At 67.4% G+C, this 55300-nt stretch carries 54 protein-coding genes, 1 tRNA gene and 1 other RNA gene (1 of these 56 cut by a window edge); 33 read left to right on the top strand and 23 right to left on the bottom strand.

The window, feature by feature from the left end; translation table 11 throughout:
• From ybgC to AC5JCN_RS13715, 13 genes are all read right to left on the bottom strand, one after another.
• Positions 1-335 carry the 5' portion of a tol-pal system-associated acyl-CoA thioesterase gene (gene ybgC / locus AC5JCN_RS13775; protein ID WP_495755641.1) on the bottom strand. The gene continues 94 nt to the left of window position 1, outside the view, so the window shows 335 of its 429 coding nt (coding positions 1-335); it begins with the start codon at positions 333-335; its stop codon lies beyond the left edge, outside the window.
• On the bottom strand, positions 332-622 hold the full coding sequence (locus AC5JCN_RS13770; RefSeq protein ID WP_495755640.1) for a type II toxin-antitoxin system RelE/ParE family toxin: 291 nt from the start codon (positions 620-622) through the stop codon (positions 332-334). Before AC5JCN_RS13770 ends, ybgC begins: the two co-directional genes overlap by 4 nt.
• Positions 622-912, bottom strand: coding sequence for a hypothetical protein (locus AC5JCN_RS13765; protein WP_495755639.1), 291 nt, complete (start codon positions 910-912; stop codon positions 622-624). Before AC5JCN_RS13765 ends, AC5JCN_RS13770 begins: the two co-directional genes overlap by 1 nt.
• An 83-nt stretch (positions 913-995) precedes the next feature.
• On the bottom strand, positions 996-2039 hold the full coding sequence (gene ruvB, locus AC5JCN_RS13760; RefSeq protein WP_495755638.1) for a Holliday junction branch migration DNA helicase RuvB: 1044 nt from the start codon (positions 2037-2039) through the stop codon (positions 996-998).
• 115 nt (positions 2040-2154) lie between these two features.
• A complete protein-coding gene (gene ruvA, locus AC5JCN_RS13755; RefSeq protein ID WP_495755637.1) occupies positions 2155-2769 on the bottom strand; it encodes a Holliday junction branch migration protein RuvA in 615 nt (204 codons plus the stop codon).
• On the bottom strand, positions 2766-3407 hold the full coding sequence (locus tag AC5JCN_RS13750) for an FMN-binding negative transcriptional regulator (RefSeq protein WP_495755636.1): 642 nt from the start codon (positions 3405-3407) through the stop codon (positions 2766-2768). Before AC5JCN_RS13750 ends, ruvA begins: the two co-directional genes overlap by 4 nt.
• Before the next feature lie 18 nt (positions 3408-3425).
• Entirely contained in the window at positions 3426-3950 is a 525-nt protein-coding gene (ruvC, locus tag AC5JCN_RS13745; protein ID WP_495755635.1) for a crossover junction endodeoxyribonuclease RuvC, read from the bottom strand.
• Positions 3951-4117: 167 nt separating this feature from the next.
• The gene (locus tag AC5JCN_RS13740) at positions 4118-4864 is read right to left on the bottom strand and encodes a YebC/PmpR family DNA-binding transcriptional regulator (RefSeq protein WP_495755634.1); all 747 of its coding nucleotides are present in this window, start codon (positions 4862-4864) and stop codon (positions 4118-4120) included.
• Positions 4865-4982: 118 nt separating this feature from the next.
• Positions 4983-5804: a TIGR00282 family metallophosphoesterase gene (locus AC5JCN_RS13735; RefSeq protein ID WP_495755633.1), complete on the bottom strand. Its 822-nt coding sequence runs from the start codon at positions 5802-5804 to the stop codon at positions 4983-4985.
• Between the two features lie 13 nt (positions 5805-5817).
• Positions 5818-6393, bottom strand: a complete 576-nt coding sequence (locus AC5JCN_RS13730) for a 5-formyltetrahydrofolate cyclo-ligase (protein ID WP_495755848.1) — start codon at positions 6391-6393, stop codon at positions 5818-5820.
• A gap of 12 nt (positions 6394-6405) precedes the next feature.
• Positions 6406-6562, bottom strand: a non-coding RNA gene (ssrS, locus tag AC5JCN_RS13725) — 6S RNA.
• Between the two features lie 81 nt (positions 6563-6643).
• Entirely contained in the window at positions 6644-7003 is a 360-nt protein-coding gene (locus tag AC5JCN_RS13720) for a cell division protein ZapA (protein WP_495755847.1), read from the bottom strand.
• 36 nt (positions 7004-7039) lie between these two features.
• Complete coding sequence (locus AC5JCN_RS13715) at positions 7040-7333, bottom strand: DUF4164 domain-containing protein (protein ID WP_495755632.1); 294 nt, start codon at positions 7331-7333, stop codon at positions 7040-7042.
• 187 nt (positions 7334-7520) lie between these two features.
• On the opposite strand from AC5JCN_RS13715, the gene tkt reads away from it, so the two are divergent.
• The 11 genes from tkt to AC5JCN_RS13660 all read left to right on the top strand — a co-directional run bounded on the left by tkt (position 7521) and on the right by AC5JCN_RS13660 (position 18907).
• Positions 7521-9500, top strand: coding sequence for a transketolase (gene tkt, locus AC5JCN_RS13710; RefSeq protein ID WP_495755631.1), 1980 nt, complete (start codon positions 7521-7523; stop codon positions 9498-9500).
• A 67-nt stretch (positions 9501-9567) separates the two neighbouring features.
• Positions 9568-10575, top strand: coding sequence for a type I glyceraldehyde-3-phosphate dehydrogenase (gene gap / locus AC5JCN_RS13705; RefSeq protein WP_495755630.1), 1008 nt, complete (start codon positions 9568-9570; stop codon positions 10573-10575).
• Positions 10576-10675: 100 nt separating this feature from the next.
• Positions 10676-11077 carry a hypothetical protein gene (locus AC5JCN_RS13700; protein WP_495755629.1) on the top strand — a complete coding sequence of 134 codons (402 nt, stop codon included), beginning with the start codon at positions 10676-10678 and terminating at the stop codon, positions 11075-11077.
• Entirely contained in the window at positions 11074-12267 is a 1194-nt protein-coding gene (locus tag AC5JCN_RS13695) for a phosphoglycerate kinase (RefSeq protein WP_495755628.1), read from the top strand. Before AC5JCN_RS13700 ends, AC5JCN_RS13695 begins: the two co-directional genes overlap by 4 nt.
• 228 nt (positions 12268-12495) lie before the next feature.
• Positions 12496-13584: a class II fructose-bisphosphate aldolase gene (fba, locus tag AC5JCN_RS13690; RefSeq protein ID WP_495755627.1), complete on the top strand. Its 1089-nt coding sequence runs from the start codon at positions 12496-12498 to the stop codon at positions 13582-13584.
• Positions 13585-13663: 79 nt separating this feature from the next.
• Positions 13664-14314 carry a thiamine phosphate synthase gene (locus AC5JCN_RS13685; RefSeq protein WP_495755626.1) on the top strand — a complete coding sequence of 217 codons (651 nt, stop codon included), beginning with the start codon at positions 13664-13666 and terminating at the stop codon, positions 14312-14314.
• Positions 14315-14316: 2 nt separating this feature from the next.
• Positions 14317-15333, top strand: coding sequence for a tetratricopeptide repeat protein (locus AC5JCN_RS13680; RefSeq protein WP_495755625.1), 1017 nt, complete (start codon positions 14317-14319; stop codon positions 15331-15333).
• A 75-nt stretch (positions 15334-15408) separates the two neighbouring features.
• Positions 15409-15975 (top strand): elongation factor P, encoded by a 567-nt coding sequence (efp, locus tag AC5JCN_RS13675; RefSeq protein ID WP_495755624.1) that lies wholly within the window; start codon positions 15409-15411, stop codon positions 15973-15975.
• A 39-nt stretch (positions 15976-16014) separates the two neighbouring features.
• Positions 16015-16812: an inositol monophosphatase family protein gene (locus AC5JCN_RS13670; RefSeq protein ID WP_495755623.1), complete on the top strand. Its 798-nt coding sequence runs from the start codon at positions 16015-16017 to the stop codon at positions 16810-16812.
• A 60-nt stretch (positions 16813-16872) separates the two neighbouring features.
• Positions 16873-17877: a flagellar motor protein MotA gene (locus AC5JCN_RS13665; RefSeq protein WP_495755622.1), complete on the top strand. Its 1005-nt coding sequence runs from the start codon at positions 16873-16875 to the stop codon at positions 17875-17877.
• Between the two features lies 1 nt (position 17878).
• A complete protein-coding gene (locus tag AC5JCN_RS13660) occupies positions 17879-18907 on the top strand; it encodes a peptidoglycan -binding protein (protein WP_495755621.1) in 1029 nt (342 codons plus the stop codon).
• A 33-nt stretch (positions 18908-18940) separates the two neighbouring features.
• On the opposite strand, the gene AC5JCN_RS13655 is transcribed toward AC5JCN_RS13660, so the two are convergent.
• Complete coding sequence (locus tag AC5JCN_RS13655) at positions 18941-20809, bottom strand: ABC transporter transmembrane domain-containing protein (protein ID WP_495755620.1); 1869 nt, start codon at positions 20807-20809, stop codon at positions 18941-18943.
• Between the two features lie 134 nt (positions 20810-20943).
• Between AC5JCN_RS13655 and rpmE the strand changes: the two genes are divergently transcribed.
• Positions 20944-21174, top strand: a complete 231-nt coding sequence (gene rpmE, locus AC5JCN_RS13650; RefSeq protein WP_495755619.1) for a 50S ribosomal protein L31 — start codon at positions 20944-20946, stop codon at positions 21172-21174.
• Positions 21175-21246: 72 nt separating this feature from the next.
• Here the strand turns inward: rpmE and rcdA are convergent, their stop codons facing one another.
• On the bottom strand, positions 21247-21768 hold the full coding sequence (gene rcdA, locus AC5JCN_RS13645; RefSeq protein ID WP_495755846.1) for a protease adaptor protein RcdA: 522 nt from the start codon (positions 21766-21768) through the stop codon (positions 21247-21249).
• Between the two features lie 482 nt (positions 21769-22250).
• Positions 22251-22448, bottom strand: a complete 198-nt coding sequence (locus AC5JCN_RS13640; protein ID WP_495755618.1) for a DUF1192 domain-containing protein — start codon at positions 22446-22448, stop codon at positions 22251-22253.
• Positions 22449-22580: 132 nt separating this feature from the next.
• On the opposite strand from AC5JCN_RS13640, the gene AC5JCN_RS13635 reads away from it, so the two are divergent.
• The 11 genes from AC5JCN_RS13635 to AC5JCN_RS13585 all read left to right on the top strand — a co-directional run bounded on the left by AC5JCN_RS13635 (position 22581) and on the right by AC5JCN_RS13585 (position 36034).
• On the top strand, positions 22581-23588 hold the full coding sequence (locus AC5JCN_RS13635) for an NAD(P)H-quinone oxidoreductase (protein WP_495755617.1): 1008 nt from the start codon (positions 22581-22583) through the stop codon (positions 23586-23588).
• A 139-nt stretch (positions 23589-23727) separates the two neighbouring features.
• On the top strand, positions 23728-24429 hold the full coding sequence (locus AC5JCN_RS13630; protein ID WP_495755616.1) for a DUF1013 domain-containing protein: 702 nt from the start codon (positions 23728-23730) through the stop codon (positions 24427-24429).
• A 258-nt stretch (positions 24430-24687) separates the two neighbouring features.
• Positions 24688-25212, top strand: a complete 525-nt coding sequence (gene pal, locus AC5JCN_RS13625; protein ID WP_495755615.1) for a peptidoglycan-associated lipoprotein Pal — start codon at positions 24688-24690, stop codon at positions 25210-25212.
• Positions 25213-25366: 154 nt separating this feature from the next.
• Positions 25367-26371 (top strand): tol-pal system protein YbgF, encoded by a 1005-nt coding sequence (gene ybgF / locus AC5JCN_RS13620; protein WP_495755614.1) that lies wholly within the window; start codon positions 25367-25369, stop codon positions 26369-26371.
• Positions 26372-26376: 5 nt separating this feature from the next.
• Positions 26377-27447, top strand: a complete 1071-nt coding sequence (gene tilS / locus AC5JCN_RS13615; protein ID WP_495755613.1) for a tRNA lysidine(34) synthetase TilS — start codon at positions 26377-26379, stop codon at positions 27445-27447.
• Positions 27448-27577: 130 nt separating this feature from the next.
• Positions 27578-29503 (top strand): ATP-dependent zinc metalloprotease FtsH, encoded by a 1926-nt coding sequence (gene ftsH, locus AC5JCN_RS13610; protein WP_495755612.1) that lies wholly within the window; start codon positions 27578-27580, stop codon positions 29501-29503.
• 184 nt (positions 29504-29687) lie between these two features.
• A complete protein-coding gene (glmM, locus tag AC5JCN_RS13605) occupies positions 29688-31031 on the top strand; it encodes a phosphoglucosamine mutase (protein ID WP_495755611.1) in 1344 nt (447 codons plus the stop codon).
• 168 nt (positions 31032-31199) lie between these two features.
• The gene (locus AC5JCN_RS13600; RefSeq protein ID WP_495755610.1) at positions 31200-32045 is read left to right on the top strand and encodes an outer membrane protein; all 846 of its coding nucleotides are present in this window, start codon (positions 31200-31202) and stop codon (positions 32043-32045) included.
• Positions 32046-32199: 154 nt separating this feature from the next.
• Positions 32200-33372: a phosphoserine transaminase gene (locus AC5JCN_RS13595; protein ID WP_495755609.1), complete on the top strand. Its 1173-nt coding sequence runs from the start codon at positions 32200-32202 to the stop codon at positions 33370-33372.
• Between the two features lie 149 nt (positions 33373-33521).
• On the top strand, positions 33522-35102 hold the full coding sequence (gene serA, locus AC5JCN_RS13590; protein WP_495755608.1) for a phosphoglycerate dehydrogenase: 1581 nt from the start codon (positions 33522-33524) through the stop codon (positions 35100-35102).
• Positions 35103-35197: 95 nt separating this feature from the next.
• Entirely contained in the window at positions 35198-36034 is an 837-nt protein-coding gene (locus tag AC5JCN_RS13585) for a glutamine amidotransferase-related protein (RefSeq protein WP_495755607.1), read from the top strand.
• A gap of 423 nt (positions 36035-36457) precedes the next feature.
• On the opposite strand, the gene AC5JCN_RS13580 is transcribed toward AC5JCN_RS13585, so the two are convergent.
• The gene (locus AC5JCN_RS13580; protein WP_495755606.1) at positions 36458-36994 is read right to left on the bottom strand and encodes a paraquat-inducible protein A; all 537 of its coding nucleotides are present in this window, start codon (positions 36992-36994) and stop codon (positions 36458-36460) included.
• Positions 36995-37140: 146 nt separating this feature from the next.
• Here AC5JCN_RS13580 and AC5JCN_RS13575 point away from each other — a divergent pair, with 146 nt between their 5' ends.
• The 3 genes from AC5JCN_RS13575 (at position 37141) to AC5JCN_RS13565 (ending at position 42195) form a co-directional block, all read left to right on the top strand.
• The gene (locus tag AC5JCN_RS13575; RefSeq protein ID WP_495755605.1) at positions 37141-39369 is read left to right on the top strand and encodes a methyl-accepting chemotaxis protein; all 2229 of its coding nucleotides are present in this window, start codon (positions 37141-37143) and stop codon (positions 39367-39369) included.
• Between the two features lie 204 nt (positions 39370-39573).
• Complete coding sequence (locus AC5JCN_RS13570) at positions 39574-40866, top strand: adenylosuccinate synthase (protein WP_495755604.1); 1293 nt, start codon at positions 39574-39576, stop codon at positions 40864-40866.
• Positions 40867-40911: 45 nt separating this feature from the next.
• Positions 40912-42195, top strand: coding sequence for a histidine kinase (locus AC5JCN_RS13565; RefSeq protein WP_495755603.1), 1284 nt, complete (start codon positions 40912-40914; stop codon positions 42193-42195).
• Between the two features lie 4 nt (positions 42196-42199).
• Here the strand turns inward: AC5JCN_RS13565 and rpoH are convergent, their stop codons facing one another.
• Together rpoH and AC5JCN_RS13555 are read right to left on the bottom strand one after the other, a co-directional pair.
• Positions 42200-43102 carry an RNA polymerase sigma factor RpoH gene (gene rpoH / locus AC5JCN_RS13560; protein WP_495755602.1) on the bottom strand — a complete coding sequence of 301 codons (903 nt, stop codon included), beginning with the start codon at positions 43100-43102 and terminating at the stop codon, positions 42200-42202.
• Between the two features lie 177 nt (positions 43103-43279).
• Positions 43280-44293 carry an RluA family pseudouridine synthase gene (locus tag AC5JCN_RS13555; RefSeq protein ID WP_495755845.1) on the bottom strand — a complete coding sequence of 338 codons (1014 nt, stop codon included), beginning with the start codon at positions 44291-44293 and terminating at the stop codon, positions 43280-43282.
• A gap of 194 nt (positions 44294-44487) precedes the next feature.
• Here AC5JCN_RS13555 and AC5JCN_RS13550 point away from each other — a divergent pair.
• Both AC5JCN_RS13550 and AC5JCN_RS13545 read left to right on the top strand, forming a co-directional pair.
• Positions 44488-44563: transfer RNA gene (locus AC5JCN_RS13550), tRNA-Glu, on the top strand.
• Positions 44564-44923: 360 nt separating this feature from the next.
• Positions 44924-45610: a helix-turn-helix domain-containing protein gene (locus tag AC5JCN_RS13545; RefSeq protein ID WP_495755601.1), complete on the top strand. Its 687-nt coding sequence runs from the start codon at positions 44924-44926 to the stop codon at positions 45608-45610.
• 76 nt (positions 45611-45686) lie between these two features.
• On the opposite strand, the gene AC5JCN_RS13540 is transcribed toward AC5JCN_RS13545, so the two are convergent.
• Both AC5JCN_RS13540 and AC5JCN_RS13535 read right to left on the bottom strand, forming a co-directional pair.
• Positions 45687-46532, bottom strand: coding sequence for an amidohydrolase family protein (locus tag AC5JCN_RS13540; protein WP_495755600.1), 846 nt, complete (start codon positions 46530-46532; stop codon positions 45687-45689).
• Between the two features lie 56 nt (positions 46533-46588).
• Positions 46589-47398 carry an IclR family transcriptional regulator gene (locus tag AC5JCN_RS13535; RefSeq protein WP_495755599.1) on the bottom strand — a complete coding sequence of 270 codons (810 nt, stop codon included), beginning with the start codon at positions 47396-47398 and terminating at the stop codon, positions 46589-46591.
• A 180-nt stretch (positions 47399-47578) separates the two neighbouring features.
• On the opposite strand from AC5JCN_RS13535, the gene AC5JCN_RS13530 reads away from it, so the two are divergent.
• The 5 genes from AC5JCN_RS13530 to AC5JCN_RS13510 all read left to right on the top strand — a co-directional run bounded on the left by AC5JCN_RS13530 (position 47579) and on the right by AC5JCN_RS13510 (position 51852).
• A complete protein-coding gene (locus tag AC5JCN_RS13530) occupies positions 47579-48703 on the top strand; it encodes a mandelate racemase/muconate lactonizing enzyme family protein (RefSeq protein WP_495755598.1) in 1125 nt (374 codons plus the stop codon).
• Positions 48700-49767 carry a Gfo/Idh/MocA family protein gene (locus AC5JCN_RS13525; RefSeq protein WP_495755597.1) on the top strand — a complete coding sequence of 356 codons (1068 nt, stop codon included), beginning with the start codon at positions 48700-48702 and terminating at the stop codon, positions 49765-49767. The genes AC5JCN_RS13530 and AC5JCN_RS13525 overlap by 4 nt, the downstream gene beginning before the upstream one ends.
• Positions 49768-49773: 6 nt before the next feature.
• Positions 49774-50241, top strand: coding sequence for a MaoC/PaaZ C-terminal domain-containing protein (locus AC5JCN_RS13520; RefSeq protein WP_495755596.1), 468 nt, complete (start codon positions 49774-49776; stop codon positions 50239-50241).
• Complete coding sequence (locus tag AC5JCN_RS13515) at positions 50238-51380, top strand: extracellular solute-binding protein (protein WP_495755595.1); 1143 nt, start codon at positions 50238-50240, stop codon at positions 51378-51380. The genes AC5JCN_RS13520 and AC5JCN_RS13515 overlap by 4 nt, the downstream gene beginning before the upstream one ends.
• A gap of 337 nt (positions 51381-51717) precedes the next feature.
• Complete coding sequence (locus AC5JCN_RS13510; RefSeq protein WP_495755594.1) at positions 51718-51852, top strand: hypothetical protein; 135 nt, start codon at positions 51718-51720, stop codon at positions 51850-51852.
• 302 nt (positions 51853-52154) lie between these two features.
• Here the strand turns inward: AC5JCN_RS13510 and AC5JCN_RS13505 are convergent, their stop codons facing one another.
• Together AC5JCN_RS13505 and AC5JCN_RS13500 are read right to left on the bottom strand one after the other, a co-directional pair.
• Entirely contained in the window at positions 52155-53324 is a 1170-nt protein-coding gene (locus tag AC5JCN_RS13505; RefSeq protein WP_495755593.1) for a flagellin N-terminal helical domain-containing protein, read from the bottom strand.
• Positions 53325-53479: 155 nt separating this feature from the next.
• Complete coding sequence (locus AC5JCN_RS13500) at positions 53480-54889, bottom strand: transaminase (RefSeq protein ID WP_495755592.1); 1410 nt, start codon at positions 54887-54889, stop codon at positions 53480-53482.
• Positions 54890-55300: the final 411 nt, after the last annotated feature.

The following is a 55300-nucleotide window of genomic DNA, read 5'->3' as shown; positions in this document are numbered from 1 at the left end:
ATGCCGGCGACGAGCACTTCCGCCGTCAGCAGAAGGTCGCTGTCGCGCAGAATCCGTTGCGTGAGCAGCATCGAGGCGCCTTTCAGCTCGCTGGCCGTGGTCTCGACGGTCACCACGTCGTCCATGCGGGCCGGCCTGAGCCAGTCCACGGTCATCCGCCGTACCACGAAGGCAAACCCGGTCTCGCGGTGCACCGCTGCCTGATCAACCCCGAGGGAGCGGATGAACTCCGTGCGCCCACGCTCGAGAAAACGCAGGTAGGACGCGTGGTAGACGACACCGGAGAAATCGGTGTCCTCGTAGTACACGCGGATCGGGAGGCGGTGGCTGGTCACGAGTGGAATTCAGCATCCACATCCATGCGCCCGTCAATGACGCGGAGGATGAGAACGCGCCCAACTTCAGCTTGGTAGAAGACCACGAGAAAACCGGCGATCCGGGCTCGCAATCCTGGCATCAGATCGTGGCGAGGGACGCCGGACGCCGGGAACTCGGAGAGTTGCCTGAACAATCTGTCGATCTGCATCGCCATCTTGTCGGCCGCACGGCGATTTCTGATGCCGAGATATCGATAGTGTCTCAGAAGGTCTTGGTTGGCCGCGGCCGTCCTCACGACCTTCATCACTCGCCCGGCAGCTGCGAGCGAGCCTCCCGGAGAAACGCATCAATGTCCCACTCTGCCACCCGCCTGGCCGCGACGTCGGCCTGACCCTCGGCGATGAGCTCGCGCATGACGCGCAGCTTCTCGGCCTGGTCCTCGAGAAACTCGACCGCCCGTTCACGCATGTCGTCCGGCAAGGCGCCGAGAGCCGCGATAGCGCGTTCGTCGAGGGTTTTCATGCCGCTTACAGTAGCAGGACCGGCAACTGCACGCGAGAGCTGTGGTGTGGCGGCGGCAATCGAAGTGGTCATGGCGCTGGCTCTGAAACAGGATCAAACAATGGTGCCCACGATACCAGCCGCTTAGGCGAACGCCAAACAAAGCTCGGGCCGCGTCACTCCTCCTCGCCGCCGAACAGCCCGAACTGCGCCGGGCCCTGCTGGGGCTCCGCGAGGCCGAGATGGCGGAAGGCCTGCGGCGTGAGAAGCCGCCCGCGCGGCGTGCGCTGCAGGAAGCCCTGCTGCAGCAGGTAGGGCTCGATGATGTCCTCTATGGCGTCGCGCGGTTCGGACAGGGCCGCCGCGATGGTCTCGATCCCGACCGGGCCACCGCCGAAATTGACGGCGACGAGTTCGAGGTAGCGCCGGTCCATGACGTCAAGGCCGATGGAGTCGACGTCGAGGAAGCGCAGCGCCCGGTCAGCCGCGGCGCGGTCGACGGTGTCGACATTGTCGACGATGGCGAAGTCGCGGACACGCCGCAGCAGCCGCCCCGCGATGCGGGGCGTACCGCGGGCACGACGGGCGATCTCGTTGGCGCCGTCCGGCGACATGGGCAGGCCCAGGACGCGCGCGCCGCGCGAGACGATCAGCTCGAGTTCGTCGACCGTGTAGAAGTTCAGCCGGATCGGGATGCCGAAGCGGTCGCGCAGCGGCGTGGTCAGCAGGCCGGCGCGGGTCGTGGCTCCGACGAGGGTGAACTTGGCGAGGTCGATCTTGACGGAGCGTGCCGCCGGACCCTCGCCGATGATGAGGTCGAGCTGGTAGTCCTCCATCGCCGGGTAAAGGATTTCCTCGACCGCCGGGTTCAGGCGGTGGATCTCGTCGATGAAGAGGACGTCGCGCTCCTCGAGGTTCGTGAGCTGCGCTGCGAGATCACCCGCCTTGGCGATCACCGGGCCGGATGTCGAGCGAAAGTTCACGCCGAGTTCGCGCGCGACAATCTGTGCCAGCGTCGTCTTGCCGAGCCCTGGCGGCCCCACGAACAGCACGTGGTCGAGCGCCTCGCGCCGCGCCTTGGCCGCCTCGATAAAAACCTTCAGGTTCTTGCGAGCCGCCGCCTGACCGACGAAGTCGTCGAGCACCAGTGGACGAATGGAGGTCTCCAGGTCGTCCTCGCGCTTCTCGGGCGTGACGAGGCGGCGGGGTGGATTACTCATGGCCGGCACCCGGTCGAAGCTCGCCGTTCGTGGGCAGCCAGGTCGCTCAAGCCGCCCGCCAGGCGACATCCATCTGGCCGGCCTGACGGGACCTCACGGCACGGGGCACTGGTCCTCACCGCGCCATCTCCTTCAATCCCAGCCGGATGAGCTGCGGCGTCTCCACGCCTTCGCCTGCCGCCCTGAATGCGGCGGCAATGGCCGCAGCTGCCTGGGCCTGCGGATAACCGAGATTGACGAGGGCGGAAACGGCGTCCGCGACGGGCTTGGGCTGTGCGCCGCCCTCCGCGCCGGCCGCGAGGCCGGCGAGCGCCGGCTCGAAGCCGGCGAGGCCGGGCGCCCTGTCCTTCAGTTCCGACACGATGCGCGCGGCGAGCTTGGGGCCGACGCCGGGGGAGCGCGCCACCATGGCCTTGTCCTGCGTGCCGATGGCGGTGGCGAGGCCGCCGGGATCCAGCGCGGAGAGGATGCCAAGCGCCACCTTGGCGCCCACGCCCTGCACCGTCTGCAGCAGGCGGAACCACTCGCGTTCCGCGTCGGAGCGGAAGCCGTAGAGACGGATCATGTCCTCCCGGACATAGGTCTCGATGGACAGAACCGCCGCCTCGCCCGTGCGCAGCGTCGAGAGCGTGCGGGCCGAGCAGTGCACGACGTAGCCGACGCCGTGCACGTCGACGACCGCGTAGTCCTCGCCGAAGCTGTCGACTGTGCCCTTCAGCTTGCCGATCACGATGGCTTCACCCGCTCTGCGACGAGCGCCGCCATCGCTGCAGCGTCCGGCGTCTCTTCGGCCGAGAGCCCATCCAGCACGCCGGCCTGGTCGGCGGCGGGACGGTTCTGGCTGACCTTCCACTTGCCTTCGATCGAGGCGATCTCGATCTCGATGCCGACGATGCCCTTGACCTGCGAGGCCAGGAAGTCGGCGGGTGCGTCGTCGACGGCCCACGGATGGGCACGGCTGCGCTCGTGTCCGTCCGTGAGCGCCCGGATCTGCCGGTGCAGCCAGTCGGCGTCCTCGATCGCCAGCGCCCGGCCGCGCACCTGCACCATCGCGTAGTTCCAGGTCGGCACCACTTTCCCCGTCTGGCGCTTGGTCGCGTACCAGGACGGCGTGACGTAGTGCTCCGCGCCCTGGAACACGACCAGCGCGTCGGTGCCCTCGATGCACTCGCGCCATTGCGGGTTGGCGCGCGCGAGGTGGCAGCGCAGGGTCCCGAGGGGACCTGTGCCGGCGTCGAGCTGGAACGGGGCTCCGTTGGCCATCAGGCCGCCGGGACCCGACGTGACGAGGAGCGCGAAGGGATGGGCCCGCATCAGCGCGTGCTGGCGCTCGCGGTCCTCCTCGCGAAAGTGGGGCGGCTGGTACATGGCGTCACTCCAGCACGGTCACCGCGCCCGCGCCAGTATCGCTGCCTCGAGCGCGCGCGAGCCGCGGTGTTGGGCATGCGTGAGCGCGACGGCGAGGGCGTCTGCGGCATCGGCCGTCCTGGGGTCGGCCTTGGGCAGGAGCACGCGAACCATCATATGAATCTGCGCCTTCTCGGCATGGCCCGCGCCGACGATCGTCTTCTTGACAAGGTTGGGCGCATACTCCGCCACGCTCAGGCCGGCTTGCGCGGGCACCAGCATGGCGATGCCGCGGGCATGGCCCAGCTTCAGCGTCGCGCGGGCGTCCTTGTTGACGAAGGTCTCCTCGACGGCCACCTCGTCGGGAGCGTGAAGTTCAAGCACCGCCGTCAGGCCGACATGCAGCTGATGCAGCCGGTCGGCGAGGTCGGCCGTTCCGTCGGAGTGCACCGAGCCGCAGGCGACGAAGGAGAGGCGCGTTCCCAATGCCTCCACGACGCCCCAGCCCGTGTTGCGCAGGCCAGGGTCGATGCCGAGGATCCGAATCGGAGCGGGCGACGCCATGGGCAGCGCCATAGCGCGTTCGCCGGCGGAACGGAACAGGTACGTGGGCCGCGTGCCTTCCTGATGGCGCGGCGCTTCTCCCCTCACCCTACCCTCTCCCCGGTGGGGAGAGGGTGGCGCTTGCGCTTTGTGTAGGGCTCGAGGACAGGCGAAGGCCCGACTACCGGCTACTCTCCCATCCTCGCCACGAGGGCGTCGGAGAATTCCGCGTTGGAATAGACGTTCTGCACGTCGTCATTGTCGTCCAGCGCGTCCATGAGCCTGAGGATCTTTTCCCCGGCCTCGTCGTCCACGGCGATGTTGTTCTGGGCCCGCCAAACGAGGGCGGCCTTGCGAGGCTCGCCGAACTTCGCTTCCAGCGCCTTCTGCACGTCGCGTAGCGACTCCATCGTCGTGACGATCTCGTGGCCGTCCTCCGAGGAGGACACGTCGTCGGCGCCTGACTCGATGGCCGCTTCCATGACGGCGTCCTCGCCGGCGACCTTGGCGTCGAACTCGATGACACCGACGCGATCGAACATGAACGACACGGCCCCGGTCTCCGCCAGGCTGCCGCCGGCCTTGGTGAAATAGGAGCGCACCTCGCTCGCCGTGCGGTTCCGGTTGTCGGTGAGGGCCTCGACGATGACGGCCACGCCACCGGGGGCGTATCCCTCGTAGCGGATCTCCTCGTAGTTCTCCGCGTCACCGCCGGCTGCCTTCTTGATGGCGCGCTCGACATTGTCCTTCGGCATGTTCTCCGCGCGGGCGGCCTGGATCGCGGCGCGAAGGCGCGCGTTCATGCCGGGATCGGGAAGGCCGAGCTTCGCGGCAACCGTGATTTCGCGCGCCAGCTTGGAGAACAGCTTGGACCGCATGGCATCCTGCCGGCCCTTCCGGTGCATGATGTTCTTGAACTGTGAATGGCCGGCCATGGGCTCCTCGCGGCTGTCGGGGAGGTCGCGATCGGGGCGCGCGCCCATCCCCGCTGAATGCGGAACGGCGCGCTATATACGTCGCAGGCGTTGCGAGATCAAAGGGGAACGCCCGGCGCTACTCCCAGAAGCGCGGCGCGGCCGGCTCCAGCCTCGGCCCGAGACGGACCGGCGAGATGGCGGTGGCCAGCCCCGTCCGGTCGTCGATGTCGACTGCCACGCCACACAGCGTGCCCTCGCCGGCCGCGGCCTCGAGCCTTGCCCCCGGCGTTTTCTGCAGGAAGCGCCGGACAGGCTCCTCCTTGGACATGCCGAGAACTGAATCGTAGTCGCCGCACATACCGGCGTCGGACAGGTAGGCGGTTCCGCCGGGCAGGATCTGGTGGTCCGCCGTCGGCACGTGCGTGTGCGTTCCGACGACGAGGGAAGCGCGCCCGTCCAGGAAATGCGCCATGGCCTGCTTTTCGCTGGTCGCCTCGGCATGGACGTCGATGACGGCGGCATCGCACGCCGTCCCCAGCGGGCAGTCCCTCAGCGCCGCCTCGACGGCCGCGAAGGGGTCGTCCAGCGCGTCGAGGAAGATGCGGCCCATGACGTTGACGACGAGAACCCGGGCGCCGTTGCGCGCTTCCACCACGGTGGCGCCGCGGCCGGGCGTTCCGGGTGGATAATTGGCGGGCCGCAGAAGGCGGGGCTGGCGCTCGATGAAGACCAGCGCCTCGCGCTGGTCGAAAGAATGGTTTCCGAGCGTCACGGCATCGGCGCCGGCTTCCAGCAACTCGTCGCAGATGGTTTCGGTGATGCCGAAGCCGCCGGCAGCGTTCTCGCCGTTCACGACGACGCAGTCGAGCAGCCACTCCTGGCGCAGCCTCGGCAGCATCTGCATCACGGCATTCCGGCCGGGCCGGCCGACGACATCGCCGAGGAAGAGAAGGCGCATTCGCTGGCTCCGCTCACGCCCCGCCGGGGCGGATGGTCTCGCGTTCGGTCACAATCGCGTCGAGGACCCGGTCGTGCCATTCGTCGGGCACCGCTTCTACCTCCTGCACGGAGAATGCAACCCCGATGGTGACGGGCGGCTCTCCGGCCTCGGAGAAGCCGGCGATCGCCCGGTCGTAAAAGCCCGCGCCATAGCCGATGCGGTGGCGGCGGCGGTCGAATGCCGCCAGCGGCACCAGCATCACGCGCGGCCGCAGCAGGGGCGCGTCCGGGCCGGGTTCGCTGAGGCCGAACCCGCCTGAGACGAGCGCGTCCCCCTCGGCATAACGGCGGAACGACAGCACCGGCTTTTCGACACGGGGAAGAGCGAGTGTGCGGCCACGTGCTGCGAGGGATTTCATCAGGGGCCGCGGATCGAACTCGCTCCGGATCGGCCAGAAGGCGGAGACGGGCCCCTCGGGCCAGGCCGGTTCGAGGTCGAGGACGCGGGCGGCAAGCTCCTCGCCGAGACGTATCCGTTCGGCGGGCGGGAGGGCATCGCGGCGGGCGAGGGCGTCGCGGCGCAGGGCCGCCTTGTCGGCAGGGGACATCATGACGAGAAGCGCGGAGCCACGATGGCCGTGGGAGCATCGATCCCGGGACACCTACAGCGTAGGTGGGCGCCGTTTGACCAAGTCCACGGACAAGGCCAGGTACAGCTCCCGTTCGGATCGATAAGGGCCCGGGGATTCATTGTCCTCACAAACCCCGCAGCCCCGCGAAACCGAATCTAGGGTGTCGGAGGCCGGAAGGCCAGCCCCGTCCGTCACAAGGGCCATGCGCGTGGCGGGATGCCGCCACTCACCCCTGGGGTGCCGGCGCCAGTTCGCGGGCGACGGCCTCGATGCGGCCCGCGGCATCCGAGATCGCATCGGCGATCTCGCTCTCGGTTCGGCCCAGTGAAGCTTCGAGCAGCTGCCGCTCATCCTCCAGCCTCGCCAGGCGCTGCTCGAGCCCGGCCAGGCGCGAGCGCATCTCGTCGCGCTCGTCGAGGAAGGTGATGGCTGCCATCACGGTCAGGCGGCTGTCGCCGATCTCGCCAAATGCCTTGCGCATGTCGCCGATCTTGGCATCGAGCTCGACGCCGAGGCTGCGCAGATGATCTTCCTGCCCATCGTCGCAGGCGATCCGGTAGATCTTGTCGTTGATGGTGACGGTCACCTGACCCAATGCTCGCTCCTCCCCGTCCGCGCCGTCTCAGGCCCGTCCTTCGAAGCCGTCGATCACCGAGCGTACCGATCCGATGGCGGAGTCGATGCGGCGGGCCAGCTCGGTCGTCGTCGAGTCCAGGCGGTTGGCCCGCGCCAGCGCGCCATCCAGCTCGAGTGCGAGCCGGGCCCGGTCGTCCTGCATGAGCGCAAGTTCGGTCTCGAGCGTGTTCTTGGACCGGTCGGTCTCGGCTCGCCTGGCCGCCACGGCTTCCAGCAGGCTGAGAGACGCCCGCAACCGGGCCAGCGCCGCTTCGATCGCCGTGGGCGGCGACAGGGACATGGCCAACTCCGTGCCTCGGCACGCCGGGTGGTCCGGCGCTTCGCTGCGCCGACCATAGAGAGGCCTCCGGCGCGGTGCAACGCCGGGCAGTGCCGGCGCCGGCCACCCGCCAGGGGAGGCCCGCTGTCATTGACAGGCAGGGGTGAGGTGTTATCTCTCCGGCGCTTTCCCCGCGCGAGACCTGACGATGCACGACCAGCATGTCCCCATGGCGAATGCCATTCGTTCCCTCGCGATGGACGGAGTTGAGAAGGCCAAGTCGGGCCATCCCGGCCTGCCCATGGGCGCCGCGGATTTCGCGACGGTCCTCTACAGCCGCTTCCTGAAGTTCGATCCGGCCGACCCGCATTGGCCCGACCGTGACCGCTTCATCCTGTCGGCCGGCCATGGCTCGATGCTGCTCTATTCCATCCTCGCGCTGACCGGCACGGCCGGCTTCTCGTTCGAGGACCTGAAGAACTTTCGCCAGCTGGGGTCAAAGACGCCCGGCCATCCCGAATACGGGCACACTCCCGGCGTCGAGACGACCACGGGTCCGCTCGGGCAGGGCATTGCAACGGCCGTCGGCTTCGCCATTGCGGAGCGCCTGATGGCGGCGCAGTTCGGCAAGGAGCTCGTCGATCACCGCACCTATGTCATCTGCTCCGACGGCGACCTGATGGAGGGGATTTCGCAGGAGGCGATCGCTCTGGCCGGGCATCTCCGGCTGAGCAAGATGATCGTGCTGTGGGACGACAACGGAATTTCCATCGACGGGCCGCTGGCGCTGTCCGACAGCGTGGACCAGGTCGAGCGCTTCAAGTCGGCCGGATGGGCGGCGACGCGCGTTGACGGTCACGATCCCCAGTCGATCGTGGCAGCCCTCGAGGCAGCGCAGAAGTCAGACCGGCCAACCATGATCGCCTGCAAGACGATCATTGGCTTCGGTGCACCGAAGAAGGCCGGCACCTCCAAGGCCCACGGCGAACCTCTCGGCGCCGAGGAACTCGCGGCCGCCAAGGCTGCGCTGAACGTCTCGCCCGAGCCCTTCTCCGTGTCGAAGGCTGCGCTGGAGGGCTGGAAGATCGCCGCCGACCGCAGCAAGCCTGCCCATCAGGCCTGGCGCGAGCGCCTCGCTGCGAGCGATCCGGCCAAGCGGGCGGAGTTCGAGCGCCGGGTCAAGGGCGAGCTTCCCGCCGGCTTCACCGCCGCGGTGGACGGGCTGAAGGCGAAGCTCGTGGCGGAGCCGCCCACTCTCGCGACACGCAAGTCTTCGGAGCTGGCGCTGGAAACCATCACGGTCGCCGTGCCGGAGCTGATCCTGGGGTCTGCCGACCTGACGCCGTCCAACAACACCAAGACGAAGGTCACCAATCCGGTGATGCCCGGCGACTTCTCGGGCCGCTACATCCACTACGGCATCCGCGAGCACGGCATGGCCGCAGCCATGAACGGCATGGCGCTGCACGGGGGCGTGATCCCTTCCGGCGCGACCTTCATGGTGTTCACCGACTATTGCCGGCCTGCAATCCGTCTCGCTGCCCTGATGGGCGTGCGTTCCATTTTCGTGATGACGCACGACTCGATCGGGTTGGGCGAGGACGGGCCCACGCATCAGCCCGTCGAGCACCTCGCGGCGCTGCGTGCGATTCCGAACCTGAACGTCTTCCGACCCGGCGATGCCGTCGAGGCGCTGGAGTGCTGGCAGCTCGCTCTCGAGCACAGGGGCACGCCGAGCATCCTGGCGCTCACCCGCCAGAACCTGCTGCCTTTCCGCAAGGCGGCGTCGAACGGCAATCTCTCAGCAGGCGGCGCCTATGAGGCGGCACCGGCCGAAGGGGGCGCCGCAAAGGTGAGCATCTTTGCCAGCGGCTCGGAAGTCGAGATCGCCTTTGCCGCGCGTGCGTTGCTGGCCGAGCGGGGCATCCCGGCGCGGGTCGTGTCGGTTCCCTGCATGGAGCTCTTCGCAGCCCAGCCGGAGGCCACCCGCAAGGCCGTCATCGGCGATGCGCCCGTACGCATCGCGGTCGAGGCGGGCCTGCGGATGGGGTGGGACTCGATCATCGGGTCCGACGGTCATTTCGTCGGCATGACCGGCTTCGGCGCCAGCGCCCCCTACAAGGAACTCTACGCGCATTTCGGCATCACGGCGGAAGCCGTTGCCGACCACGCTGCCAAGGCGCTCTGAAGCGCCGTCACGCGACACGCCGCACGGCATCGAACCGGCGCGGCCGACCAGAACGAAGGAGCTTCCCATGCCCGTCCGCGTCGCCATCAACGGCTTCGGCCGCATCGGCCGCAACATCCTGCGCGCCATCGTCGAGTCCGGCCGCAACGACATCGAGGTCGTGACCGTCAACGACCTCGGCCCGGTCGAGACCAATGCCCATCTCCTACGCTACGACAGCGTCCATGGCCGCTTCCCGCATGCCGTGAAGGTCGAGGGTGACACCATCGACGTGGGGCGTGGCCCGATCAAGGTGACGGCGGTCAAGGACCCGGCGACGCTGCCCCACAAGGAACTCGGCGTCGACATCGCGCTGGAGTGCACGGGCATCTTCACGGCCCGCGACAAGGCCGCCGCCCACCTCACCGCCGGCGCCAAGCGCGTCATCGTCTCGGCCCCGGCCGAAGGCGCCGACATGACCGTCGTCTTCGGGGTGAACCACGACAAGCTGACGAAGGAACACCTCGTCATCTCCAACGCGTCGTGCACCACGAACTGCCTCGCGCCGGTCGCGAAGGTGCTGAACGAGGCCGTCGGCATCGAGCGCGGCATGATGACGACGATCCACTCCTACACGGGCGACCAGCCGACGCTCGACACCATGCACAAGGATCTCTACCGCGGCCGCGCCGCCGCGCTGTCGATGATCCCCACCTCGACCGGTGCTGCCAAGGCGGTCGGCCTCGTGCTGCCCGAGCTGAACGGCAAGCTCGATGGCTTCGCCCTGCGCGTGCCGACGCCCAACGTCTCCGTCGTGGACCTGAAGTTCATCGCCAAGCGCTCCACCTCGAAGGAGGAGATCAACGCGGCGATCAAGGCCGCGGCCGACGGACCGCTCAAGGGCATCCTCGGCTACACGACCGACAAGAACGTCTCGATCGACTTCAACCACGACCCGCACTCGTCCATCTTCCACATGGACCAGACCAAGGTCATGGACGGCACGCTGGTGTCGGTCCTGTCCTGGTACGACAATGAATGGGGCTTCTCCAACCGCATGGCCGACACGGCCGTGGCGCTGGGCAAGCTGATCTGACCAGTTCCTGTCCTGACGGGGGGCGTTGCTCCGCCTCCCGTCTCAGCGTCCCGCTTGTGCTATGGTCGAGGCATTGCTTTGATCATTTGCCGAGGACGCCATGCTTGAACAGCGCGTGACCAAGCTCGAGGAGGACATGGGCCGCATCACAGCCGTGCTCGAGCGCCTCGAGCCCAAGATCAACGAGATTCTCCTGACGGGGGCCAAGCAGGTCGACCTGCACCGGACCCAGGTGGACGTTGCCGAGTTGAAGGGCCGGATGACGGCGCTGGACGAAAAGCTGTCGGGGCGGATGACGGCAATCGAGGAGAAGCTGACGGCAAAGATCACCATCGTCGAGGAAAGGCTCGGCGGCCGGCTCTCTGGCGTCGAAGGCCGGATGAGCGGCCTCGAGGCGCGCGTGGCGGCGCTCCCCTCGGTCTACCTCCAGCTCGGCCTCATCTTCACCACCTGGGGCATCGGCTCCGGAATCGTGTTCTCCATCGCAAAGTTCGCCCGATGACCACCTTCCGCACCCTCGACACCGCAGACGTCTCCGGCAAGCGCGTTCTGGTCCGCGTCGATCTCAACGTTCCCATGGAGGACGGCAGGATCAGCGACGCCACGCGCATCGAGAGGGTGCTGCCGACGATCCGCGAGATCGCGGACAAGGGCGGAAAGGTGATCCTGCTCGCGCATTTCGGCCGTCCGAAGGGTCCGGACCCGAAAGAGTCGCTGCGGCCGGTGGCCGAGGAACTCGCCCGCCATCTCGGCCGGCCGGTCGGCTTTGCCGAGGACTGCATCGGGCCTGCGGCGAAGGCTGCCGTGGATGCCATGAAGCCGGGTGACGTGGTCTGCCTGGAGAACACGCGCTTTCACAAGGCGGAAGAGAAGAACGAGCCGGATTTCGTCAAGGCGCTCGCCGAGAATGGCGACATCTGGGTGAACGACGCCTTCTCGGCCGCGCACCGCGCGCACGCCACGACGGAAGGTCTCGGCCACGTGCTGCCCGCCTATGCCGGCCGGACCATGCAGGCCGAGGTGGAAGCGCTGTCGAAGGCGCTGGAGACGCCCAGGAAGCCGGTTCTCGCCGTTGTCGGCGGCGCCAAGGTGTCCACCAAGCTGGACCTGCTGGGCAATCTCGTCAGAAAGGTCGACATCCTCGTCATCGGCGGCGGCATGGCCAATACCTTCCTCGCGGCGCAGGGCAAGGCCATCGGCAAGTCGCTTGCCGAGCGTGACCTCGTTGGAACGGCGACCGAGATCCTCACCAAGGCGAAGGACGCGGGCTGCGAGATCGTGCTGCCGGTGGATGCCGTCGTGGCCTCCGAGTTCAAGGCGAACGCGCCCTCGAAGGTCGTCGGCGTCGATGCCGTCGGCCCGGACGACATGATCCTCGACATCGGGCCGAAATCGGTCGCGGCCGTCGGCGAGCACCTGAAGCGTGCGAAGACACTGGTCTGGAACGGGCCGTTCGGCGCCTTCGAACTGACGCCTTTCGACGCCGGAACCACCGCGGTTGCAAAGCAGGCTGCGGCGCTGACGAAATCCGGCGCCCTGCTCAGCGTGGCCGGAGGAGGAGACACTGTCTCCGCGCTGAACCATGCGGGCGTCGCCGACGACTTCAGCTATGTCTCGACTGCCGGAGGCGCGTTCCTGGAATGGCTCGAAGGCAAGCCGCTGCCGGGCGTCGAGGTGCTTCGGGTGCGCTGACGGGCTGGGCCGGCCCATGGAGCAGGCTGTAACTCCCCCTGAACGCACGGGCGAAATTCGGAATGCCCACCGACGTAAGCCCCGCGCTCGGTCTGCGGATCTCGAGCAAGGCCTGCGTGGAACCCGGCGCGCGGTTACGCTTTGCCTTGATGATGATTTCGCGCGCCGGAAAAATGCTCTAGTGAGAGCCGTCCGTCAGGCCCCCGACCGCGCCAAGGAGATCCATCGATGGCACGCATCACCCTCAGGCAGCTCCTCGACCATGCGGCGGAGCACGGCTACGGAGTCCCTGCTTTCAACATCAACAACATGGAGCAGGCGCTGGCGATCATGACGGCGGCCGACGCCGTCGACGCGCCCGTCATTCTCCAGGCGTCGCGCGGCGCGCGGCAATACGCCAACGACATCATGCTCAAGCACATGATGGACGCCGTCACCGAGATCTATCCCAACATCCCCGTCTGCGTGCATCTCGACCACGGCAACAACCCGGCCACCTGCATGACCGCCATCCAGGCGGGATTCACGTCCGTCATGATGGACGGCTCGCTGAAGGAGGACGGGAAGACACCGGGTGACTGGGAGTACAATGTTGGCGTCACCCGCACCGTCACGACGATGGCCCATCTCGGCGGCATCTCCGTCGAGGGCGAGCTCGGCGTGCTCGGCTCTCTCGAGACCGGCATGGGCGACAAGGAGGACGGCCACGGCGCCGAGGGCAAGCTGTCGCACGACCAGCTGCTGACCAACCCGCAGGAGGCCGTCGAATTCGTGCGCGCCACCAAGGTCGACGCCCTCGCCATCGCCATGGGCACCTCGCACGGCGCGTACAAGTTCTCGCGCAAGCCCGACGGTGCCATCCTCGCGATGCACGTCATCGAGGAGATCCACCGCCTCCTGCCCAACATGCACCTGGTGATGCACGGCTCCTCTTCGGTGCCGCAGGACCTTCAGGACATCATCAACGAGTTCGGCGGGACAATGCCGCAGACCTGGGGCGTTCCGGTCGAGGAGATCCAGCGCGGCATCAAGCACGGTGTCCGCAAGATCAACATCGACACGGACAACCGCATGGCCATGACCGGCCAGATCCGCAAGGTGCTGACGCAGAACCCGTCCGAGTTCGACCCGCGCAAGTATCTCAAGCCGGCCATGGACGCCATGACCAAGCTGTGCAGGCAGCGCTTCGAGGAGTTCGGCACGGCCGGCAAGGCCTCGAAGATCGGCCGCGTGCTGCCCACCGCCGAGATGGCGAAGCTCTACGCCGCCGGCAAGCTCGATCCCACCTTCGGCGCGTCCGCGAAGGCGGCGGAATAGCGCAACTCCGCACGCTCGTCCGTTTACCTCTTGTCCCCGGGTCCTGCCCGGGGACATGGTCCTTGCGATGACAGTTCCCATGATCCAGCCCGCACGCCTCGTGCTCGTCACGCCGACGGTGGACGACCCTGCCGCATGGCCGGGCCCGCTGACCGACATGCTTGCCGCTGCCGTGGCGGCAGGTCCTGTCGACGCGGTGATCCTGCGTCTGCCCGCGCTCGACGAGCGGAGCCTGCTCAAGGCGGTGAAGCCGGTCATCGCGGCCGTGCAAGAGGGTAACGCGGCCCTGCTGCTGGAAGACGCCGTTTCGATCGTCGTGCGCTCCGGTGCCGACGGGGTCCACCTCACCGGTCCCGCCGGGCCGGCGGATGCGCTGGACCTGCTCAAGCGGCAGGACCGCATCGTCGGCGTCGGCGGCCTCGGTGCACGCCACGACGCCATGGAAGCTGCCGAGACCGGCGTCGACTACGTGCTCTTCGGCGAGCCGCGCCGCGACGGTTCGGTTCCGCCGCTCCCCGGTGTACTGGAACGTGCGCAATGGTGGGCGGAGCTGTTCCAGGTTCCCTGCGTCGGGTTTGCGCCCACGCTCGAGGCGGTCGGACCGATGGCGGAGACCGGCTGCGAGTTCGTTGCGATCGGTGACGCGGCCTTCTCCCATCCCGGTGGCGCAGCGGACGCCGTGCGGATGGCGCTGGCGGCCATCACGTCCGCCCCCTTGCCCCAGCGCTGAGCATGTCGCGCTGCATCGTACCGCTCCTCGCCGCGCTCCTGCTCGCCGTGGTGCCGGCCGCTGCGCAGGATGCCGCGACCCCTCCGTCACCATCCGCCCCGGAGAGCCAGCCTTCCCCGCCAGCCGAGGCAACACCGGCCGTGCCGGCGCAGGAAACACCCGAAACGCCGCAAGCTCGGCCGGAGTCACCACCCCCCGACATCGCTTTCGGTGCCTACCAGCGCGGCATGTTCCTCACTGCGTTCAAGGAGGCGACCAAGCGGCTGGAGTCGAACACCGACGACACCGCTGCCATGGCCCTACTGGCCGAGCTCTATACGCGGGGGCTGGGCGTCAACCAGGACTGGGAGAAGGCGGCGAGCTGGTACAAGCTGGCCGCGCAGCGCGGAAACAAGCGGGCCGCCTATGACTACGCCATGCTGCTCATGCAGGGCACGGGCGTAAAGAAGGATCCCGACGAGGCGCGGCGTCTCCTCGAACAGGCGTCGGAGACGGTGCCGCAGGCGGCGTATTCTCTGGGTCTCCTGCTTCTGTCGGAGAACAGCAAGGAGGGCGACCAGCGCGCCGTGACGCTGTTCCGTCGTGCCGTGGGTGGCATGGAGGGCGATGCCGAGTACGCCCTTGCCGTCCTCTATCGGCAGGGCCGCGGCGTGCAGCGCGATCCCAGCCAGGCGGCGGTCTGGATGGCGCGGTCCGCGGCTGCCCGCAATCCGGCGGCCGAACTCGAATACGGCATCATGCTGTTCAACGGCGAGGGCGTCGAGCGGGACGAAAAGCTCGCGGCGCGCTATTTCCGGCGCGCGGCCGAGAAAGGCAACGCGCTTGCGCAGAACCGGCTCGCCCGGCTCTACGCGGCCGGCCGCGGCCTCGACCAGAACGCCCTGGAGGCCGCGAAGTGGCACATCCTCGCCCGCTCGAAGGGGGTTCGCGACGAATGGCTCGACCAGGTCGTCCGTGACCTGACCGATGCCGACCGGCTCAAGGCCGAGGCGTTGGCCCGGGCCTGGGCGGAAAAATAGGACGGCCGAGCCGCGGCTTGACGCACGCGCGCGCATGATGTCCAACGGCCCCGCTCAGGGGGACCGCGCGCGACCATGGCCAAGATCAGCGGAAACGACATCAAGCCCGGCATCGCCATCGAGCACGATGGCAGCCTGTGGGTCGCAGTGAAGACCGAGAAGGTGAAGCCCGGCAAGGGCCCGGCCTACAACCAGGTGGAACTCAAGAACCTGATCGACGGCCGCAAGCTCAACAACCGGTTCGGCTCCGACGACCGGGTGGAAGAGGCGAGCCTCGAATTCCGCGAGTTCCAGTTCCTCTACCGCGAGGGCGACAAGCTCGTCTTCATGAACAGCGAGACGTTCGAACAGATCGAGCTCGACGAGGACTTCGTCGGCGAGCGCGTCGCCTTCCTGCAGGACGGCATGACCGTGACGCTGCGGCTGCACGGCGATCGCCCGATCAGCGTGCGGCTGCCCGACCAGGTCGTCCTGACCGTCACGGAGGCTGACCCCGTTGTGAAGGGGCAGACGGCCGCGTCGTCCTACAAGCCCGCGCGGCTGGAAAACGGCCTGCGCATCCTCGTGCCGCCTTTTCTCGAAAGTGGCGTGCGCATCGTCGTGGATACCAACGAGATCACCTATGTGCGCAGGGCTGACTGACGGCGCGCTGCGCCAGTCTTCCCGCGCCCGGAGACACACATGATCCGCTCCCCGCTGATGACCGTGATGGTCGATGCCGTGATGAAGGCCGCCAAGGGCCTGCGCCGCGACTTTGGCGAAGTCGAGAACCTGCAAGTCTCGCGCAAGGGGCCTGCCGACTTCGTCACCATCGCCGACAAGAAGGCCGAGAAGACGCTGCGCGAGGCGCTGGAGAAGGCGCGGCCCGACTACGGCTTCGTCATGGAGGAAAGCGGTGTCGTCGAGGGCAGGGATCCCGCCCACCGCTGGCACGTCGATCCGCTCGACGGCACTCTGAATTTCATGCACGGGCTGCCGCACTATTCCATCTCGGTCGGGCTGGAACGCGACGGCATGCCGGTGGCGGGCGTCATCTACGATCCCGTGAAGGACGAGCTCTTCATCTCGGAGCGCGGCAAGGGCGCGTTCCTCAACAACAAGCGCATGCGCGTGTCGGGCCGCGAGGACATGCTGGACATGGTGATCGGCACGGGCATCCCGTCCATCGCCGTGCAGGATCATCCAACCTATCTCGCCCAGCTCGCAGCCGTGATGATCAACAGCGCCGGCGTGCGCCGTTCGGGCTCCGCTGCCCTCGATCTCGCCTATGTCGCCAGCGGCCGCTTCGACGGCTTCTGGGAAAAGGGCCTGAAAAGCTGGGACTACGTCGCTGGAACGCTGATGATCCGCGAATCCGGCGGCTTCGTCACGAACTATGGTGGCGGCGAAAAGATTGTCGGCGGAGACGAGATCGTGGCGGGGAACGAGACCGTGCACCGCAACCTTTTGAAGCTGCTGAAGCAGCCCATGTCGAGATGACCGTGCGTTCCGGCGAATTTCGCGTCCGCGCGCTTGATTGAAGTCTGAGGTGCGGCGAACATGCCGGCACTGGCCAAGCGAGGCTCCGCCGTGATTCCCGCAGTACAGCAGCGTCTTTCGTCGCCCCGGGTCTACCTGCTCCGCATGGGCGTGTTTGTCGTTCTGGCGGGGTTCGTGGCTCTCATCCTCTACCGCGAGATCGTCAAGGCGTTCCAATCCAACCCGGCCCTGAACGGCCTGATCATCGGCGTGATGCTCATCGGCGTGATCCTCGCCTTCCGGCAGGTCATCCGCCTCTTCCGCGAGATCCGCTGGGTGAACGGCTTCCGCATGTCGGAAGACGGCACCCTTCCGAAGCATCCTCCGGTGCTGCTGCTGCCGATGGCGACGATCCTCGCCAACCAGGGCCTACGCACCGGCGTGAGCACGGCGACGCTCCGGGCGGTGCTGGATTCTGTCGGCATGCGCCTCGACGAGGCCCGCGACATCGGCCGCTATCTGACCGGGCTGCTCGTCTTCCTCGGCCTGCTCGGCACCTTCTGGGGCCTCCTGACGACCATCTCCTCAGTGGGCGACGTGATCGGCAGCATGAAGGGTGGCACGGACGCCGCAATCATGTTCGAGGAGCTGAAGCAGGGCCTCGTGCGGCCGCTGGCCGGCATGGGCACGTCGTTCTCCGCGTCGCTCTTCGGCCTTGCCGGCTCTCTGGTGCTCGGCTTCCTCGACCTCCAGGCGGGGCAGGCCCAGAACAGGTTCTACAACGAGCTCGAGGACTGGCTGGCGACGACCGTGAGCGAGCCGATGGCCGACACGGCGTCCCCGGTGGCGCTCACCGCGGACCTGCGCGTCGCGCTCGACCGGCTGGCTGCCAGCGTCAGCGAGGGCGCCGGCAACCGTGGCAACACGACGGCGCTCGCCAACCTCGCCGTCGGCATCCAGGCGCTCGTGGAGCACATGCGGGGAGAGCAGCAGCTGATCCGCGACTGGGTGGAGGCGCAGGCCTCGCGCGAGGCGGAGATGAAGAAGCTCCTGGAGCGCCTCGCCGCCGCGACGGAGCGGACCTGACATGTCCGCACGGCTCAGGAAGGGTGCAAGGCCGGTCGACTACTGGCCCGGCTATGTCGACGCGCTCTCGACCTTGCTGCTCGCCATCATCTTCCTGCTGACGATCTTCATGCTGGCGCAGTTCTTCCTGAGCCAGCAGGCGACCGACAAGGATACGGCGCTGACGAAGCTGAACCGGCAGATCTCCGAACTCACGGACCTGCTGGCGCTCGAGAAGGTCAATCGCAAGACGCTCGAGGACAACATCGCCCTGCTGGGCGACACGCTGAAGGCCACAGAGGCCGAGCGCGACAGGCTGAAGGGCCAGGTCGACACCAACGTGGCCAGCGCCGCCTCGGCCGGCACCCAGGCCGACGCGCTCGGCAAGGAACTCGACGCGCAGAAGCAGGTGTCTGCCCGGGCGCTGAATCAGGTCGAAATCCTGAACCAGCAGATCTCGGCGCTGCGGCGCCAACTCGCGGCACTCGAGGATGCTCTCGCGGCCTCCGAGTCACGCGACCGGGAATCGCAGGCGCGTATCGCCGACCTCGGCTCCCGCCTCAACGTCGCGCTCGCGCAGAAAGTGCAGGAGCTGAACCGCTTCCGGTCCGAGTTCTTCGGCCGGCTGCGGCAGCTGCTCGGCAATCGCAGCGACATCCGCGTGGTCGGCGACCGCTTTGTGTTCCAGTCGGAGGTGTTCTTCGACGTGGGCCAGTCGGGCGTCAATCCGGCCGGTCAGGCCGAGCTGGACAAGCTGGCCGCGGCCCTTGTCGAGCTGGACAAGCAGATACCGCCGGACATCCCGTGGATTTTGCGTGTCGACGGCCATACCGACAAGAAGCCCTTGTCCGGAACGGGGCAGTACAAGACCAACTGGGAATTGTCGGCCAGCCGCGCGATCGCTGTCGTGCAGTACCTGATCTCCAAGGGCGTCTCGCCCCAGCGCCTCGTCGCTGCTGCCTTCGGCGAGTTCCAGCCGCTGGAAACGGGCGACAGCGACGAGGCCTTGCGCCGCAACCGGCGCATCGAGCTGAAGCTCACCGAACGCTGACGGAAAGCCGGCGCTCCGCGGCCGGCTCGACCGCTACTCCGCCGCGCGGTCCGCGCCGAGGGCGGCTGCACCGGCCTCGAACTGGAGGCGGGCGAGGCGCTCGTAGAGGCCGCCGCCCTGGACGAGTTCGGCGTGCGTGCCTTCCTCGACGATGCGGCCGGCATCCATCACGAGTATGCGGTCCGCCTTGAGGATGGTGGCGAGGCGGTGCGCGATGACGATGGTCGTGCGCCCCTCCATCAGCCGGTCGAGGGCAGCCTGGACCAGCGTCTCGTTCTCTGCGTCGAGGGCGGAGGTGGCTTCGTCGAGCAGCAGGATAGGGGAGTCGCGAAGGATGGCGCGCGCAATCGCGATGCGCTGGCGCTGGCCCCCTGAGAGCGTCACCCCACGCTCGCCGACGCGGGTTGCATATCCCTCCGGCAGCGCGCGGATGAAGCCGTCGGCCGCGGCGAGGCGGGCGGCGTCCTCGATCGCCGCATCCGTCGCGCCGGGGCTGCCGTAGCGAATGTTCTCAGCGATGGTGGCGCCGAACACCACGGAGTCCTGTGGCACGAACGACATGCGCTGGCGCAGCGCGGCCGGATCGAGCTCACGGATCGGGATGTCGTCGACGACGACGCGGCCCTCCTGCGGGTCGTAGAAGCGCAGCAGCAGCTGGACCACGGTGCTCTTGCCCGCACCCGACGGCCCGACGATGGCGACCCGTTCTCCTCGCCCGACCCGGAAGGTGAGCCGGTCGACGACGGGAGTGTCCGCGCGCGTCGGATAGGCAAAGGTGACGTTCTCGAACGCCACGGTGGCAAGCGGCGGCTCCGGCAGTGTGCGGGGATGGGCGGGCGCCTTGATCTTCGGCTCCACCGAGAGGATTTCGGCGATCCGGCCCGCGGCCCCTGCGGCTGAGCTGACCTCGCTCCAGACCTGGGAGAGCTCGCCGAGAGCCCCGGCGGCGAAGACGGCGTAGAGCACGAACTGAGACAGCCGGCCGGCCGTCATGGTGCCCGCCAGCACGTCCTGGGCGCCGTACCAGAGCACGGCGACGACGCTGGCGAAGATGAGGAAGATCGCCACCGCGGTGAGCACCGAGCGTGCCCCGGTGGCGACCCGCGCGGCGTCGAAGGCTTCCTCTGCGGCGCTGCCGAAGCGGGCCAGCGTCGGGCCCTCGGCGGTGAAGGCCTGCATCACCCGCGTCGCGCCGGTCGCCTCCGTCGCATAGGCCGAGGCATCGGCCAGCCGGTCCTGCGCGAGGCGGGAGCGGCGGCGCACCGAGCGCCCGGAGGCGACGAGGGGCAGGACGATGATCGGAATGGCGAGCAGCACGAGGCCGGAGAGCCGCGGGCTCGTGAACACCATCATGCCGACGGCGCCCAGGAAGAGTACGAAGTTGCGCAGGGCCACCGACGCGCTGGCGCCGAAGGCGGACTTGATCTGCGTCGTATCGGCGGTGAGCCGCGAGACGATCTCGCCCGACTTCACCGTGTCATAGAAGGCGGGATCCAGCCTGGTCAGGTGCTGGAACACGGCGATGCGTACGTCCGCCACCACCCGCTCACCCAGTGTCATGACGAGGTAGTAGCGGCCCGCACTGGCAACGGCGAGAACGGCGACGACGCCGATCATCATGCCGAAATAGCTGTCGATCAGCTGGGCGCCCTCGGGCGAAAAGCCGAAGTCCACCATGCGGCGGACAGCGAGCGGCACCGCCAGCGTGGCGGCGGAGGCAACCAGCAGCGCGAAGAGGGCGAGTGCTATCCGCCCCCGATAGCGCATCGCAAAGGGCAGCAGGGGAAGCAGGGAGCGCAGCGAGCTGCGGTCGGCGTCGTCCTGCCCGGCGCCCGACGCGCGCCGCGCAGCGCGGCTCCTGCGCCCGCTGCGGCCACCTTCCAGGGTCTGCGTGTCTGTCATTTCTCGTCCGGTCCTGCTCGAGCTGCCCCAGTGTGCCTTGTGTGGTTCGCTCCGCTGCGCTATAGGGGCGCCGACATTTTCTTCCCGGCTCCTATAGACGAAAACGGGGCGCTGCGGCGACCGGAGGACTACTCATGAAGGCGGATATCCATCCCGACTACCACACGATCAAGGTCGTGATGACCGATGGCACCGAGTTCCATACCCGCTCGACGTGGGGCAAGGAAGGCGATGTCATGCAGCTCGACATCGACTCGAAGTCGCACCCGGCCTGGACCGGCGGCCAGCAGCAGCTGATGGACCGCGGCGGCCGTCTTTCGCGCTTCAACAACAAGTTCGGCGGCTTCGGCCTCTCCAAGAAGTGATCCGGCCCGCTGCGGCGGGCTGCATCAACAAAAAACCCCGCCGCGGCGGGGTTTTTCGTTTGGGCGTGGGCGTCAGCTGCCGAACGCGGATTCAAGCAGCCGGCGCTGCATCGCGACGGGGTTCGCTGCGACGGGTGGCTGCTCGACGCCTTCCATCAGCTGGTCGAGGTGGATGATGCGGGCCTGCAGGCGCAGCGACTGGGCGACGAGGTCGCGCAGTTGCTCGGGCAGGGCATCCATCACGTCGTTGCTGGAGGACGGGTTCTGCTGGCTGAGCTTCACCTTCTCCTTCTGGTTGCGCGCCTGCGTCACGGAGAGCTCACCCTCCGCCACGGCACGCTGCAGGAGCAGCCATGAGGCGAGCTGCATCAGGCGCGTCGTAAGCCGCATGCTTTCGCTGGCATAGGCGAGCGCCAGCATGCGGGGCAGACCGCGGGAGTCCTCCCGGCCGGGTCCGTCGAGATAGGCCGCCGTCGTCTCCACGAGGGACATGCCTTCGCGGAAAAGGGCCCGGAACGCATCCGACATCACGAAAGACTCGGCGAAGGACACGGTCGCTTCGTCGCTACGCTGCTGCTGCTGCATGTCACTCATCGCCACTACAAAACCTCCAGCCGCCGGCGGGGAGCTTGTGCTCCGGGCCGGTAGCTCCGGTCACGCAGCAAACCTAGCGCCAGTGGAGCGGGGTGCGCGCGTGCAACGTTTTGTTAACGTTAATCGTGGTGGAAAGCGGGCGTAAGAGCCAGTGGCGAGTCGACGCGGCAGCAGGGCCTGCGGAAGGCCATTCCGTGCCAGATCCCGACGAATTCGGAGACAAACGCCCGGTACACGCCAAAAAAGAGCCGCCCGGGGGCGGCTCGGAAAGGTGGTAAACAGGGAGGCGTCAAACAGAGTGGACAGGAGCCACTCGCAATCCAGACGATTCTGGACGACCTGTTCATAATCCCGAAAGATTAACGCATCCTTACCCGGCCCGGCACAGAACGGGACGGTTCCAGAAATCGGTCAAGAATGCTGTCCCTCTACGGCACAGTCGAGGCCGACGCCGCGTATGGCCGCGCCGGTCTGCCGAACCGTCAGCTTTTGAAGAACCCGTCCGCCAGTTTCCGGCTGTCGAGCTTGGCCGACTTCGCCTGCCGCAGCCTCTCCACTTCGGCCTCGAGCTGGACGATGCGGTCTTCGAGTTCCTCGACCGAGAGCAGGCTGAGATCCTGGCCGAGCTCATGGATGATCTTCTTCTTGCGGGGCAGGTCCTCGCCGAACGGATCGAGCATGGCGTGCGTCTCCGTGTTCCTGTATCGCCGTCTTCATCACCATCCACGATAGGCGAAGCGGGCGGACCCTCAAGCCTCGGCGTCGCCTTCGACCGGATAGTCGGGCACGAAGGACAGACGAAGGAGACGCCTATGTCGGGCACGATCCCCTCCAGCATGACGGTCGTCGGCATCTCGTCTCCGGGCGGGCCGGAGGTTCTCGTTCCGGAAGTCCGGCCCGTGCCGGCGCCCGGCCCGGGCGAGGTGCTGGTCCGCGTCGCGGCGGCGGGCGTCAACCGTCCCGACGTGATGCAGAGGCAGGGCATGTATCCTCCGCCGCCCGGCGCGTCGGACATACCCGGGCTCGAAATCTCCGGCGAAGTGGTCGCCGCGGGCTCGGGAGCCACGCGCTGGAAGATCGGCGACATGGTCTGTGCGCTCGTCGCCGGTGGCGGATACGCCGAGTACTGCGTCGTTCACGAGAGCAACGCCCTGCCGGTGCCGCCGGGCATCGGCCTGCCGGAAGCGGCGGCGCTGCCGGAAACAAGCTTTACGGTCTGGACGAACGTCTTCCAGCGCGGGCGGCTGAAGCAGGGCGAGACGTTTCTCGTCCATGGTGGCACGTCGGGCATCGGCACGACCGCCATCCAGCTCGCCAAGGCGTTCGGGGCCACTGTCCTCACCACCGCGGGGTCGCCGGACAAATGCGAGGCGGCGCGCCGGCTCGGGGCGGACGTTGCCATTGACTACAAGGCCGAGGACTTCGTCGCTGCCGTGAAGACCGCCACGGGCGGGCGCGGCGCCGACCTGATCCTCGACATGGTGGGCGGTGACTATATCGGCCGCAACTACGAGGCCGCCGCAATGGACGGCCGCATCGTGCAGATCGCCTTCCAGGGATCGCCGACCGCCACGGTCGACTTCCGCCGCATCATGCTGAAGCGCCTCACCCACACGGGATCAACGCTGCGCAGCCGATCCGTGCCGGAAAAGGCTGAGATCGCCAGGGCGCTGGAGGAGAATGTCTGGCCGCTCGTCAGCCAGGGCCGCTACCGGCCGGTGATGCACGCGACCTTTCCGTTGCGCGAGGCAGCGGCCGCGCACGCGCTGATGGAGACCAGCTCGCATATCGGCAAGATCGTGCTGACGACGGGCACGTGAGCCGCATTGCATCGGGGCGCGCGGCGGCCTATATGTCGCGCCATCCCCGTCATGTCTGAGACGCCGGGGCTCCGGCCGGAGGCCCGGTCGGAGCGTGAGAGGGCTTGCCCGGCGTCGCGAGCCCGCAGAGGAGACCGTCATGAGCACAGGGCCGCTGATGCCCAAGGCCACCGCCGTCTGGCTGGTCGACAATACCTCGCTCTCGTTCGAGCAGATCGCGGACTTCTGCAAGCTCCACCCCCTCGAGGTGAAGGGCATCGCCGACGGCGAGGTCGCGGCGGGCATCAAGGGTCTCGACCCCGTGGTGGCGGGCCAGCTCACGCGCGAGGAGATCGCCAAGGCGGAGAAGGATCCTGCCCACCGGATGAAGCTCGCCGTCTCCAGCGTCCGGATCCCGGAGCAGAAGCGCAAGAAGGGGCCGCGCTACACGCCCCTGTCGCGCCGCCAGGACAGGCCCAACGCCATCCTCTGGCTGCTGCGCAATCACGGTGAGCTCAAGGACGCGCAGATCATGCGCCTCGTCGGCACGACGAAGTCGACGATCCAGCAAATCCGCGACCGCACGCACTGGAACGCGGCCACGCTGTCGCCGCTCGATCCGGTGACGCTCGGCCTGTGCTCGCAGATCGATCTCGACTTCGAAGTGGCGCGCGCCGCCAAGGACCGGCCGCCCGTGCCCGAGGAGAGCGGCCAGACGCTGCTGCCGGCCGAGATCACGACCGCCAAGGAGCCGCCCTCCACACCGTTCGGGTCTTTCACCGACCAGCAGCGCGAGGAGCCGGAGGAGATCGACGTCAACACCGTCTTCGCGAAGTTGAAGCAGCTGAAGACCAGCGAGTAGCCGGACAGGACCGCCGGCGACGGGCTTTGGTCCCGCTCCTGCGTGAGTCTTGCTTGCAACGCAGACCGCTAAGGGGGCTCCGGCCCCCTTTTCCATGCCCGCCTGCCCCATTTCAGCCATTCATTGCTCATTAACCATCCCGGCAATTGCTCGCATGCAACGCTTTCCGGAAACGTCCGGGAAAGGTTGACGGAACCTTCGCTTAACCAAGCAAAGCCTATCGCTCGTGACCAGAACATGCTGACAAGGAGTTCTTCGATGACCGCTTCGTTCCGGGTCGCGCACGCGGCGACGTCGGCCAAGCTCGCCCTGGCTTTCGTGGCCGCCCTCGGCCTCGCCGCCTGCTCGTCCAACAAGGCTGCGACGGACGGCGCCGGTGGCACGGGCGCCTATGGCGCTGGCGCGGCGAGCCCGGGCTCGGCCCAGGACTTCGTGGTGAATGTCGGCGACCGCGTTTTCTTCGAGACCGATTCGACGGACCTGACCCCGACGGCCACCGGCACGCTGGACAAGCAGGCGCAATGGCTGTCGCAGTATCCGCGCTACGCCATCACCGTCGAAGGGCACGCCGACGAGCGCGGCACCCGCGAGTACAACTTCGCACTCGGCGCGCGGCGCGCCCAGACGACCCGTGACTACCTCGTCTCGCGCGGCGTCAATGCGGGGCGGATCAAGACGATTTCCTACGGCAAGGAGCGTCCGGTGGCGGTGTGCGACGACATCTCGTGCTGGTCGCAGAACCGTCGCGCCGTCACGGTGCTCGGCGGCGGCGCGGGTTCCTGATCCGCGAACTCGCCAGCCATCTGGTGCGAACAAGGGCGGGCCCGCGGGCTCGCCCTTTCTGTTTGGGCCACGGTTCCGTTCCCGACACATTTTGGCCTGTGGAACGGCTCATGCTAGACCCGTTCCGAACGGACAACACGCCAAGCCCCGAGATATGCAGAGCACCTTTCGCCCCGCGCAGCGGCTCGCCTTCATCCTCCTCGTCCTCGCCATGCCCGTCTTCGCTGCCCGGCCGGTTGCCGCGCAGGATGCGTCGGAGCTCCTCGTCAGGGTCAACCGGCTCGAGACGCAGGTGCGCCAGCTGCAGGGATCCATCGAGGAACTGCAGTTCCAGAACCGCAAGCTCGAGGACCAGCTGCGAAAGTTCCAGGAGGACGTCGAGTATCGCTTCCAGGAGCGCTCGGGCGGCAGCAAGCCTCCGGCCGCCGCCGCTCCGGCCGCTCCCGGCCAGCCAGGCACCGCACAGAAGCCGCAGAAGAAGAGCGACGCCTTCGACCCGCAGGCCCAGCCCGACGCACCCGGCGCCCCGCGCAGCCTGGGAAGCACGGCCGAGTTGCCGAGGGGTGCCATCCCCGGCGCTGCCGACCAGACCGGCCGGATCATCGAGGATGGTGACGGCCCCATCGTACTCGACCCGGCTCCGGGCGAAGGGCCGCTCGATCTCTCGCGCATGAACCGCAACGCGGTTCCCGTCGCGCCGCTCTCGCCGTCGGCAGCCATCGTGCCTCCCCGGCAGGCGCCGGCGCAGGGATCCCAGGTGGCGGTTGCCGGCACCGGCAATCCGCGCGACCAGTACGACCTCGCCTACGGCCTCGTCCTGCAGCGCCAGTACGAGCAGGCGGAGATGGCGTTCCGTCAGTTCCTGCAGACCAACCCGCGCGACAAGCTGGTGCCGAACGCCACCTACTGGCTCGGCGAGACGTATTTCCGCCGCAACCGCTATCCCGACGCAGTCGAGCAGTACCTGAAGATCTACAAGACCTTCGGCACCTCGAAGGTGGCGCCCGACAGTATGCTCCGGCTCGCGCTCTCGTTGCGCGGCATGGGCCAGCCCGACCAGGCCTGCGCCACGCTGGCCGAGATCGGGCGGAAATATCCGGACGCGACGACCGAGGTGCGCAGTTCGGTCGAACGCGAGCAGAAGCGCGGCAACTGCTGAGCGCCGTGACCGCCGAGGCTGAACCGCCTCCTGTCAGCCCGGATGAGGCGCGGAGCCTGTTTCACGGACTGGAGGAGGCGAGGGGGCTTTTGCTGGCCGTCTCCGGCGGACCCGATTCGATGGCGTTGCTGGCGCTCGCCGCCGCATGGGCCGGCGAAGCGGGCCGGGATCAACCGCGTCCCCCGCTGTTTGCTGCGACCGTTGATCATGGGCTGCGCCCCGAGGCACAAGAAGAAGGGGCCCTGGTGGCCCGGGAGGCCGGCCGGCTCGGCGTTTCTCACAGCGCACTGACCTGGGAAGGGCTGAAGCCTCGGACCGGTCTGCAGGACGCGGCCCGGGACGCGCGCTACGCCCTTCTCGCAGAGGAGGCCTCCCGACGGGGTGCCACGCACGTCGTCACGGCTCACCACGCCGACGACCAGGCCGAAACCGTCATCATGCGCCTTGTGCGGGGAAGCGGGCTCGACGGCCTCGCCGGGATGGCACCCGAGCGTCCGCTGCATGGCGTGATGCTCGTCCGCCCGTTCCTCCAGATCTCGAAGGCGCGCCTGATCGCCACGGCCACCGCCGCGGGGATGCCTTTCGTGGTCGATCCCAGCAACAGCGATCCGCGGTTTGGACGAACGCAGGCAAGGCGGCTCGCCGCCGTGCTCGCGGCGGAAGGTCTCACCTCCCGCCGCCTTGTCACCCTTGCGAAAAGGGCTGCGCGGGCCGAAGCAGCGCTCGACGCCGTCGCGATGCAAGCGTTTTTGGCTGCCTCCGCCGAGGATGCCGACGTGCTGCTGCTGTCCGCCGATGTGTTCCGGCAGCCCGACGAGGTCCTCTTGCGCGTGCTCATGGCTGCGATCCGGCGTACAAACGCGGCAAATGCCGCTCCCCTGCGGCTGGAGCGGGCCGAAGCTCTCCTGGCGGAAATCAGGCTCTCCGCGGGGGAGGGGAGGGCCCTTCGCCGAACCCTCGGCGGCTGCGTGGTGGCGCTGGACGGCCTTGGTCGCGTCACGATCGCGCGCGAAGCTGCGCGCAGCAGAGGCTTGGCGTTGTTCACACGCCGCAAACGCCGTACGGATAAGGTATGAGTGCCGCAACCTGCGGCACGACCCCGCGTTCCCTTGGCAAGGGTGCGTCGCGGACCTAGATTAAGATCATGCAACCGTCCCGTCCTCGCGGCGTCGCGATCCCGGGCCTGACCAAGGCGATCGATCGGTAATGAACCCGAACGTCCGCAACTTCGCCCTCTGGGTGATCATTTTCCTGCTCGTCCTGGCCCTGGTGACGCTGTTCCAGAACCCCGGCCAGCGCAGCGCGTCCTATGAGGTGAACTACAGCCAGTTCCTCAGCGACGTGGACGCCGGGCGGGTGACGAACGTCGTCATCGCCGGGCCTGAGATCCACGGCACGCTGACCGACGGGCGACAGTTCCAGACCTACGCGCCCAACGACCCCAGCCTCGTGCAGAAGCTGGCGGAGAAGAACGTCAACTTCTCGGCCAAGCCGCAGCAGGAGAGCCTTCCCTGGTTCCTGGCGCTGCTCGTGAACTGGATGCCGCTCATCGTCTTCATTGCCGCCTGGATCTTCCTGTCCCGGCAGATGCAGGGTGCCAGCGGCAAGGCGATGGGCTTCGGCAAGTCGAAGGCCAAGCTCCTCACGGAGGCGCATGGACGCGTCACCTTCGAGGACGTCGCTGGCGTCGAGGAGGCGAAGGAGGACCTGCAGGAGATCGTGGAGTTTCTCCGCGATCCGCAGAAGTTCCAGCGTCTCGGTGGCCGTATCCCGCGCGGCGTGCTGCTCGTCGGGCCGCCCGGCACCGGCAAGACGCTGCTCGCCCGCGCCATCGCCGGCGAGGCGAACGTGCCGTTCTTCACCATCTCGGGCTCGGACTTCGTCGAGATGTTCGTCGGCGTCGGTGCGAGCCGCGTGCGCGACATGTTCGAGCAGGCCAAGAAGAACGCGCCCTGCATCATTTTCATCGACGAGATCGACGCCGTCGGCCGCCACCGCGGTGCCGGCCTAGGCGGCGGTAACGACGAGCGCGAACAGACGCTGAACCAGCTGCTCGTCGAGATGGACGGCTTCGAGGCGAACGAGGGCATCATCCTCATCGCCGCGACCAACCGGCCCGACGTGCTCGACCCCGCGCTACTGCGCCCCGGCCGTTTCGACCGCCAGATCGTCGTGCCCAACCCGGACGTCATCGGCCGCGAGCGCATTCTGCGCGTCCATGTCCGCAAGGTGCCGCTGGCTCCCGACGTCGACCTGAAGACGGTCGCCCGCGGCACGCCAGGCTTCTCCGGCGCGGACCTGATGAACCTCGTCAACGAGGCGGCCTTGCTGGCGGCCCGCCGCGGCAAGCGCATCGTCACCATGGCCGAGTTCGAGGACGCCAAGGACAAGGTGATGATGGGCGCGGAACGGCGCACCCTGGTGATGAGCGAGGAGGAGAAGCGCCTTACCGCCTATCACGAGGCTGGCCACGCCATCCTCGCCTTCAACGTCAAGGCCACGGATCCGGTGCACAAGGCGACGATCATTCCGCGCGGCCGTGCGCTCGGAATGGTCATGCAGCTGCCCGAACGCGACAAGCTGTCGATGAGCTACGAGCAGATGACCTCGCGCCTTGCCATCATGATGGGCGGCCGCGTCGCGGAAGAGATCATCTTCGGCCACGAGAAGGTGACGTCAGGCGCCGCGTCCGACATCGAGCAGGCCACCCGCCTCGCCCGCATGATGGTGACGCGCTGGGGCTTCTCGAGTGAGCTCGGGACCGTTGCCTACGGCGAGAACCAGGACGAGGTGTTCCTCGGCATGTCGGTCTCCCGGCAGCAGAACATCTCGGAGGCCACGGCGCAGAAGATCGACGCCGAGGTCCGCCGGCTGGTCGAGGAGGGCTACATCGAGGCGCAGCAGGTCCTCACGGCCAAGCGCGAGGACCTCGAGAAGCTCGCGGCGGGCCTGCTGGAGTACGAGACGCTCTCCGGCGACGAGATCCGCGATCTCTTGAACGGCAAGCCTCCGATCCGGGACCTTCCCGACGACCCGCCGAGCCGCGGTGCTCCCGTCGTGCCGACGGCCGGAAAGGGCCGGCCCAGGCAGGAGCCGGATGCAGGCGGCATGGAACCGCAGCCGCAAACCTGACAGGCTGACCACCGAACAGACGAAGGCCCTCCCGGCAATGCCGGCGAGGGCCTTCTCTTTTCAGGCTGCGGTTTGTGTGCCGGTTGCGAAATGTGAAGCTTTTTGGTCAAACACTGTACGAGCAGGATCAATGAACGGGACCGGTGCCGTGCGCCGCCGCTCAGCTCCACGGGACCTCTGACGCATGACACGCAAATATTTCGGCACCGACGGAATCCGCGGCAAGGCCAACGGCGTGATCACGCCCGACCTTGCGCTCAGGGTCGGCCAGGCTGCCGGACTGCTCTTCCAGCGCGGCGAGGGGCCTCACCGTGTGGTGATTGGCAAGGATACCCGGCTGTCCGGCTACATGATCGAGAACGCGCTGGTGGCGGGCTTCACCTCGGTCGGGATGAACACGCTGATCCTGGGGCCGATGCCAACGCCGGCCGTCGCCATGCTGACACGGTCCCTGCGCGCCGACCTCGGCGTGATGATCTCGGCTTCGCATAATCCGTTCGAGGATAACGGTATCAAGCTCTTCGGTCCGGATGGCTTCAAGCTGTCCGACGAGACCGAACGTGAGATCGAGGCCCTGATCGACGGCGACCTCGGTGCCCGCCTGGCCGGACCTGCCGGTATCGGTCGCGCCCGCCGTGTCGAGGGCGTTCATGCCCGCTATGTCGAGTTCGCCAAGCGGACCCTGCCTCGCCATCTCGACCTCAACGGCCTGCGGATCGTGGTCGACTGTGCCAATGGCGCGGCGTACCGCGTCGCTCCCGAGGCGCTCTGGGAGTTGGGCGCCGAGGTCGTGTCGATGGGCGTCGAGCCCGACGGCTTCAACATCAACCGCGACGTCGGTTCGACGGCAACGGACGCCATCGCGGCCAGGGTGCGCGAGTTGCGGGCCGACATCGGCATTGCCCTCGACGGTGACGCGGACCGGGTTGTCATCATCGACGAGAAAGGCCGTCGCGTGGACGGGGACCAGCTGATGGCGGTCGTTGCCCGCAGCTGGCGCGACGACGGGCGGTTGACGCGTCCGGGCGTGGTCGCCACCGTCATGTCCAACCTCGGGCTGGAGCGGTATCTGGACGGGCTTGGCCTGTCTCTCGCGCGTACGGCCGTCGGGGATCGCTACGTACTGGAGCACATGCGCGAGCACGGCTTCAACCTCGGCGGCGAGCAGTCCGGCCATATCATCCTGTCCGACTACACGACGACGGGAGACGGCCTCGTCGCCGCGCTGCAGGTGCTCGCTGTGGTGAAGGCACTTGACCGGCCCGTGAGCGAGGTGTGCCACTGCTTCGACCCGCTGCCGCAGGTTCTCAAGAACATCCGTTTCCGCCGTGGCAAGCCCCTGGAGGACGACGGGGTGGTGACGGCGATCGAGTCCTCGCGGCAGCGCCTGGGAGCCAATGGGCGGCTCGTGATCAGGCCCTCGGGCACCGAGCCGGTGATCCGCGTCATGGCGGAGGGCGACGATCCCGCGGTGGTCGAGAAGGCGGTGGACGACGTCATCGAGGCCCTGTCCAAGGTCGCGGCCTGATCTCAGTTGCGCTCATAAGACCGGTGCTGAGGCGGTGCCGGATCCGGCAGCAGACGGCCCGCTCTGTCATTGATCGTTAGGGTTAATCGCTCCTTTACTCGCTCTTGGCACCATTCCTCCCGTTGCGTGCGGCCGCCCTCGGGCCGGGCGTAGATCGGGGTGATGTCCATGCGTGCCGACCGTCTCGTCCTGGGAGCCGCTCTCGCTGCTGTCTTGTCCGGTCCGGTCCTGGCCGCCGACCCCGCCGCCAAGGTCCCGGTGCAACAGACCTCGCCGGCAGAGGCGGAGTTCGCGGGCTGGTACCTTCGCGGTGATACCGGTGTTGCGATAGGCCGTCTCGGCGGTGTCTCCTCGTCGTTCGATGACGGTTTCGCGGTGCCTGGATTCTCCCGGGACGGCAACAGCCTCGGACGGGCCGCGATCATCGGCGCGGGCGTCGGCTACCAGTTCAACGCCTGGTTCAGGGCCGACCTGACAGGCGAATGGCGCAGCGACCAGAACTATCGCGCGAGCGCGAGCTGGGACGATCCGGCCTGTCCGGGAGGGCGCTGCGCGGACCATTATTCCGGCAAGCTGCAGACCAACGGCCTGTTCCTGGCGAATGCCTATCTGGACCTCGGCACCTGGAGCGGCATCACGCCTTATGTAGGCGGCGGTCTCGGGGCCGCCCATACCCGCTTCGGGGCGCTGACCGACGATGGCGAGGATCCCTTCGGCGCGCGCTACGGGATCTCTCCGGCCCGCTCCGACTGGTCTTTCGCATGGGCGCTGATGGCCGGCGCCGACATCGCCGTGTCGCCCAATGTCAGCATCGACGTTGGCTACCGCTACGCGAACCTCGGCGGGGTGCGCTCCGGTCCGATTGCCTGCGACGCTCCATCGGTTTGCGGAGACGAAGTGCAGCATGCCGAGCTGTCGTCCCACGACGTCAGGATCGGCCTGCGCTGGAAGTTCGGCGTGCCGATTGCTTCCGCCGAGGCTCCCCCGGCGATCCCAAAGGTGGTCAAGCCCTGAGCAGGTCATCGTCACCCGGCCGGTGATTTACGATCGCGCTGGATTGTCGCCAATCAGACGGCTTTTTCGTTTGACGCGACCCCCGCGCTCACCTAACTCGGTCGGCGGGACACTCCGCCCCAACGCGGAGCGCCCATCTGCAAGGATGGATGACATGGCAAGCACGATGCCCGGCCGCAGGCCGGAGACTCCGCATTTTTCGTCCGGCCCCTGCGCCAAGCGCCCCGGCTGGACTCCCCAGGCCCTCTCTGACGCGCCGCTCGGGCGCAGCCATCGCGCCAAGGTCGGCAAGGCGAAGCTGAAGCTCGCCATCGACCTCACGCGCGAGGTGCTGCAGGTTCCCGCCGACTACCGCATCGCCATCGTGCCGGCCTCCGACACCGGCGCCGTCGAAATGGCGATGTGGTCGCTGCTCGGCGCGCGCGGCGTCGACCTGCTGGCCTGGGAGAGCTTCGGCGAGGGGTGGGTCACCGACGCCGTCAAGCAGCTCAAGCTGAAGGACGCGCGCGTCATCAAGGGCGGCTACGGCGAGCTCCCCGACCTCACGCAGGTCAATTTCGACAACGACGTCGTCTTCACCTGGAACGGCACGACCTCCGGCGTCCGCGTTCCCGACGCGGACTGGATCCCGGCCGACCGCAAGGGCCTGACGATCTGCGATGCCACTTCGGCGGCGTTCGCCCAGCGGCTCGACTGGCCGAAGCTCGACGTGGTCACCTACTCCTGGCAGAAGGTTCTGGGGGGCGAGGCTGCCCATGGCATGCTGATCCTGTCGCCCCGGGCCGCCGAACGCCTGACGTCCTATTCTCCGCCGTGGCCGCTGCCGAAGATCTTCCGCATGACCTCGGGCGGCAAGCTCACCGAGGGCCTCTTCCAGGGCGAGACGATCAACACGCCCTCCATGCTGTGTGTCGAAGACTACATCGACGCCCTGCGCTGGGCTCAGTCCGTCGGTGGGCTCGAAGGCCTGATCGCGCGGGCCGACGCCAATGCCGGCGCCATCGCCGAATTCGTGTCGCGCCGGGACTGGATCGGCTTCCTGGCCCGTGACCCGGCGACGCGCTCCAACACGAGCGTCTGCCTCGTTGTCGAGGACGCCGCCGTCAAGGCTCTCCCCGCCGACCAGCAGGCGGCCTTCGCCAAGGCAATCGTCGACCTGCTCGAGAAGAACGGCGCAGGCTACGATCTCGGCGCCTACCGCGACGCACCCCCCGGGCTTCGGATCTGGTGCGGAGCCACTGTCGAGACCTCGGACGTCACGGCCCTGCTCGACTGGCTCGACTGGGCCTATGCCGAGTGCAAGGCCGGCCTGAGCAAGGCCGCCTGAGACCGACGCGGCAGGGACGAGCGCTGTTGCGCTCCTCCCTGCATGCCCCGGCGCTGCCGCATGGCGTGCGGCCGCCATGTCGCCCTTTTCCGCTTCAGACGCGCCAACGCGCGCGCCGCTCCGACCAGGAGCGCCACGAGGACACTTCCATGGCCCCTCGCGTTCTCATTTCCGACCAGCTCAGCGATGCCGCCATCGGCATCTTCAAGGAGCGCGGCGTCGACGTCGATTTCCGTCCCGGTCTCGACAAGGACGAACTCGCCCGGATCATCGGCGAGTATGACGGCCTCGCCATCCGCTCCGCCACGAAGGTCACCGCCAAGCTCCTGGAGTCCGCCACGCGGCTGAAGGTGGTGGGCCGTGCCGGCATCGGCGTCGACAATGTCGACATCCCCGCCGCCACGGCGCGCGGCGTGATCGTGATGAACACGCCCTTCGGCAACTCGATCACCACCGCCGAGCACGCCATCGCCATGATGTTCGCGCTGGCCCGGCAGATCCCCGCCGCTGACGCCTCGACTCAAGCCGGCAAGTGGGAGAAGAACCGCTTCATGGGCGTCGAGATCACCGGGAAGGTGCTCGGGCTCATCGGATGCGGAAATATCGGCTCCATTGTCGCGGACCGGGCCATCGGGCTGCGCCTGCGCGTCCTCGCCTATGATCCCTTCCTGTCGCCGGAGCGCGCGCTCGACCTGGGCGTCGAAAAGGTCGAGCTCGACGACCTGCTGGCGCGGGCGGACATCATCTCCCTGCATACGCCGATGACGGCGCAGACGAAGAAGATCCTGTCGCGCGAGGCGCTGGCCAGGACCCGCAAGGGCGTGCGCATCGTCAACTGTGCCCGCGGCGGCCTTGTCGACGAGGAGGCGCTGCGGGATGCAATCGTGTCCGGCCATGTGGCTGGCGCAGCGTTCGACGTGTTCTCGGTCGAGCCGGCCAAGGAGAACCCGCTCTTCGGCCTGCCCAACGTGGTCTGCACCCCGCATCTCGGCGCGTCCACCAGCGAGGCGCAGGAGAACGTGGCGCTGCAGGTGGCCGAGCAGATGTCCGACTACCTGATCCGCGGAGCCATCTCGAACGCCATTAATTTCCCGTCGATCACCGCGGAGGAGGCGCCGAAGCTGCGCCCCTTCATTGCGCTTGCCGAGAAACTCGGCTCCTTCGCCGGCCAGCTGACCGAGAGCGGCATCAAGGAAGTGCGCATCACCTATGAGGGCAGCGTCGCGGGACTGAAGATCAAGGCGCTCACCGCGTCCGCGATTGCGGGTCTGTTGAGACCCCTGCTTCAGGACGTCAACGTGGTGTCCGCGCCCGTCGTCGCCAAGGAGCGCGGCATCGTGGTGGAGGAGACCACCCGCGCGGCGGAGGGCGACTACGAATCCCTGATGACCCTGAGCGTCATCACGGAGCGGCAGGAGCGATCCGTTTCGGGAACCGTCTTCCACGACGGAAAGCCGCGCATCGTGGCGATCAAGGGCATCAAGGTGGATGCGGAGTTCGCGCCATCGATGATCTACGTCACCAACGACGACAAGCCGGGCTTCATCGGCCGCTTCGCCAGTCTCCTGGGTGATGCAGGCGTCAACATCGCCACTTTCGCCCTCGGGCGGGACGCTCAGGGCGGCTCGGCCATCGCGCTGGTCGAGATCGACGGCGACCTGCCGCGCACGGTGTTCAATGCGGTGCAGACGATCCCGGGCGTCAGGCAGGCCAAGCCGCTCCACTTCTAGCCGGCGGGTTTTTCCGGGACCGGCTTCCCGGCTGGCGCAGGCCGTTGTATCGCATCCGTCGGCGCGCCTTGCGCCGGCGCGGATCGGAGGGAGCCTTGGCGGCGCGATTTCTGGTGATCGAGGGCAATGTCGCCGCCGCGCGGGAGCGTCACCGCGCGTCCTTCGGCATGACTCCCTCGCAGTCCTACGCGGCGGTGCTGCAGTATCTCCGGCCAGGGATCGCCTGCGACGTCGCCTTCCCCGCAGACGTCGAAGCGGAGCTCCCTTCTGAATCGGCGCTGGCCGGATATGCCGGCGTGGTGCTGACGGGATCGGCGCTGCACGCCTATCACGACATGCCGGAGGTCACACGCCAGATCGCGCTGATGGGCCGGCTGTTTGCCGCGGGGGTCCCGGTCTTCGGATCGTGCTGGGGCCTGCAGATCGCCGCGGCTGCCGCCGGTGGCGTGGTGGCGCCGAACCCGCTGGGACGCGAGGTCGGCATCGCGCGCGGCATCACCAGGACGGTCGCGGGACGCGGTCATCCGATGCTGGCCGGCCGCGCGGCCGCGTGGGACGCGCCTGCGATCCACCTCGACGTCGTCGTACAGCTGCCGCCTGACTGCGACGTGCTGGCCACCAATGCCGCGACCGATGTCCAGGCTCTCGAGATCCGCCACGCGGATGGCGTGTTCTGGGGCGTTCAGTACCATCCAGAGTTCAGTCTCGCCGAGCTCGCCGTGATCTTGCGCCGCTATCGCGAACCGCTGCTGGCCGACCGGTTCTTCCTGAGCGAGGACGAGCATGCCCGCTTTGTCGATGAGTTCGCCATGCTGGGCGACGACCCGACGCGCAAGGACCTGGCCTGGCGCTATGGAATCGGGAACGACCTTCTCGTCCCAGAGATGCGGCTGACGGAAATTGCGAACTTCATGAAGCGCGTGCTGGACTAAGGGCCTGTGGGGCAACCGAATACAACTGGAAGTAGAAAAACGTAAACTTTACGATTTCACCAGTCCTGTTGCTCTCGACCTGTACAAGTACAGCCCTGCCGGGGCATAATCGGCTGATTTTTGATTGCCGTTCCTTTTCTCATTTTTGATTGATCGCGATGACCGAAGCTTCGACACAGGCGCGACCGGCGCCCGTCTCCGCGAATGGCGAAACGCTCGTGATCGAGCGCCCCGCGCCCGGTGCGATTGTGGTCGCACAGGTCGACGGGGCCCACCGGCTCGCGATGAAGTTCGCCCTCGCGGACGCCAAGATCGAGCTGCTCGACGTCCAATCCTCTGCCTACAATGCAGAGCGCAACCTGATCCTCAACAAGTATGAGGCACGCAGGGCGACCTACGGGATCCTGCACTCGCTCGGCCGGTTCATTCCGGCGGCGGTTGCATCCGTTCAGCAGCGGGACGAGCGGCAGCGTCCGCGCGCGCCTGCATCCACGACGACAGTATCATCACCCCAATGACGATGCCGCCATAGGCGTAGAGCCCGGGCGCCACCACGACGCTCCCGATCCCGACGCCCTTGATCGCGGTGATGGCCACCGCGACCAGCATGACGTCCAGCATCGAGAATTTGCCGACCTTCGCCAGCAATGCGATGCGCCGGCCCGAACGCTCGGCGGGCAGCCAGTACCAGGCGTGGATCAGGCCCGTGATCTTGGCGACCGGCGCCAGGATGCCGAATGCGACCACCACCGCGCACAGCACCGGATCGGTCGCCGACAGGGCGCGGACAACGCCGACGACGGAGACCTCGTCTCCGAAGACGTAGAAGAGCTCCGTCCGGAACAGCGGCAGTGTCCACGTTACCGGCAGGGCCGCGAGCGCGAGCACGAGCAGCGGTCCGACCAGCCTCGCCCAGCCCGTCTGCCGCGCGCCGAGGCTCGACCGACCGGCACGACCCAATCCACATCTCTCGGTTGTAGGAGTCTTTCTTAGCAATTGTCCGGCACCATCATGTCCGAGTTCACATTCGCCCAGTCCTGGCGCTCACATCGCGCAGGCCGGCGGGTGTCCGCGGGACAACCTGTCCCATCGTGGAGACTTCGGGCATGCATGGCGTATCTCGCTTCAGCTCCATCCGGGCGAAGTTCGGCGTAGCCTTCCTCACGGCGTTTCTCGTGCTGGTCGGCATCGGTCTCGTCGTCGAGCGCAATGCCGAACGTCTCAGCGGTGCCCTCGACGAGGTGCGGCTCAACGGGTCGGCCCTTCGGCAGCACACCCTTGCCGACATGTATCATGACGCCCTTCGCGGGGACGTCTACGCGATCCTGCACGACGCCGCGCAGTCGAAACCGGTGGATGACTCGATCAAGACACTCGTCGAGGATTCGGCATCGTTCAACGAGCACATCGACGCGCTGCAGAAGATCGATCTTTCCGACGCGACCAAGCGCGCAATCGACGAAGTCAGGCCGCGGCTCGACGCCTACATCGCCCAGGCTCGCACGATCGCCGAGAAGGCCAAGACGGATCCCGCCGCTGCGGAAGCCGAACTCGGGTCGTTCCTGGCTCGCTTCTCTGAGCTCGAGACGGCGTTGGACAAGCTCGGTAACTTCATCGAGCAGTCTTCGGTGGATGTCGAGCAGGAGGCACTTGCCGGCAAGCAGGCTGCCACGCTGCAACTCGCCTGTGCCGCGGTCGTGGTCCTGCTTCTTCTCATTGCCGGCTTCTTCTGGGTGGGCCGCCACATCGCGACGCCGATCCGTCTGCTCTCCGAAGCCGTGCTGCGCATCAAGGACGGCCGCGAACTCGCCGTGCCCGGCGCCGACCGGATGGACGAGATCGGCGAGGTCGCCCGCAATGTCCATCACATCGGCAGCCTCGGCCGTGACAACGCCCTGACCGTCGCCGCCATGAATGGCTCCGACACCATGCTGATGATCACCGATCCCGACGAGAAGATCGCTTTCATCAGCTCGACGCTCGTCGAGCTCCTTATGAAGCTCGAGCCGGTGTTCCGGCAGACGCGGGATGACTTCTCCGTCAGCAGCATGCAAGGCCAGCATCTCGACTACTACCGCTCCAATCCGGCTTTGAAGCGGGAGCTTGTCATGGACGATGGCAAGCATCGCAAGGTGCGCTACGAAATCGGCGGCCAGACGCTGACGGTCGACATGGCCTACATCTACGACCACAGCGGAACCAAGATCGGCCATACGCTGCTGTGGCGCGACATCACGGCGGAGCTCGCCGGCCAGGCCGAAGTGGAGCACATCGTCCGGGCTGCGAAGGACGGCGACTTCTCCGGCCGCATCGCGCTCGAGGGCAAGCAGGGCTTCGTTCGCGACATGGCGGACGGCCTGAACAGCCTTGCCACGCTGGTTGAGAGCGCTGTCGACGATTGCGCGAGTGTCATGCAGTCCGTTGCCGGAGGGGACCTCACGCACAAAGTGGAGACCAACTACCAGGGCTCGCTGGGGCGCCTCGCGACCAGTATCAACGAGACGATCGAGCGACTTTCCGACACGATCGAGACTCTCAAGGCCACGGCCTCCGACGTCGCGGCTTCGGCGCAGGAGATCACGTCCGGCGCGAACGATCTTTCCAACCGGACCGAGCAGCAGGCCTCCTCGCTGGAGGAAACCGCTGCTACGACCGAGCAACTGGCTGCCTCGGTGAAGGCCTCTGCGCAGTCGTCCCGGCAAGCCGTCCAGCTCGCCGGGGAGTCCCGGCAGGTGGCGCAGAGCGGCGGTGCCATCGTCCAGGACGCCGTCGGCGCGATGAGCCGCATCGAGAACGCTTCGAAGAAGATCTCGGATATCACCAGCGTGATCGACGAGATTGCCTTCCAGACGAACCTGCTCGCCCTCAATGCGGCAGTGGAGGCGGCGCGCGCTGGCGAAGCAGGCAAGGGCTTCGCAGTTGTCGCATCCGAGGTGCGCACCCTGGCGCAGCGGTCCTCCGAGGCTGCCAAGGAGATCACCGGGCTCATCGCCGCTTCGGCCACGGAGGTCGACCAGGGCGTCAGCCTCGTCCGTTCCGCTGGCGAGGCGCTGGGCAAGATCGTCAGCGCCTCCGACCGGGTCTCGAATACGATCGAGGAAATCGCCTCGGCCAGCAACGAGCAGGCGAACGGCATCGACGAGATGAGCCAGGCCGTCGCCCACATGGACGAGATGACCCAGCAGAATGCGGCGCTGGCCGAGGAGAGCGCGGCTTCGGCGACGTCTCTCTCGGAGAAGGTCGGCCGCCTGGACGACCTGATCGCCAGCTTCCGGACGAGCGGTTCGTCGGCACATGGAATGGCCGGCAAGTCTCGCTCGCGCAGGGTTGCCTGACAGCCTCGACCGGCCGGCCACAGGTCCGCCGCATTGACTGTGTGACGTCGGGTGACGCGAGGCGGCGCCCGGCGTTCCCGCTTTACGCTGTGGCCCCGAGCCGCTAACACTCCGGCGCAAGCCCCGGGGGATCCGACTTGCGGATCGACCGGGGCTTTTCATCGACGGGGATGCGAAAGTGCCGCCCTGTCCGGAGAGCGAGACATGGCCAACGTCGTGGTTGTGGGCGCCCAGTGGGGCGACGAGGGCAAGGGCAAGCTCGTGGACTGGCTGTCCGAGCAGGCCGACACGGTGGTTCGCTTCCAGGGCGGGCACAATGCCGGGCACACGCTCGTGATCGGCTCCAACGTCTACAAACTCTCGCTCCTCCCCTCGGGTGTGGTGCGCCCCGGCAAGCTCGCCGTGATCGGCAATGGCGTGGTGCTGGACCCGCATGCCCTCGCCGCGGAAGTCGAGCGGCTGCAGGGGCAGGGGGTCGCGATTTCCCGAGAGAACCTCCGCGTCGCAGACAATGCCGCACTGATCCTTTCCGTGCATCGCGAACTCGATGCCCAGCGCGAATCGGGCAATGCCGGAACCAAGATCGGGACGACCAAGCGCGGCATCGGGCCCGCATACGAGGACAAGGTCGGCCGCCGGGCCGTGCGCCTGATGGATCTGGCGGATCTGCCCAGCCTCCCGGACAAGATTGAACGCCTGCTCGCGCATCACAATGCGCTGCGCCGCGGCATGGGCCTGGAGGAGTTCCAGCCGCAGGCGATCTACGACGAGCTTGCTTCGGTCGCGCCGAAGGTGCTGCCCTACATGGACACCGTCTGGAAGCTGATGGACGAGGAGCGCCGGGCCGGGAAGCGCATCCTGTTCGAGGGCGCTCAGGGCGCCCTGCTCGATGTCGACTTCGGCACCTATCCTTTCGTCACCTCGTCCAACACGGTTGCCGGCCAGGCCGCCACGGGCTGCGGACTCGGCCCGCGCGCCATCGGCTATGTGCTGGGGATCGCCAAGGCCTACACGACGCGCGTGGGCGAGGGACCTTTCCCGACCGAGCAGCAGAACGAGATCGGTGACAAGATCGGCGAACGCGGGCGCGAGTTCGGCACCGTGACGGGCCGCAAGCGCCGCTGCGGCTGGTTCGACGCCGTTCTGGTGCGCCAGACCGTCCGGACCTCCGGCATTGACGGCATTGCGCTGACCAAGCTCGATATCCTCGATGGTTTCGACGAGATCAAGGTGTGCGTGCGCTACAGGCTGGACGGTCAGGAGGTCGACCACCTGCCGGCGAGCCAGGGCGCGCAGGCGCGCGTCGAGCCGATTTACGAGACGATCGAGGGGTGGCAAGGCACCACGGCCGGAGCGCGGTCATGGGCAGACCTGCCGGCACAGGCCATCAAGTATGTCCGGCGCATCGAGGAATTGATCGGAGCGCCGGTCGCGCTGGTCTCGACGAGCCCGGAGCGCGAGGACACCATCCTGGTGCAGAACCCCTTCGAGGCCTGACATCGCGGGCTTGACCCTGGCTGCCCGGCGGGTGAAGGAAACGCAATGGCCGACTATTACCCGCTGATCTCCCGAGCGGTGTCGAACATGGGGTCGAGCACGCCGGAACAGCGGCGAGCCCTCTATGAACGTGCGACCAACGCCCTCGTCGGCCAGCTCCGCAACGCGGATCCGCCAGTGTCCGAGGAGGAGATCGAGCGCGAGAGAAAAGCGCTCGAGGAGGCGATCCGCCGTGTCGAGACCGACGCCAATGGCGGGGTAGACCGCGAGGTTTTCGCCGGCATGCTCGAGAACGCGGTGGCCGAGGCCGTCGCGGAGCAGAGGCCGCCCCCACTGGAGGCCCGTGCAGAGCCGGCTGCCGGAAATGATCAACCCGAGCAAGAGCAGCCGCGCGCCGAGGCATCCCAGCCCGCACCGGAAAGACTTCGCCCGCAAGCCCCGCGCCCGCAGGTGAGGGAACGCAGCTGGGTGAGAGGGACCGTGATCCTCGGTGCGCTCGCCATCGTGGTCGCACTGATCGGCGTGCCCGCCTACATGCTCAGGCATCAGCCTGCCGACTTTGCTCCGCGGCCCGACGCGGCAGGCCAGCCCGCGGAACCGGACCGGAAGATCCAGGACAGGCTCGCCGGCGACGGCGGCGCGGCGGCACCGGCGGACGGTCAGACTGCCGCTGCCCAGCCCGCGCCTGCGGCGCCATCCGAACCTGCTCCGGCTGCTCCGGCTCCCGACCAGCAGCCTGCCGCGCCAGCGCAGCAACCCGCGGCTGCGAACCAGCCTGTTCCCGTGCTGCAGCGCGCGATCCTCGTTGAGGAGCCGAACGAGGGCAGCAAGGACCTGAAGCAGACCGTTGGCCGCGTGTTGTGGCGGCTCGACAGCGTGCCGGGCGGCGTCGGCGAGCCACTCGACGCGGCCGTCAGGGCCGACGTGGATCTGTCGGATGCCGGCCTGAAGGCGGAGATTCTGATCCGCCGCAATCGCGACGCGGCGCTTCCCGCCTCGCACACGATCGAGACGAAGTTCCTCGCGACCGACAAGGCCACGAACGGCAAGGTCCGCGATGTCGGCGTCCCGGAGATGCGTCAGGAAGAAGCGACGCGCGGAACGCCGCTGGCCGGCATCGCCGTGCCGGTGACGGAGAACCTGTTCCTGACCGGCCTGTCCAATCTGCCGGCGGATGTTCAGCGCAACCTGGAGAGCCTGCGCACGCGCAACTGGTTCATGCTGCCTCTGCGCTTCGCCAATGGCCGTCGCGCGGTGCTTCTGTTTGAAAAGGGCGGCCCCGGCGACAGGACAGTCACCGACGCCCTGCAGGCCTGGCAGCAGGGCTAGCGGATCAGCGTGCTTCGAGGGCCAGCGGCCCGGCTTCCCGCCGGGCCATGGCCTCGCGAACGGCCTTCTGCACCTTCTCGAAGGCCCGCACCTCGATTTGGCGGACGCGCTCGCGCGAGACGCCGAACTCGCTGGAGAGGTCCTCCAGCGTCATCGGATCCTCCGCCAGGCGGCGCGCCTCGAAGATGCGGCGTTCGCGGTCATTGAGAACGCTCAGCGCGTCGCGCAGGGCGACGTGGCGGTTGTCCGCCTCTTCCTGCTGAACGAGCAGGCTCTCCTGGCTGGCGCTGTCGTCGGCAAGCCAGTCCTGCCATTCACCTTCGCCCTCGCCATCCCCGCGCAGGGGCGCATTCAGCGAAGCGTCGCCGCCGAGGCGGCGGTTCATCTCCACCACCTCCTGCTCGTGTACGCCCAGCTTGGTGGCGATGGCCTTGACCTGGTCCGGCCGGAGGTCGCCCTCGTCCAGAGCGGAAATCTGGCTCTTCGCCTTGCGCAGGTTGAAGAAAAGCTTCTTCTGGTTCGCGGTGGTGCCCATCTTCACCAGCGACCACGAGCGCAGGATGTACTCCTGGATCGAGGCCTTGATCCACCACATCGCGTAGGTGGCGAGGCGGAAACCCTTGTCGGGCTCGAAGCGCTTGACGGCCTGCATCAGGCCGACATTGCCTTCTGAAACGATTTCGCCGATGGGCAGGCCATAGCCGCGATAGCCCATGGCGATCTTGGCCACGAGCCGCAGATGCGACGTGACGAGTCGGTGCGCGGCCTCCGGGTCGTCATGCTCGCGCCAACTCTTGGCGAGCATGTACTCTTCCTCGGGCTGCAGCATCGGGAACTTGCGGATCTCGTCGAGATACCGCGAAAGGCCGCCTTCAGCGGCGACGATCGGTAAGGCGGCTCGCGCCATTCTGTCCTCCTCAAGGGTCCCTCGCAGGAGCAGACCCGCATGCGGCCGCACGAAGCCGACCGCACCACACTCGATATCATCAGTTGGACCTTGGCCGAAAGAGGGCGGGTCAACGCCCTTTGGGGCACATGGTTTCTCGGGATGGCTCGATATCTACGGCGCCGGACCGGCCGCGGATCACCCGCGCGGGGCCCTCAGCGCGGCCAGGAGCGCCTCGATATCTGCCGGCAGAGGGCTCTCGAATCGCAGGGTCTCGCCCGTCAGGGGATGCTCGAAACCGAGCACCGCGGCGTGGAGGGCCTGCCGGGGGAAAGCGTCGGCAGCCTCCCGGGCCACCGGGTCCAGCCGCGCCGCCTTGGTGCGGAATCCGGAGCCATAGACCCCGTCTCCGAGCAGGGGATGGCCGAGATGGGCCATGTGCACCCGGATCTGGTGCGTGCGACCCGTCTCCAGGCGGCAGGTGACGAGGCTCGCCGCCGGCGTGCCATCTGCCCCGGCGAAAGTTTCCTCTACCGTATAGTGGGTTATCGCCTCACGTCCGCGGCCGCGTGGAACGACGGCCATGCGGTCGCGGTGCCGGCTCGACCGGTCGAGGGGTGCGTCGACCGTGCCGTGACGCCGGTCCAGAACACCCCAGACGATGGCGCGGTACGCCCTCTCGAGCGGGCCGGAGCGGCCGTGGTCGGCAAACTGGGCGGCAAGTCCCTTGTGGGCCTTGTCGGTCTTCGCCACGACGAGCAGGCCGCTCGTGTCCTTGTCGAGCCGGTGCACGATGCCGGGCCGCTTCACGCCTCCGATACCCGACAGGCTCTCGCCGCAATGGGCGATGAGCGCGTTGACGAGCGTGCCGCTCTCGTGTCCGGCGGCGGGGTGGACGACCAGCCCGACGGGCTTTTCGATGACGATCAGTTGATCGTCCTCGTAGACGACCGTGAGTGGAATATCCTCGCCGCGCGGGGCAGGGTCTTCCGCCGGCGGGACCTCGAGGGTCACGACGCTCCCCGGTTCCAGCCGTTTGCCGGGATCGCGCTCGGAGGTTCCGGCCAGAGAGACTGCGCCATCGAGAACGAGCGCCTTGAGCCGCGTACGCGACAGATCAGGCACGTGCCTGGCCAGGAAGCGATCGAGCCTTTCGCCCTTCTCGGCGTCCTCGACCGTCAGGGAGAGCCTGTCGCTCGCGCTGCCGGTCATGTCCTCGCCCACTGCCGCTACTCCACTCCGGGCCGCTGCAGCCCGCCGGCGTGTGTGGGCCGCAGCCCCCGCCCCGTCAAGCGGTCGCAGCGCTCCTTAGCCCTCCAGTGGCCGTCGCCGATTTCCCCGAAGCAGGGCTTGAAGCGCCGCCGCCCCCCCGCTATAGGAGGGCCAGCAGCGCATGGCGCCGCTCCGCTCCCATCGTCTAGCGGTCTAGGACGTCGCCCTCTCACGGCGAAAACAGGGGTTCGAGTCCCCTTGGGAGCGCCAAAGCGCCTTTTCCCCTGCAATCTCAACGATGTTTTCAGGATGCCGCCTGAAGTTTGCCTGAGACAGACGCGCTGAGTGACTGTTTCGTGAAGCGGCCCTATCTCCGGTTGCGGGTCTGCCAGACGATGCAGCATATCCGCCAACGGACCAGGATTGGGCTACGCTTGCACGCAGGGTTCCGCGGATTTGCCCTGAGGCCCTCTCGGCCACGCCAAGAGCGTGATATATTTTACATCTTTTGCAAATTATATCTGGTCAAGCCTGGTTCTTGATGCTAGTCAGCCGCTGCGCCCGCAGGCTTGGCCTCGGCCGTTTCCTTTCAGATGACGCTGCGGCCCAGCCGGCGTGCGGGATTCCATCATGCTGCACGACTCTCGCCTGGAACTGCGCGGCACGCAGCTCTTTTCCCTGCTCGGCGACTCCGCCCTCGATCGCCTTCATTCCGCATCGCTGATCCAGACCTTTCCCCGAGAGGTCATCCTCTTCGAGCAGGCAACGATCCCGGGCTTCCTCTACACCCTCATCGAAGGCGCCGTCGAGTTCACCGGGTCGCATGGCCGCCAGCGCCACACGACGAAGGTCGCCGACGGCGGTTGCTCGTTCTCGCTGGCCTCGGTCGTCAGCGGCGAGCCGGTCCTGAACTCGGCGCGCACGGTGCGGCGTTCCCGCATCGCCATGACGCCGGCACCGCTGGTGCGCCAGATGATCGAGGAGGATCCGGATTTTGCCCGGCTCCTGCTGCGCAAGCTCGCGGCGCTGAGCCAGGGCCTGATGCGCGAGTTGCACAGCCAGAAGCTGAGGACGTCCTGCGAGCGGCTGGCGCGATGGCTGCTGGCGCGCACCGAGGACCGCGACGGCCTGCAGGAGTTCCGCATCGACCTGTCCCGCCAGCAGCTGGCGAACGTGCTCAGCACATCGCCGGAGAGCCTGTCGCGCTCCATCGGCGCCCTCGAAAGGGTCGGCGTCGTGTTCGAGCGCAACACCGTCCGGGTGACCTGCCGCACCCGGCTGCAGGACGCCGCGGCCCCTTCCTCCATCATGGACTGAGGCGGCAAGCGGGGCTCCCCGCCTGCCCCTTGCGCTTTGACGGCGCCGAGCCGAGGGCGCCGGCGAGGTCCGTCGCTCAATTCGCGAGACGCCAGAGCCGCCGGGCGTTGGTCGAAAGCAGCTTCGCCCGTTCCACGGCGGACGTGCCGGAGAGCAGCGCGTGCGTGGCGGCGACCCAGGCCGACAGCGTGCCTCCGAGCGTGCAGACGGGCCAGTCGCTGCCCCACACCACACGGTCCCAGCCGAAGCTCGAAATGGCGTGCTCGACGTAGGGACGCAGGTCGTCGAGCGTCCAGGTGGCGGGGTCACCGTAGGCCATGACTCCGGAGATCTTGACGGCGACGTTCGGCCGCCGCGCGAGGTCGGCGACGTGCTCGCGCCAGGGGTGGAGACCGCCGCCAGCAATGTCTGGCACACCGCAATGGTCGAGCACGAACTGCACGTCCGGGGCGGCGTCCGCGAGGGCAATGGCGAGCGGCAACTGGCGCGCGGCGACGCAGATGTCGAAGGGCCGGCCGGTCCCGCCGAGGCGGGTGATGTTGGCGCGAAAGATCGCGCTCTCCGAAAGACCGTCCGGCTGGGTGTGGAGCACGCGCCGGAACCCCCGGATGACGGGGTCTTCCAGCTGTTCGGCCATCCTCGCGGGGAAGTCTTCCGCCTCCGGCCGGCAGGCGGCAATCGCGCCACGCAGGAGGCTGCCGGGGCGTGAGCCCATCTCGGCGACAAACAGCGATTCCGCGTCGATATCGGCCGGATCGACGTCCACCTCCATGTGCAGGACGTCGGTGATGCCGCAGCGGGCGGCCTCGGCCGCGTAGGTCGCGTAGAGGAAGTCCGCGTCGAGGGCAGGGATACCGGAGAGCCAGGGATAGCTCAGCCGTGACCTGTCGATGACGTGGAGGTGGGTATCCACGATGCTCATCCCGGCCTCCCTCCCGTGCGTTTCGCTGACGACGTTCCCACGAATGTGCGCAGGGTTCAAAGGGGGCTTTGGTCTTCCAGGCTGACCGGTGCCGGCACGCCGCCCATGGCGACCGCAAGCGTTGCCGCGGTGTCGCACAGCATCCTCACCGTGCTGGTCATGTCCGGAGCCTCTGCGCGGTTGAGTCGGCCGAGATAGGGGCAGGTGAGAGCCGCGACCGCGTGGCCGTCCGGGCCGGGCACCGGGGCCGAAAGGTTGTAGATCCCCGCCGTCTGCTGGCTGGGCATGATCTCGTAGCCACGCTCGCGGATTTCGGCGAGGCGCGGCGCCAGTTCGGCGAGCCGGCTGGCCCCGTCGCCCGCCTCGTCCTGCTCGGCTACCATCATAGCCCGCTCTTCGGGCGTGCGGAACGCCAGCAGGACATGGCCGGAACCCGTGTTGAAGAGACTGACGCGGGCGCCGACGCGGATCGCAATGCCCCAGTAGCCGGGCGCGTCCATCTGGGCGATGACGTAGACGCCGGCCCGGTCGTAGACGGCCAGGTGGTTGGCCTGCATGGAGCGTGCGGCGAGGCTCCGCATCAGCGGCGCGGCCTGCGAGACGAGCCTGCGCACCGGCCTGTGCAGATGCGCGAGCCCGAACAGCTTCAGTGTCAGCTCATAGCGGTCGCTGTCGTTTCGCGAGACGTAGCCGCGCCGCACGAGCCGGTCCAGCATGCGGTAGATCTCGTTGGGCGTGCGCCCGAGAGCCTTGGCGATCTCGACTTGCGTGAATGCGCCATCCTCGGCCGCGAGCAGCTCCAGGATGTCCAGTCCCTTGTCGAGCGCGGGGGCGCGGTAGCGATCGGTCTCGTCGGCGTCGCCCATGGCGCGGCTCCTCGCCCCTGCCATTGACTTGCAGCGGCAAACATTCAAGGCTGAATGAAGCACTCGCCGGTGGATCGGGCAAGATGCGAGGCGCAGCCGCGGCGCTCGCCTCGCCAGGCCGCAGCGGCACAGGGGCGATCCTTCCCGAGAAAAGCGGAAGGTCAGGGGAGGACAAGGGCTATGGCACGGATCGAAAAGGTCGAACTGCGCATGGTCGACCTGCCGCCCAAGGTGAAGCGGACCGATGCCATCCAGAGCTTCGTCAGCCAGGAAACGCCGATCGTCACCATCACGGACTCGGATGGCGCCACCGGGACAGGATACAGCTATACGATCGGCACCGGCGGTTCGTCCGTCATGCGCCTGCTTTCCGACCATCTCGCGCCGAGGCTGATCGGGCAGGATGCCGACCGGATCGAGGCGATCTGGCACGACCTCGAATTCGCCACCCACGCCACCACCATCGGCGCCATCAGCGCGCTGGCCCTCGCTGCGGTCGACACCGCGCTGTGGGACCTCCAATGCAAGCGCCAATCGCTGCCGCTGTGGATCCACGCCGGCGGGGCGAAGGATCGCTGCCCGCTCTACACCACGGAGGGTGGCTGGCTGCACATCCCTGCCGAGGCACTCGTGGAGGACGCGCTCCAGGCGAAGGCAAAAGGCTTCGCGGGGTCGAAGGTGAAGATCGGCCGGCCGCATGTGTCGGAAGACCGGGCCCGGCTCGCGGCGGTTCGCAAGGCGGTCGGCGACGGCTTCGAGATCATGACGGACGCCAACCAGGCCTTCTCGCTGGACGAAGCGCTGCGACGTGCCGACAGGCTGCGCGAACTCGACCTCGCCTGGATCGAGGAACCCATGCCGGCCGACGACATCGACGGCCATGTGCGGCTGTCGGCCTCGACCGGCACGCCGATCGCGATCGGGGAGTCGCTTTATTCGATCCGCCACTTCCGGGAGTACATGGCGCGGGGCGGCTGCCGCATCGTGCAGGTGGACGTGGCGCGCATCGGTGGCATCACGCCCTGGCTGAAAGTGGCGCATGCCGCCGAGGCCTTCGACATGCCGGTGTGCCCGCACTTCCTGATGGAGCTGCATGTCAGCCTGACCTGCGCCGTGCCCAACGGGAAATACGTCGAGTACATCCCGCAGCTCGACGACCTCACCACCAAGGGCATGGCAGTCGAGAACGGCATGGCAGTCGCTCCTTCCGAGCCCGGCATCGGCATCGCGTGGGACTGGGATGCCGTGAAGGCCCGCAGCGTCGCGGAGTTCACGCAGGTGATCACCGAGCGCCGGCCGGGATGAGCTTCGATCCCGCAGACCTCGCGCAGGACTGGCCGGCGCCATCCCGGCCACGGCCCATCGTCGTCTTCGGCGCAGGCTCGATCGTCGGCGACGCCCATCTCCCGGCCTATCGCAAGGCCGGCTACCCCGTTGCCGGCATCTACGATCCCGACCTGCAAAAGGCCGCGCAGCTGGCCTCAGCTTGGAACGTCCAGGCCTTTTCGTCCTCGCAGGAGGCCGCGGCCGTTCAGGGCGCCATCTTCGACCTCGCAACACCGCCGGCCCAGCATTGGGCCGTCCTCAGCGCCTTGCCCGGGGGGTCGGTCGCGCTGATCCAGAAGCCGATGGGCAGCGATCTCGACGAGGCCACCGCCATCCTCACCGTCTGCCGGGAGAGAAACCTGACGGCGGCGGTGAACTTCCAGCTGCGCTTCGCGCCGATGATGCTCGCGCTTCGCGACGCAATCGGCCGGGGGCTTCTGGGCGAGGTCGTGGACTTCGACGCCTGGCTGGCGCTGTCGACGCCGTGGGAGCTGTGGCCCTTCCTGAAGGGCCTGCCGCGCGTGGAGATCGCGCTGCACTCCATCCATTACCTCGACTTCGTGCGAGGCCTGCTGGGCGATCCGGCCGGCGTCCACGCCAAGACGATGGGCCACCCCGGCCACGACGTCGCCCAGACGCGGACCAGTGCCATCCTCGATTATGGCGACAGGGTGCGTTGCTCGCTGTCCATCAATCACGACCACGCGTTCGGCCGCCGCTTCCAGGCCTGCGAGTTCCGCATCTGCGGCACGAAGGGCGCTGCCTATCTCAAGCTCGGCGTCAACCTGGACTATCCGCGCGGAGAACCGGACGAGCTCTGGCTTCATCCGGACGGAGGCGATGGATGGATCCAGGTCCCGCTACGGGGCGCCTGGTTCCCCGATGCGTTCGTCGGCAGGATGGCGAACCTCCAGCGCTACGCTGCAGGTGAGGATGCCGACCTCGTGTCGTCGGTCGATGACGCATGGACGACCATGGCGCTCGTCGAGGCGGCCTACAGGTCCAGCGCCTCGCCCGCCACACCGCTCGCCAGCAGACCCTGAGGCACCATGCTCCAGCCGATCGCCTTCGAGGAGTATGAGCTCGGGCATGTGCGCGAGACGTTCGGGCGCACCATCACCGAAACCGACTTCGTCGTTCATGCCGGGCACACCGGCGACTTCTTTCCGCATCACATGGATGCGGAGTTTGCCAAGACACTGCCCTTTGGCCAGCGCGTCGCGCACGGCACGATGGTCTTTGCCATCGGCGTGGGCCTGACGGCCAGCCTCGTCAATCCGCTCGCCTTCTCCTACGGCTATGACCGCCTGCGGTTCGTGAAGCCGGTGTTCATCGGGGACACCATCCGATCCAGGGTGACGATCGCCGTGAAGGAGGACGATCCCAAGCGCCCAGGGCACGGCCGGGTGGTGGAGCGTCTCGACGTCGTCAACCAGCGCGGCGAGACCGTGCTCGTCGCCGACCACATCCTCATTGTCGAGCGGAAGGCCGGCACCAGCGGAGAGACCCCGACATGAGCATTGCGCTGAAGGGCATGACCTGGAGCCACCCCCGCGGCTACCTGCCCCTTGAAGCTGCCGCGGCGGAATGGAAAGCGCGCACGGGCGTCGCCGTGAGCTGGGACAAGCGCTCGCTGCAGGACTTCGAGTCGTTTCCCGTGGAGCTGCTGGCGCGGGAGTACGACCTCATCATCATCGATCATCCCCATGTCGGGCAGATCACCGCGGAAAATTGCCTGACGCCGCTCGACGTGCCCGGGCGGGAGACGGAGCGGGACGAACTCGCCCGGCACAGCGTCGGCCGTTCCTATCCGAGCTACACCTGGGAAGGCCGCCAGTGGGCCTTTCCGGTGGACGCGGCGACGCAGGTCCAGGCCTATCGCCCGGACCGGCTGGGCGGACCCCTGGAACGCTGGAGCGAGGTCGTCGCCCTGGCGCGGCGTGGCCGGGTCCTGATCCCGCTTCGCCCTCCGCACTCGCTGATGATTTTCTACTCTCTGGCCGCCAACCTCGGCGACCCCTGCGCCGTAAGTGGCGCGGACCTGATCAGCGCGGAAACCGGCGCCCGCGTCTGGGACCTCATGCGCGAGATCGCCGCCCTCGTGCCCGATACATGCTATGGCATGGACCCCATTGCCGCGTCGGAGGAGATGGCGCGGACGGAGGCCGCCATCGATTGCGTGCCGCTGATGTATGGCTATGTCAGCTACGCCGCGGATGGCTTCCGTCCAGCCCGGCTCGCCTTCGCCGACATTCCGTCTGCCGGGACGTCGGGTCCCGTGGGCGCCACGCTCGGCGGGACAGGGCTGGCCGTGTCGGTGTTCTCGCCGCATCGGGAAGCCGCCATCGACTTCACCTATTGGGTGGCCTCGGCGGAGGTTCAGAAGGGACTCTATGCCGCCTCCGGCGGCCAGCCCGGCCACGGGTTGGCGTGGGAAGACGAGGCGGTGAACCGTCCCGTGCACGGCTTCTACCGTGACACACGGCGCACGCTCGAGGCGTCCTACGTGCGTCCGCGGCACAACGGAGCCATGGCTTTCCAGGGCGCTGCCGCTCACGCGGTGGTCGAGGGCTTGCGGGAAGGCCTGCACGCTACGGCGATGCTGGCGCGGCTGAACGGCCTCTTTGCGCAGAGTGGCGCTCCCGATCGCGCATAGCGGAACTCTGCCCTGCGTGTCGTCCCCCCGGATCCTTAACCGTGTTCCGCCACGCGCCTTGAGCGCAGCCGAATAAAATATCAACTTGAATCAAGTTGGATCGACCCGTCGGGCCCAACATGTCAGTGGAGGTTCGGGATGACGGGAGTACGTGGGCTGCTGGTCGGTGTTCTGCCGGCCGCGGCGATGTGGGTCGGCCTTTGGGCAGGCGTTTCGCTGGTCATCCGCCACATGCACTGATGCACGGGCGGCACAGGGCTTGCTTTTAAGCCGGGGCCAGTGCTGAAGGTCAATGAACTTTAACGTTCACGTGGCTTGATGCGCTAAACACCGGCCCATGAGCGCACCGATGCAGCAGCCCGGCTATCCCGATACTCACCCTCTGACACTGTTCGAGGCACTTTCCGTCGTCACCTTCGGCGGAATTGTGCTCGTATCCGTCAGTATGGCCGTCTGGGCCCTGGTGACCTAAGGCGGCGGCAGCGCTTGTGCTGCCTTGACCTGACCCGGCAGTTCCTGCGATTGCCCCGCGGCGGAATGGAACGTTCCGGCTCCGAACACGGTTGAACCCGGCGCAAACCGAATCCACCTGCCGGAGGACTGCCGTGAACAACGTCATTTATATCGTCGGGCTCATCGTCGTCGTGCTCGCCGTCCTGTCTTTCTTCGGACTGCGCTAAGCGTCACGACCCGTTTGAAACGAAGAAGGCGGCGTCCCGGTGGGCGCCGCCTTCTTCGTTTGGCCTGACTGGATGAGAAATCTGCCGGACGAGGTTACTGGAACAGTCGCAGCACGGCCTGGTCGGCCTGGTTGGCGAGCGATAGCGCAGTCTGTGACAGCTGCTGGCGTGTTTGAAGGGCCAGCAGGTTGGCGGCCTCCTCGTTCGCGTCGGCGTTGACGAGGTTGTCGGCCCCCGTCTTCAGCGTGTTGACGATGGACTTCGAGAAGTCCTGCCGGTTCTGGATGATGGACAGGCTGGAGGCGAACTCTGTCTGGTCGCTGCGCACCGTGCCCAGCGCCGTCTTGAGCGCTGCCACCTGTCCGGTGAAGTCGGTCAGCGTGGAGCCCGTGGCGGCAACCTGCTGGACTCCGCTGAAGCTGGCAGCCGAAACCGTCCGCGAGGTCACGGTCTGGAAGGAGGTTCCGTCCTCGTTGAAGTTCACGGTGAGGTCGTTGCCGGCCTGAAGAAGGTTCACACCGTTGAAGCCGGCATCCTGCGCAAACTGGTCGATCGAGGTCAGCAGATCGTTGTATTGCTTGGCATAGCTGTCGAGCTCGGGCTGGGTCAGGCCGCTGACCACGGTGCTGGTGGCGCTGCCGGTCCCCAGCAGGCCGGTGACCGCCGCACTCGTCGTGTTGGTGACCGTGATCGCCCCAGACACGGCGTTCGACGCGTTCAGCACGAAGACGCCGCCCTGGATGGAGGCGCTGTAGACACCCCCGCTCGCCGAGTTGATCTGCGACACCAGGTCGGTGACCGTCTTGCCCGCCACCGTCCCGACATTGACCTGAAAGGTCGCTCCCGTCGTGGCGTTGGTGAAGGTCAGATTGTCGTTGTCCGCAAAGCCGAGCGAGCCCAGCGTCGTCGCCGAGGTGAGCGTGGTCCCGGCTCCCGTCACCTGGTTTTTCGAACCCGACGAGTCCGCCTTCATCTTGTCGATCAGCCCCTGCGCCGACTGCAGGGCCTTGTAGATGCTATCCAGCGCCTTGCTCGCGGCCTGGATGGTGCTGACGGCGTTGTTCATCCCGTCGAGCAGCGTGTTCAACTGCGTGGCGCGATCGTTCAGGCCCTGGGCCACGAAGTAACTGGTGGGGTTGTCGAGGGCACTGTTCACCTTTTTTCCGGTGGCCAGGCGTCCCTGCGTCGTGGTCATCAGATCAGAGGTCTGCTGCAGCGCCAGCAGGTTGGTGCGGACGCGCGAAGAAATGGTGATATCGGCCATGCTCAAAGCCTTCGAGATCGGAAACGCCCGCGGCGTAACACAACTGGAAGTTAGAAGAACATGGTTACCGATATCTTAAGTTGAAACGAAGCTGGCAGGATGTTGTTGACCATAGCTGCGCCCAGCCGGTCGCTCGCGGTCTTTTTCGCTTTGTTTCAGATGCTTCCGGCTTCCGCGGCGAGGGAAGCGGCGGCGTCCGCGAAAGCCTCGACGAAGCCGTCCGCCTGTTCAGGCGAAAGGCAGGGACTCACCAACACCATGTTGTGGAACGGTGTCACCAGATAGCCCCGGTTGAGCAGAGCAAGGTGCAGTGCTGCCTCGATGGCGTGCGAAGCGGCCGCCCGGGCATCGACAGCGTTCCGCAATGGTTGCCTGCGAAGCACGATCTCGAGCCGGGCGCCGACACGTGTGACGTGCCACGGCAGGCCGATCTCCCGGATGGAGGCTTCCAGCCCAGCCGCGATCCGCTCTGCCCCGGCCGTCATCCGGCCATAGGCGTCGTGCGTCATCACCTCTTCTAGGCACGCCCGAAGACATGCAAGCTGAAGTGCGCTGCCTGACAGGGTCGTCCCGATGCCGGAATGCCCGCCGGGAGAGGCCGCCCTGACTGTATCGAGGCGGGCTGCGATATCGGCGGTGAATCCCCACACCGCCGCGGGTACGCCGCCCGCCACCGCCTTGCCCGCGACGAAGATGTCCGGCTCCAGGCCATGCACGGCGCAGTAGCCGCCGAGGCCTGAGGAAAGCGTGTGTGTCTCGTCGATCAGCAGCAGCGTACCGGCAGCGCGTGTCAGCCGGCGCAAGGCAGCATGAAAGCCGGGCTGCGGCTGGATCATGCTGCAGTTCGTCATCACCGGTTCCGCAATGACCACGGCCACGTCGCCGGGGGCCAGGGCGGCTTCCAGCGCATCGATGTCGTTGAAGGGGATGGACCGGGTCGTGGCGGAGAGATCGACGGCCTGGCCGAGAAGGGACGGGCGCGTCACCGTGCGTCCGTCCCTGAGATCGACGAGAGTGTCGTCCACGGCGCCGTGATAGCATCCGTCGAACACCAGCAGCACCTTCCGCCCGGTCAGGGCACGCGCCACTCTGAGAGCAAACCTGTTGGCATCGCTGGCGGTGGTTGCGACCTGCCAGAAGGGCAGGCCGAACCGCTCCGACAGCAGGCGGCCGACGATGTCGGAATCCTGCGTCGGCAGCATGGCCGAGAGGCCGCCCGCTGCGCGCGCGGCCAGCGCCGCCGCGACAGGGGCGGGGGCGTGTCCGAACATCGCCGCGCTGTCGCCGAGGCAGAGGTCGACGAGACCATGGCCGTCGATGTCCTCGAGCCGCGCGCCTTGCGCGTAGCGCAGGACCATGGGGAATGGCATCGGCCAATCCGTCATCCAGTGAAGGGGCACCCCGGCGTAGAAGCCGGCCGACTTGTCCTTCCCCGCGTTCCAGGCCGTCCGGCTGAGAGGCCGGCGCGCCTCATAGATCGCGGACTCTCGCGCAAGGAGTGACTTGGCAGCCATTTCCAGGGCACCGCGACCGTGTTCCACGCCCTGCGCTTCTGCGTCCTGCACCGCGAGACTCCGGTTCCCGAAAAATGTGATCACAAAATGCGGAGGCCCTGCGGGGCTGTCAATCCGGCGGCCTTCGCCGGCGTGTCGCGGCATCGTCGGACGGGCTCAAAACGCGCCGGCCCTGAACACCCCAGGCATCCGGGGGAGAAAAATTCGAGCACCTGCAATATGTTATGACGGAACGAACCGCGGATCGGGAAAAAAGTCGAACTTCGGGCTTGCGGCGAAAATCGAAATCCCCTATCTCACGGCTCGTCGCCGACGGCCTCGGGCCAACGGCGTAGACGTCTCCCGGACATGATCATTGGGGGAGCTGGCACAGGCCAGAACCCGGTGGCACGTCTGTGGCAGGCGTCGGCTCTTTGACAATTACAGAGGAAGGAAGAGAAGCGCGGACGGCTGTGTCCTTGC

The organism is Alsobacter sp., from assembly GCF_059501845.1.
This window is presented reverse-complemented; position numbering and strand designations above follow the sequence as displayed.

Excerpts from the sequence above, each read along its gene's own strand:
- rpmE (WP_495755619.1), top strand. The coding sequence starts at position 20,944 with ATGAAGGCGGATATCCATCCCGACTACCACACGATCAAGGTCGTGATG.
- AC5JCN_RS13635 (WP_495755617.1), top strand. The coding sequence starts at position 22,581 with ATGTCGGGCACGATCCCCTCCAGCATGACGGTCGTCGGCATCTCGTCT.
- AC5JCN_RS13630 (WP_495755616.1), top strand. The coding sequence starts at position 23,728 with ATGAGCACAGGGCCGCTGATGCCCAAGGCCACCGCCGTCTGGCTGGTC.
- fba (WP_495755627.1), top strand. The coding sequence starts at position 12,496 with ATGGCACGCATCACCCTCAGGCAGCTCCTCGACCATGCGGCGGAGCAC.
- ruvC (WP_495755635.1), bottom strand. The coding sequence starts at position 3,950 with ATGGCGTCGCCCGCTCCGATTCGGATCCTCGGCATCGACCCTGGCCTG.
- serA (WP_495755608.1), top strand. The coding sequence starts at position 33,522 with ATGGCCCCTCGCGTTCTCATTTCCGACCAGCTCAGCGATGCCGCCATC.
- rpoH (WP_495755602.1), bottom strand. The coding sequence starts at position 43,102 with ATGGCGCGAGCCGCCTTACCGATCGTCGCCGCTGAAGGCGGCCTTTCG.
- tkt (WP_495755631.1), top strand. The coding sequence starts at position 7,521 with ATGCACGACCAGCATGTCCCCATGGCGAATGCCATTCGTTCCCTCGCG.
- AC5JCN_RS13640 (WP_495755618.1), bottom strand. The coding sequence starts at position 22,448 with ATGCTCGATCCGTTCGGCGAGGACCTGCCCCGCAAGAAGAAGATCATC.
- AC5JCN_RS13575 (WP_495755605.1), top strand. The coding sequence starts at position 37,141 with ATGCATGGCGTATCTCGCTTCAGCTCCATCCGGGCGAAGTTCGGCGTA.
- AC5JCN_RS13535 (WP_495755599.1), bottom strand. The coding sequence starts at position 47,398 with ATGGGCGACGCCGACGAGACCGATCGCTACCGCGCCCCCGCGCTCGAC.
- gap (WP_495755630.1), top strand. The coding sequence starts at position 9,568 with ATGCCCGTCCGCGTCGCCATCAACGGCTTCGGCCGCATCGGCCGCAAC.
- ybgF (WP_495755614.1), top strand. The coding sequence starts at position 25,367 with ATGCAGAGCACCTTTCGCCCCGCGCAGCGGCTCGCCTTCATCCTCCTC.
- AC5JCN_RS13655 (WP_495755620.1), bottom strand. The coding sequence starts at position 20,809 with ATGACAGACACGCAGACCCTGGAAGGTGGCCGCAGCGGGCGCAGGAGC.
- AC5JCN_RS13765 (WP_495755639.1), bottom strand. The coding sequence starts at position 912 with ATGACCACTTCGATTGCCGCCGCCACACCACAGCTCTCGCGTGCAGTT.
- pal (WP_495755615.1), top strand. The coding sequence starts at position 24,688 with ATGACCGCTTCGTTCCGGGTCGCGCACGCGGCGACGTCGGCCAAGCTC.
- AC5JCN_RS13735 (WP_495755633.1), bottom strand. The coding sequence starts at position 5,804 with ATGCGCCTTCTCTTCCTCGGCGATGTCGTCGGCCGGCCCGGCCGGAAT.
- AC5JCN_RS13715 (WP_495755632.1), bottom strand. The coding sequence starts at position 7,333 with ATGTCCCTGTCGCCGCCCACGGCGATCGAAGCGGCGCTGGCCCGGTTG.
- AC5JCN_RS13520 (WP_495755596.1), top strand. The coding sequence starts at position 49,774 with ATGCTCCAGCCGATCGCCTTCGAGGAGTATGAGCTCGGGCATGTGCGC.
- AC5JCN_RS13595 (WP_495755609.1), top strand. The coding sequence starts at position 32,200 with ATGGCAAGCACGATGCCCGGCCGCAGGCCGGAGACTCCGCATTTTTCG.
- AC5JCN_RS13505 (WP_495755593.1), bottom strand. The coding sequence starts at position 53,324 with ATGGCCGATATCACCATTTCTTCGCGCGTCCGCACCAACCTGCTGGCG.
- AC5JCN_RS13545 (WP_495755601.1), top strand. The coding sequence starts at position 44,924 with ATGCTGCACGACTCTCGCCTGGAACTGCGCGGCACGCAGCTCTTTTCC.
- AC5JCN_RS13565 (WP_495755603.1), top strand. The coding sequence starts at position 40,912 with ATGGCCGACTATTACCCGCTGATCTCCCGAGCGGTGTCGAACATGGGG.
- efp (WP_495755624.1), top strand. The coding sequence starts at position 15,409 with ATGGCCAAGATCAGCGGAAACGACATCAAGCCCGGCATCGCCATCGAG.
- AC5JCN_RS13685 (WP_495755626.1), top strand. The coding sequence starts at position 13,664 with ATGATCCAGCCCGCACGCCTCGTGCTCGTCACGCCGACGGTGGACGAC.
- glmM (WP_495755611.1), top strand. The coding sequence starts at position 29,688 with ATGACACGCAAATATTTCGGCACCGACGGAATCCGCGGCAAGGCCAAC.
- AC5JCN_RS13515 (WP_495755595.1), top strand. The coding sequence starts at position 50,238 with ATGAGCATTGCGCTGAAGGGCATGACCTGGAGCCACCCCCGCGGCTAC.
- AC5JCN_RS13665 (WP_495755622.1), top strand. The coding sequence starts at position 16,873 with ATGCCGGCACTGGCCAAGCGAGGCTCCGCCGTGATTCCCGCAGTACAG.
- AC5JCN_RS13770 (WP_495755640.1), bottom strand. The coding sequence starts at position 622 with ATGAAGGTCGTGAGGACGGCCGCGGCCAACCAAGACCTTCTGAGACAC.
- rcdA (WP_495755846.1), bottom strand. The coding sequence starts at position 21,768 with ATGAGTGACATGCAGCAGCAGCAGCGTAGCGACGAAGCGACCGTGTCC.
- AC5JCN_RS13555 (WP_495755845.1), bottom strand. The coding sequence starts at position 44,293 with ATGACCGGCAGCGCGAGCGACAGGCTCTCCCTGACGGTCGAGGACGCC.
- AC5JCN_RS13570 (WP_495755604.1), top strand. The coding sequence starts at position 39,574 with ATGGCCAACGTCGTGGTTGTGGGCGCCCAGTGGGGCGACGAGGGCAAG.
- AC5JCN_RS13540 (WP_495755600.1), bottom strand. The coding sequence starts at position 46,532 with ATGAGCATCGTGGATACCCACCTCCACGTCATCGACAGGTCACGGCTG.
- AC5JCN_RS13700 (WP_495755629.1), top strand. The coding sequence starts at position 10,676 with ATGCTTGAACAGCGCGTGACCAAGCTCGAGGAGGACATGGGCCGCATC.
- ruvB (WP_495755638.1), bottom strand. The coding sequence starts at position 2,039 with ATGAGTAATCCACCCCGCCGCCTCGTCACGCCCGAGAAGCGCGAGGAC.
- ftsH (WP_495755612.1), top strand. The coding sequence starts at position 27,578 with ATGAACCCGAACGTCCGCAACTTCGCCCTCTGGGTGATCATTTTCCTG.
- AC5JCN_RS13670 (WP_495755623.1), top strand. The coding sequence starts at position 16,015 with ATGATCCGCTCCCCGCTGATGACCGTGATGGTCGATGCCGTGATGAAG.
- AC5JCN_RS13730 (WP_495755848.1), bottom strand. The coding sequence starts at position 6,393 with ATGTCCCCTGCCGACAAGGCGGCCCTGCGCCGCGACGCCCTCGCCCGC.
- AC5JCN_RS13740 (WP_495755634.1), bottom strand. The coding sequence starts at position 4,864 with ATGGCCGGCCATTCACAGTTCAAGAACATCATGCACCGGAAGGGCCGG.
- AC5JCN_RS13750 (WP_495755636.1), bottom strand. The coding sequence starts at position 3,407 with ATGTACCAGCCGCCCCACTTTCGCGAGGAGGACCGCGAGCGCCAGCAC.
- AC5JCN_RS13530 (WP_495755598.1), top strand. The coding sequence starts at position 47,579 with ATGGCACGGATCGAAAAGGTCGAACTGCGCATGGTCGACCTGCCGCCC.
- AC5JCN_RS13510 (WP_495755594.1), top strand. The coding sequence starts at position 51,718 with ATGAGCGCACCGATGCAGCAGCCCGGCTATCCCGATACTCACCCTCTG.
- AC5JCN_RS13525 (WP_495755597.1), top strand. The coding sequence starts at position 48,700 with ATGAGCTTCGATCCCGCAGACCTCGCGCAGGACTGGCCGGCGCCATCC.
- AC5JCN_RS13695 (WP_495755628.1), top strand. The coding sequence starts at position 11,074 with ATGACCACCTTCCGCACCCTCGACACCGCAGACGTCTCCGGCAAGCGC.
- AC5JCN_RS13680 (WP_495755625.1), top strand. The coding sequence starts at position 14,317 with ATGTCGCGCTGCATCGTACCGCTCCTCGCCGCGCTCCTGCTCGCCGTG.
- AC5JCN_RS13600 (WP_495755610.1), top strand. The coding sequence starts at position 31,200 with ATGCGTGCCGACCGTCTCGTCCTGGGAGCCGCTCTCGCTGCTGTCTTG.
- AC5JCN_RS13660 (WP_495755621.1), top strand. The coding sequence starts at position 17,879 with ATGTCCGCACGGCTCAGGAAGGGTGCAAGGCCGGTCGACTACTGGCCC.